This is a genomic window from Pyxidicoccus sp. MSG2 (assembly GCF_026626705.1).
Lineage (GTDB): Bacteria > Myxococcota > Myxococcia > Myxococcales > Myxococcaceae > Myxococcus.
The window spans coordinates 4820783-4877541 of the sequence record NZ_JAPNKC010000001.1; the positions used below are offsets into that span (position 1 = coordinate 4820783).

A 56759-nucleotide genomic window follows, 5' to 3' on the forward strand; every position below is an offset into this window, starting at 1 on the left:
CGTCACCGTGGCCCGTCCGGGCCGCACCGCGCGCGCCACGCTCGGCATGGTCAGCACCCACGGCGAGGGCTGGCGCACCCACGCCGGTGGCCGCGTGGACCGCTACCTCGAAACCGACGCGGACCTCCCGCCCGGCTTCTCCGGCGGCGCGCTGGTGGACACGCAGGGCCGTCTCGTGGGCCTGCTCACCGCGGCCTTCTCGCGCACGGCCGCCGTCGTCATCCCCGGTGACACGCTCACCCGCGTGACGGCCGCGCTGAAGGAGCACGGGGGTGTGCGCCGGGGCTACCTCGGCGTGGGCGCGTACCCCGTGCGCATTCCGCAGCACCTGGTGGAGCGCGCCGGCAGCGAGGCGGGCCTCGTCTTCCTCTCCGTGGACCCGGACGGCCCCGCGCAGAAGGCGGGCCTGCTGCTCGGCGACGTGCTGGTGAGCCTGGGTGGCCAGTCGCTGCACCGCGTGGAGGACCTGCTCGGCTACCTGGGCGACGAGAAGGTGGGCACCACCGTCCAGGCCCGCGTGCTGCGAGCCGGCGAACTGCGCGAGGTGCCCATCACCGTGGGCAAGCGCTCCTGACGTGAAGGAAGGGACGACACGATGAAACTCCTGCAACAGTTCTCCGATGACCTGGAGTCCCTCGTGGAGCGTGCCTCGCCCGCCGTGGTGGGCGTGGAGCACTCGCGAGGCCACGGCACCGGCCTCTTCCTCACGCCGGACGGCTACGTCCTCACCAACCGCCACGTGGTGATGCGCAACCCGCGCGGCCTCACCGTGCAGCTCTCCAACGGCGAGGAACTCCGAGGCACGCTCGTGGGAGGAGACGCCCCCACGGACCTCGCGGTGGTCCGCGCCGAGGGCACCGACTTCCCCACCCTGCCGCTGGCCGACCCGCGGTCCGTGCGCGTGGGCCAGCTCGTGATGGCGATTGGCAACCCGTTCCGGCTGGAGCAGTCGGTGTCCATGGGCGTGGTGAGCGCCATCAACCGCAGCCTCACGCTGCCCAACGGCGTCGTGCTGGAAGGCATGCTCCAGACGGACGCCGCCATCAACCCGGGCAACTCGGGCGGGCCGCTCATCAACACGCGCGGGCAGGTGGTGGGGCTCAACACGCTGGTGCTGCCGTATGCGCAGGGCATCGGCTTCGCGGTGGGCGCGGCCACGGCCGCATGGGTGGCCAGCCTGCTCATCCAGCGCGGCAAGGTGGAGCGGCGCTTCCTCGGCATCGCCGCCACGGCGGTGAACCTGGACACGCGGCTGGCACAGGACACGGGCCAACCTCGTGCGGTGAAGGTGCTCAAGGTGCAGGACGGCACCCCGGCCCACGACGCCGGGCTCAAGGTGGACGACCTGCTGCTGGCCATCAACCGCAAGACGGTGGGCAGCGTGGATGACCTGCAGCGCCTGATGGCACTGGCCACGGACGAGGAGGTGACGCTCGACATCCTCCGCAAGGGCGGCGGCCGGAAGAAGCTCTCCGCACGCACCCGCCCGCGCGTGGAGCCCGTGGCCGCGTGAGCGAAGGAACAGTGGCTCCGGTCCAGGGCGGGCAGGACGTCAGGATGACACGTGCTCGGTCGACGGCACTGTCACTCTGGCGGACTCCGTCGACAGTCCTGGAGAGCGCCGCACCGGAGCATGAGGGGCACGGGGCTTGAATGAGCGGTGATGACCCACCGCAATGCCCAGACGCTCGTTGAGCCACGCCCTCCAAGAAGCCGCCAAGGCGCTTCTCTTCATCGCCCTCGTCATCCTGGGGCTGCTGCTGCTATCGACTCCCATCGCCCATTGGGTGATGGAGGGGTGCTCGAGGCAGGACCGTGCCCGTCTGGACCTCCTCAACCTCGAGAAGGCCTTCGAGCTCTACGTTCAGCGGACAGGCCGACTCCCGAGCAGGGAAGAAGGGCTGCAGGCCCTCGTCGAAGCGGGCGTCCTGGAGAAGCTTCCGGTGGACCCGTGGGGCAATCCCTATGCGTTCTCCATCGCAGAGGACGGACACGCCGAGGTGTCGACCCTCGGCGTCGACGGAGTAACCGGGGGAGACGGAAGCGACGAGGACCTCGTGCGCCGCTTCCGGCTCTCCGTGCCCACACGCTGAGCCCGCGTCACTTGAACGCGGCCGCGTGCCTCCGTGCCCAGTCGGCGAACGTCCCCGGCTTGCGGCCCGTCACCTTCTGCACGGAGTCCGTCACCGTGGCCGTCCTGCCCACCTTCATCGCCGCGAGTAAATCCAGCAGCGCGTCCACGTAGGCGGCCGGCATGCCTGTGCCCACCATGGCCTGCTTCGCGGCGTCGGGCGGCACGTCCACGAACTTCACCTCGCGCCCGAGCGCCTTCGTCAACACCGCCGCCTGCTCCGCGCCGGACAGGGCCTCGGGTCCGGTCAGCGGGTACGCCTTGCCCTCGTGGCCCGGCTCGGTGAGCGCCTTCACCGCCACCGCGCCGACGTCCGCTGGGTCGATGACCGACGTCTTCCCCTCGCCCGTGGGCTGGTAGAAGGCCCCCTGTCCTTTGATGCTGCCGATGTTGCCGAGCATGTTGCTCATGAAGTTGACGGGCCGCAGGAACGTCCACGCCAGACCGGACGCCTCCAGCTGCTTCTCCACGGGACGGTGCCAGCGGGCGAAGGTAATCGCCTCCTCCTGCGCGCCGAGCAACGACAGCTTCACCACGTGCTTCACGCCCGCTTTCTTCGCGGCGTCGATCGCCTTCGCCTCCAGCGCCTGCCCATCCACGCCAGACCCGACGAGGAACAACTTCTCCACACCCCGCATCGCACGCTCCAGCGAGGCGGCGTCGCCGAGGTCCCCCTTCACGATGTCCGCCTTGCCCTCGAACTCGCGGGCCTTCGCCGGGTCTCTCACCAGGAGTCGGGGCCGGATGCCCGCCGCGATGAGCTGCCGCGCCACTTCGCCGCCGATGGTGCCCGTGGAGCCGGTCACCAGAATCGTGCCTGCCATGCCTGCCTCCTCGTGAGGGATGAACGCGCCCACCAGAAGGCAGCCCCGGCCCCGTGACAATGTCCCGGGGTGCCGGGTGTCCGTAACTGGTTACGTGCGCGCCTCGTGCTCGTGCGGGGGCCGGCTCTCCAGGAAGAGCTCGTCCACGAAGCACCACAGCCAGTCCTCTCCCGGCTGGAAGGACTGGATGACGGGGTGCTTCGTCTGGTGGAAGTGCTTCGTCGCGTGCTTGTTCCTGGAGTCGTCACAGCAGCCGATGTGGCCGCAGGACAGGCAGCGACGCAGGTGCACCCAGTCGTCGCCCATCTTCAGGCACTCCTCGCAGCCCTGCGGCGTCCGGGGCTCCGGGTCTCCCGCCGCTTCCACGTGGTCGCACGTCTCCGCCATGGTCCACCTCCGTCTCCACACCGTACGCACGCCGGGAGCGCGCCACATCCCCAGCGCCCGGGCAGTCGTGCGCGTGCCCCCGTGCATGCCCTGAATCCCACCGCGCCGGTGACTCCAGGCATGGCGTGTCCGTGGCCCCGTCTCCACGCTAGAGCCATATGGCCCCCGACACTCCGGCTCCTCCCTCCTCCGTGGCCTATGCGAGCAAGCAGGGCCGCGGCGTGCTGCTCGCCAGTGTGCTCGGCAGCGGCATGGCCTTCCTCGATGGCACCGCCGTCAACGTGGCCCTGCCGGCCATCGGCCGCGAATTGGGAGGGGGCATGTCGGGCCTCCAGTGGGCGGTGGACGCATACCTGCTCACGCTCGGCGCGTGGGTGCTCACGGGAGGCGCGCTGGGGGATGCGTGGGGGCAGCGCCGCGTCTTCCTCGTGGGCCTGGTGGCGTTCGCCGCGATGTCGGTGCTCTGCGGCCTGGCGCCGGGAGTCTGGACGCTCGCGCTGTTCCGCGCCGCGCAGGGGGTGGGGGCCGCGCTGCTCGTGCCCGCGAGCCTCGCGCTGCTGCGCACCTCCTTCGCGGAGGCGGACCGCCAGCGCGCCGTGTCCGCCTGGGCGGGGCTGTCCGGCGTCACCACGGCGGTGGGACCGCTGCTCGGCGGCTGGCTGGTGGATGCGGGCTCGTGGCGCATGGTCTTCTTCCTCAACGTGCCCGTGGGGGCGCTCGCCGTCTGGGTGGCGCTGCGCCACGTGCCGAACGACGCGCCGACGGGGGATGCGCACCGGCTGGACTTCGCCGGTTCGACCACGGCGGCGCTCGGCCTGGGCGGCGTCATCTACGCCCTCATCGAGGGCCCGGCCCATGGTTGGAATGCGCCCGCCATCCTCGCGGCCGTGGGCGGCACCGCGCTGCTGGTCGCCTTCGTCTTCGTGGAGGCACGGCAGCGTCATCCGATGCTGCCGCTCACCCTCTTCCACTCGCGGACGTTTTCCGGAGCGAACCTCACCACGCTCGCGGTGTACTTCGCGCTGGGCGGCGCCATCTTCCTGGTGGTGCTCGCGCTACAGCAGCAACTCGGGTACTCGGCGCTCGCGGCCGGGGCAGCGCTGCTGCCGATTACGCTGCTGATGCTCGCGCTGTCGCCCGTGGTGGGCCGGCTCGCGGGCCGCATCGGCGCGCGTCCGTTGATGACGGTGGGGCCGGTGCTGGCGGGCGTGGGACTGGCGCTCCTCACGCTCATGCGGCAGGGAGGAAGCTACGTGAGCACAGTGCTTCCCGGAGTCATCGTGCTGGGGCTGGGGCTGGCCATCACCGTGGGCCCGCTCACCGCCGTGGTGCTCGGCGCGGTGGAGGACCGCTACGCGGGCATCGCCTCCGGAGTGAACAACGCAGTGGCGCGCATCGCCGGCCTGCTCGCGGTGGCGCTGCTGCCGCTGCTGGGCGGGCTGAGCGGGAGCATCGGCACGGACTTCCTCGAAGGCACCCGGCGCGCGCTCTGGGTGTCCGCGGGGCTGTGCTTCGTGGGTGCCCTGTGCGCGCTCCTCACGATTCCCCGCGAGGCCGGCCGCGCGGAGAAGGGGCCCACGACGGCGCCGCCCTCACGAGGGCAGCACCGGCGGGAAGTGCCACCCCGGGAACAGCACGCCTAGCAACCCGGGCTACGACTCCCCGGGCTTCCACTCGAGGGCCATCGGGTTGGGCGCGAAGCCGAGCTTGTCGTACAGCGGCCGGCCGTCCTCCGAGGCATGAAGCCACAGCCGTCCCATGCCCGCCTCGCGCGCGAAGGCCATCAACTCCTTCATCAGCGCGCGCGACAGGCCCCGGCCCCGCCACGCGGGCGCGGTGTACATGTTGAGGATGTACCCCTCCAGCCCGCTCAGGTGGTTCGCCGCCGGAGGCCGCTCGAAGGGGGACAGCCCGCTGCACGCCACGGCCTCGCCTTCCACGGAGGCGAGCCACACGTGGAACCGCCCCTCGGGCAGCGCCGTCCGCAGGTAGCGCCGGGTGGCCGCTTCCCACGCCGCGGCGTTCGCCTCCGTCAAACCGCCGAAGATGCTCATCAACTCGCGCCGCAGCCGGATGACGTCCTCGATATCGGCCGCGCCCGCCTTGCGGATGCTCCACGTACTCATGCGTCCCTCCACCGCGAAAAGCAGAAGGCCCCCGTCCACTCGGGAACGAGGGCCTCCGGGCATCATCCCACGAGGGGATGCAACCTAGCTGCTCTTGTACTTCACGGAGCAGCCGTACGGCGTGCTGGTGCCGGTGGGCACCGGCTTGCCACCGAGCAGCGCATCCACCGCCGCCTTCACGTGGTTGACCTTCTTGTCATTCTTGCCGCGCGGGTCATCGTCGATGGCGCCCGCGTAACGAACGACGCCCTGCTCGTCGATGACGTACATGTGCGGCGTCGTCTTCGCGCCGAAGGACTTGCCCACCGTGCCGCTGGCGTCCTGGAGCACCGGGTAGCTGAAGCCCTCCGTCTTCTTCCAGGCCGCGGACTTGTCCGGCGTGTTGTGCGCCGTGGAGTCCACCGCCAGCCACACCACCTTCTTCGCGTCGAAGCCCTTCAGCGTGTTGGCCATGGTGTCGGCCGAGTAGTGCCGCTGCACGAAGGGGCACTCGGGGTTGGTCCACTCGAGCACCACCACCTTGCCCTTGTACTGCGCCAGCGAGTGCTCCTTGCCCGTCTCGTCCTTCAGCGTGAAGGCCGGGGCGGCCTTGCCCACTTCGGCGTCAGCGAACGCGGGGGCGCCCAGGAACAGCGCGCCGAGCGAGAGTGCGGTGAAGACCTGCTTCATGGCGTTCCTCCTCTGCATGGGACAGCGGAATACCAACGACAGCCACACTTCAAGGCCGTGGGAACCCGACGGCACAGACGATGTTGGAACCACTCTTGCGACGCGCGGGCGAGCACTCCGCAGCGCGCTTCACCGCGTCCACCACCAGGTCCGCGGTGAGCAACTCCGGCAGCACCTCCGGCCTGTCCGGAGCGCCGGGGCTCAGCACCAGGTACATGGGCACGCCGGCCCGGCCGTGCTCGGCCAGCTTGGCGGTGATGCGCGCATCCCGGCGCGTCCAGTCGGCCACGAAGAAGGCGACCTGGTGCTCGGTGAAGGCAGCCCGCACCTCGTCACGCGACAGCACAGTGCGCTCGTTGAACTTGCAGGTGAGGCACCAGTCGGCGGTGAAGTCGATGAACACCGGCTGCCCGGCCTCCAGCGCCGCCGTGACGGCCGCCGCGTCCCACGGCTGCGTCCGGGCCACCGTGGAGGACGCGCGGGCCTCGGGGGCCAGCCCGTCGAAGCGCAGCGACGCCACGCCCGCGCCCACCAGCACCAGCGCCGCCACCGCCAGACTGGCGAACCTGCGCCCACCCTCCTGCGATTGCGACTGGCCGTACACCCACGTGCCCAGGCCCACCGCGACGAGGAAGGCCAACAGCCGCGCCATGCCGTCCACGCCGGCCAGCCCGCCCATCACCCATACCAGCCACACCGTGGTGGCCAGCAGCGCGAAGCCGAGCACCTGCTTGAAGCGCTCCATCCACGCGCCCGGCTTCGGCAGCTTCTTCGCCAGTCCCGGCACCAGCACCAGCACGCAGAACGGCAGTGCCAGGCCCAGGCCCAGCGCGGTGAAGACGGCCAGCACCGTGAGCGGGCCCGCCGCGAAGGCGAAGCCCACCGCCGTGCCCAGCAGCGGCGCCGAGCAGGGCGTGGCCAGCACCACTGCGAGCACACCCTCGCCCGCGCTGTGCATCAGCCCGTGGCTCTGGTCCACCTTGCCCGCGAGCGCCGTGCCGTCCATGCCCACGTTGAAGACGCCGAAGAGGTTGAGCGCGAAGGCCACCAGCACCGCGCTCACCGCCGCGACGAAGAGCGGCTCCTGGAACTGGAAGCCCCAGCCCACGCTGGCGCCGCCCGCGCGCACCGCGAGCACCGCGCCGGCCAACAGCAGCATGCTGCCGATGATGCCGCCCGCGTACGCCGCCGCGTGCGAGGCCACGCGCCCCTGCTCCTGCTGCACCATGCGCGTGAAGCCGTACGCCTTGAGCGCCAGTACGGGGAACACGCACGGCATCAGGTTGAGCAGCGCGCCCCCGAAGAACGCGAACAGCAGCGCCATGCCCAGCCCCACCGAGGACTCCGCCGGAGCAGCCGCTGGCGCCACCGCGGCCACCGGCTTCACGGCGGCGATGCTGTCCTTCACGGAACGCAGCTTCGCGACGGGGGGCGCGGCGGCCACGGCCCCACCGGCGGCCACGATGGGCGCCATCGCCACGTCCACCGCGAGCGGCTGGTAGCCCGACGCCGCCGTGCCCAGGCGCAGCACGCCCGTGAGGCGCGGCTCGGTGCCCGGCACGTCCGGCTCCGCCTTGCCCTTCAGCTTGAAGCGGCCCGCGCCCGCCGGGGTGAGCGTCACGCTCGCCACGCCGCCGATGCGCTCGGGGGTGAAGAAGTCCCCCTCCGTCGCGGGCAGTGCCGCGCCGCCAGGGCCCGTCACGGTGAGGGTGCCGGTGAAGTCCTGCCCGGCGGTGAGCTGCTTCGCGTCCAGCGCGAGCTGCACGGTGTGACCGGTGTCCGCCGTCGGGCGGGGCACCTTCGCCTGCGCCGCGTCGAAGGCGCGCATGGCCTCCGCGTCGCGCACCGTCTCGGTGCCCAGCGGCACGCTGCGCGTGAGCATCAGCTCGGCGGGGATGCAGTGCACCTCGCACACCAGCGCGTTGGCGGCGGCGGACAGGTGGAGCTGACCCGTGGCGTCCTGCGCGGCGTGGGCCTGCGCGAAGAGGAGCACCTCGCCCTCATAGCCGTGCGTGGTGATGAAGCCGTCCGGCGTGCGGAAGGTGTGCGGGGAGGGCCACTGCAGCGACCCCACCGTGGAGCCCGGCGTGTCCCAGGTGACGTCCGTCTCCAGGCCCGAGTCGCCCGGGTTCTTCCAGTAGATGTGCCAGCCCGGGTCCATGCGAAAGCGCACGCCCACGCGGAAGGTGTCGCCCGGCTTCACCTGGGTGGAGTCCACCAGCAGCGTCGCCTCGACGCGCGGGTCGCCCTCGTCGGGCGCGCCCGTGCCCACGGCGGACGCGGGCACTTCCGCCCACGCGGCCGCCGCCATCAGGAGCACTCCCACAACCCCGGCCTGGCCGAGCCTCTTCACCTGCTGACGCTTCATGCGCCTCCCGTTAACCCACCGGAGGCCGGGCCGCCAGCGAAGGGCACGGGTCTCCAACGTGAATGAACCATCCGGGCAGGCGGGCATTCCCCGCCGCCTCGCCGTCCGCCCTTCACTACGGGACGCAGGTCCAGGCGGTTACGTGAAGGTGGGATGCTGGAGGCGGGCAGGCAGGCGCCGGCTCAGTCTTCGGACTTCCAGGGCAGCAGCGCCGGGGCGGGCACGGCGGGGCCCACGCGGCTCATGGTGATGCGGGAGACCTCGGAGTGGGCGCGGCGCATCACCAGCGCGGGCACCTGCTGGTTGGCGCGGCGCTCCAGGAACCGGCGCAGGTCCGCCAGCCGCTCCACGTGGCGCTGCGGGGGCACCTCGGGCGCACCCAGACGGGCGAGCTTGTAGAGCGCCATGTCGGCGGCCTCGAGCGCGCGCTCGGCCGACTCCTGGTGGCGGCGGCCGAGGGCCTTCCACGCGGCGGACTCGGCGGCCACCAATTCCAGCTCCGCGGACACCGCGCGCACGTAGCGGCCCTGGTCGCTCTCCGGGAGGATGCGCGTCACCGGCACGGTGATGCGGCGCGTGTCGCCGTGCTCGGTGAAGGACGTGGACACGCCCACGTTCCACTCCGCGCTGCCCAGCAGGCCGGAGAAGAGGACGCGGCGGGGGAAGGCCTGGGACACCGCACCCAGGGTGGCGCTCATGGCGTCGCCCTCCACACGCGCGGGGTAGCGGTGGCGGCAGCGCAGGTCGGCGAAGCCCGTGGGCAGCACGTACACGCGCGCGTCGGACACCACCTCGCCGAACAGCTCCGCGCCCAACTGGCCTACGGCCATGGGCAGACCTTCCGGGTCGTCCACGTGGACGAAGCCGGTGCCGGACGGGCTGGTGAGGGCCTCGAGGATGTCGGGCAGGTAGTGCCGGCCCAGGCCCAGCGCGTGGAGCATGACGCCGGACTCGGCGACGCGGGCGCCCAGCGCCTTGAAGTCGGGGAGCTGCGACGGGCCCACGGAGGGCTCGCCGTCGGTGAGCATCAATACCTGGGGGCGGGCGCCGGGAACGAGCACGCGGCGGGCGGCCTCGGCGGCGCGCTCCACGGCCTCGTGCAGGGCGGTGCCCTCGCCGGACTCCAGGCGCGAGAGGACCTTGAGGAACTGGGCCTTCGCATTGGGCTCCATGGCGCGCATGGGGAGCACCTGCTCGGGCTCGGCGTCGAAGGTGAGCAGGCCCAGGTAGTCGCGCGGGCTGGCGCGGTCCACCAGCGTCTGCGCGGCCTGCACGGCGGCCAGCAGGGGCACGCCGCGCATGGACGCGCTGCGGTCCAGGGCGAGGTTGATGGCCACCGGCGCGCGAGGCGCGTCGGAGTCCGCTTCCAGCGTGACGAGGAGGAGCACCTCACGGCCGTGCTCGGCATCGCGCTCCACTGCCCAGGCCGTCTGCTTCATCCGAACTCCCCCGCAGTCTCACGAGGCATTGTGCCGCGAATCTCTCTGCGAGGAACGACGCCCCTCGCCGCCGGAAGTCTCATGGGCCACAACGCCCCGGGAGCGGGGGCTCCCACGGGAAGGCTTCAGGGCACGAGAATGTCGGGAGTCTGGCTTTCGGGCAAGGGGGGCACACCGACCCCAGACCTCGGGTTCCGGGGAAACGGACTGCACGTCCCTGTTCTTGTCCTGGTGGGGATGACGAACGGGCCCCGCCTGGAGACCCCGTGGAGCGCTTCAGGCCCGGGAGCTCACCGTGGAGGGAGCCGCCGCGCGGACTTCGAGCCGCTCAGTGACAATCGCAACAGGAATGCCCCCGCGCATCCGTGGGCCGCGGGGGCTCCGAGCTACTCCGCCGCGTGCCAACCGCCCCACGCCTCCTCGCCGTAGCCCCACCGGCCTCCCGCCGAGCCGTCCGCCTGAGGCACACCCTCGGACTCGCCCTCGTCCTTGCGGTCCGCGTAGGGCAGCCCCTCATCGTCCATGTACGTGGTGTCGTCGTGCTGAACCATGCTCGGCTCCTTCGGGCGCTCCGCCTGGATGGAGATGGTCGGCCTCGCGGCTCGCCTCTCCTCGGGCGCCCTTCCATTCGGTCGACTCGGGCCCACCCCATGTAGTGCCCGACCAAACAAGCGTTGACCGATTTACCAACCAGATTGACCATGTCACCCCGCGTTGTAAAGCCCTTGGGGCGGCAAAGTTCTGAACCTGCCCGGCGCCCCGTGCCCGCCTGCCTGCCCCACGCCAGCCAAGCACGTGATTCCAGCAGGTTACCTACGGTCATCCGTAGAACACTTTGTGCGACAATCGTACAAGGTACGTCCACCGCTTCACGGTGGGAAGCTCTACAGGTTTCACGGAGCGGCGATTTTCAGATGCCCCCTCACCAGCACCAGGCGTCAGTAAATGCGTGCGCCGGCCGGTTCCCCACCAGCGGGGCGAAGCCGCGTGCTTCACTGGAGGACATGCGCCACCGCACGGCGCTTGATTCGCGAATCACCCCTGTTAGGGTTGACCAGCACTCGAGATTTGCCGCGCCGCGGCATCGGGCCTTCCAAGGCCGCGCGCGACCCCAGAGGTCCTCAAGAGTCCCATGAGCCCCATCATCACCGGCCTATTGCTCGCCGTCGCCGTTCCCATCTTCGTGATGACCATGTCTGGTCGCGTGGGCGTGCTGCTCGCGATGAAGAAGGAGAACCGGCTCGACAACATCCCCCTGCGCATCAAGCGGCTCGTGCTCTTCGGCCTCGGGCAGAAGCGCATGGTGGACCCGGAGGAGTTCACCCCGGGCCTGATGCACGTCTTCATCTACGCCGCCTTCATGGTGCTGGCGCTGCGCACCGTCATGATGTTCGCCATGGGCCTCTCGTCCACGGCGCTGGACGTGCTGACGGACCTGGGCCACCCCATCTGGGCGGACGCGGGCCCGCTGCTCGCCATCTACAAGGTCTACCTGCTGGCCAAGGACGTGGTGGCCGCGCTCGCCCTGGTGGGCTGCGCCTACTTCGTCTGGACGCGCTGGAAGGTGAAGCCGGACCGCATGACGGTCTCCTGGGAGGCGTACCTCATCCTGGGCTTCATCTCCGGGCTGATGATTACGGAGTTCTTCTTCGGCGGCAGCCACATGGTGGCCGCGCACACCGCGCAGGCGCAGATGGGCGCCACGCAGGTGCCCCAGACGGCGGCCTCGCTCGTGTGGTGGGAGCCCGTCACCAGCCTGGTGGGCCTGGCGATGATGCCCCTGGGCGAGTTCCCCGCGCACGTGCTCGGCGTGGCCGGGTTCTGGACCCACCTGGTCATCATCCTCACGTTCCTGAACTTCCTGCCGCTCGGGAAGCACTTCCACATCATCACCGGCCTGCCCAACGTCTTCTTCCAGCGCACCCACTCCACCGGCAAGCTGCCCACGCCGAATCTGGAGAAGGAGGAGTTCGGCGCCGCGACGGTGAAGGACCTCACCTGGAAGCAGGGCCTGGACCTCTACTCCTGCACCGAGTGCGGCCGCTGCCAGACGCACTGCCCCACGTACATCACCGGCAAGCCGCTCACGCACAAGGCCGTCAACCAGGACCTGAAGCATTGGATCTGGGAGCACGAGCAGTGGGCGGAAGAGGGCTACGGCCCCAGCAAGACGAAGGAGCCGCTGCCCGAAATCGTCGGCTCGGCGCTGAAGGCGGAGACGGTGTGGGCGTGCACGAGCTGCGGCTGGTGCGAGCAGGCCTGCCCGGTCTTCATCGAGAACGTCCCGCGCCTCATCGACATGCGCCGCTATCAGGTGCAGGTGAAGGCGGAGTTCCCGCCCGAAATCCAGCGCGTGTTCGAGGGCATCGAGCGCCAGGGCAACCCCTGGGGCATCGGCCAGGACCGGCGCGACGAGTGGGCCGAGGACCTGGCGCTGCCCACCTGGGGTGACGGCGGCGGCCCGTACGAGTACCTCTTCTTCGTGGGCTGCGCGGGCAGCTACGACGACAAGCAGAAGAAGGTCAGCCGCTCGCTGGTGAAGATCCTGCGCGAGGCGGGCGTGTCCTTCGCCACGCTGTCGAAGCAGGAGATGTGCAACGGCGACTCGGCCCGCCGCATGGGCAACGAGTACCTGTTCCAGACGATGGCGAAGACGAACATCGAGACGTGGAACTCGATGGGCGTGAAGGCCGTGATTACCCAGTGCCCGCACTGCTTCAACACCATCAAGAACGAGTACCCGGAGTTCGGCGGTGAGTACCGCGTCATCAACCACACGCAGCTCATCAGCGAGCTCTTGAACGAGAAGCGCATCAAGCTCTCCGCGGTGATGAACACGAAGCTCACGTACCACGACCCCTGCTACCTGGGCCGGCACAACGGCGTGTACGACGCGCCCCGCGCGGTGCTCAACGCCATCCCCGGGCTGGAAGTGGTGGAGATGCAGCGCAGCAAGCGCGAGGGCTTCTGCTGCGGCGCCGGCGGCGGGCGCATGTGGATGGAGGAGCACATCGGCACGCGCATCAACCACAACCGCATCAACGAAGCGGCACTGACGCTGAAGCACGCCGAGGACCCGTCCACGCCGTACCCCGATGCCGCGGACAGGAAGAAGCCGGGCATGGTGGGCGACTACAAGGAGAAGGGCGGCAGCGGCGTGGTGGCCGTGGCGTGCCCGTTCTGCTCGACGATGCTCAACGACGCGGTCAACGACACCGAGCGCGGCGAGAACATCAAGATCAAGGACATCACCGAGCTGGTGGCGGACTCGCTCGTCCAGACGCGGGGCGGCGCGGGCACCGTGACGCCCGGCGCGGTGGTGAGCGCCAAGCCGGAGTGAGTGCAAGCCGGATGACGGGCCCCCAGAGTCCGTCACCGTGAGCGAGGGCCCGGAGGCTTCCACCGCGAAGCCCCGGGCCTTCGTCGTTTCAGGAGGTGTTCACCCCTTCCACTCCACCAGGAAGCGGCATGCGGGGGGCTCCTGCTGGAGCACCGACACCCGTGACTCTCGCGCGCCCATCACCTTGAGCGCCGCTTCCAGGATGCCGATGTAGTAGTGCGGCCGGCCCCCGATGTCGTTGATCCACAGCTCGCAGGCCGTGGGCGCCCGCTCCGTCACGCGTGAGGCCTGGAAGTTGTTCGACGTCCGGAACCCGCGGTCGAGCTGACCGAGAGCCAGCCGAGGCCCCAGGGCCCGCGCGGCCGTCGCCATCACCCGGCCCAGCATCGTCGACAGCAGGCCGTCGAGGGCGGTATGCCCCAACCGCCGCTGGGCCTCTTCCCGCTCCAGCTCCGGCCACACGTCCCGCAGCACGATGTCCTGCCACCGCAGCCACGAGGCAAAGGGGTAGGCCGGAAGCAGGTCCTCCTCCAACGCCAGCCCCGCCGAGCGCAGCGACTCGCGAGCGGAGCCGGACAGGCGCCCGTGCAGGGCGATGAGGAACAGGCCCTGCACGGTGCCGCTGTAGATGAGGCGCGTGTCCGGCGTCTCCATGTCACGGCTCCGCGACGAACTGCGAGCGCGCCGACCCCTGGCACCGCCACCTTGGTACCCTGCTGACACACGTCAGCCATCCCGTTTCGAACGGGAAGGCTGTCGGTGAAATAGTGAAGAAACCCTGTTACTGACGTAACGGGAGAGGCCCCGCGGTGCAGGAGTGTCCGGGAGCCGACGGAGGCTCAGCGCTTGCGGGTCTTCTCCGCGCGCAGGGCCCGCTCCAGTCGCTTCGCGGGGCCGTCATCCCCCAGCTTGCCGGCCACGTACGCGCCCGCGGAGGCGAGCCTGCGGTCCATCTTGTCCGGCTCGGGGATGGACGGCTCGGAGCGCAGGTCCGTGATTCCCACGCCGGACAGCAGCGTGCGCGCGAGGTCTCGCTCGTCGTCCTTCGCGTGCGGGAGGAGCAGCTTGCAGACCTCGGGGTGGCCGTGGGCGGCGGCCATGATGAGCGCGGACTCGCCAATGCTGTCGGTGAGCTCGGGGTCAGCGCCCGCCTCCAGCAGCAGGCGCACGAGGTCGGCCCGTCCCGCGCGCGCGGCGGCCATCAGCGGCGTGCGCCCCTCGGCGTCGAACGGGTTGGGGTCCGCCCTGGCGGCGAGCTGGGACTTCACGGCCTCACGGTCGCCCGCGAGCACTGCATCGAACAGGGACATCACCCACCTCCAAGCCCCGGCAGCATCGCGCCTCGCGGCCCCGGACGCCAGCCGCCCCCGGCGCGAGTCAGTCCACCGGTGGCAGCGCGGCCAGCCAGGCGAGCACGGCGTCCTGCTCGGCCGGCTCCACCAGGAGCCACTCGTGTCCGCGTCCGGCGACGACACGCGCCTGGAGCGGCACGCCCGCCGCACTCCAGGTCTCCAGCGCCCGGCGCCACAGGGCGGGCCCGTCACCGTCCCCCTCCCCCACCAGGGACAGCAGGGACACGCGCGTGTATGCGGCCCCCGAAGGTGGACTGGACTCATTCCCACGAGAGAAGCGCGGCGCCCCGGCCAGGAGCACCAGCCCGCCGAAGGAGTCCGGCCGCGCGGACCACAGCTCCAACGCCATCTGCGCGCCCGCGCTGAAGCCGAGCAGCACCGGCCGCCGCGCATCCACGCCCGGCACCCGCGCCGCGTCCGGCACCACCTTCAACATGACCCGGTTGGCATCCGCGCCGCGCCAGCCGGAGAAGTCCTTCCGGGACAGCGTCAGCAGCGCGAAGCCCCGCCGCGCGAAGTCCGCCGCGAGCGGCTCCACCAGGCCGAGGCCGTCACTCCCCGACGGATGCAGCCACACCAGGAGCCGGTGCGGCTGCGCGGCGGTGGCCTCCTCCGAGACGAAGAGCCGGTACGGCACCCCACCCTCCGGTGTGCCGGTGTGCAGGCGCATTCCGGCGGGAGGCTCCGCGAGCATGGGGGCCACGGCCCCCGAAGGCCCAGCCGCGCACGCTGCACACAGGGCCAGTGCGAGGACGGCGAGACGCACGGAAGCCACGCGTCTACAGGGGTCCGTACGACGGCTCCGCCGCACTGGGCACGGCGAGCGTCACCGAGCTCGGAGTCCCCGTGCCCGTCGTCGCGCGGTAGATGCCCGGGTCACCGCCGCTGGCGTCGACGAGGAGGAATCCGAGCTGGTTGGAGCGCGTCCAGCTCGGCCAGGTCTCCTGCACGCTCGCGGCGGTGAGGTCCGTCACCCGCTGCGCGCCACTCACCCCCGAGCCCCCGAACGCGGCCACGAAGATGCGCACGCTGCCGGAGGACAGCCGCCCGTCGAAGGCCACCTGCGAGCCGCTCGGCGACACCGCCACGCGGTTCTCCACCGCGAGCACCTCGTTGCCCAGCGAGCTGAACGTGGCGCCGGAGCCGTCGACCGGCACGCGCGCAATCTGGTTGAGCTGGCCCAGCCCGCTGCCCGCGGGCGCAATCACCGCGCTCCCGTTGGGCAGGAAGGACGGCGCGCCGTAGGAGACGGTGGTGTTCGGCGTGAGCTCCACGAAGCCGCTGCCGTCCGTGTTCACCCGGCCCAGCGACGTGACGGAGCTGTTGCCCGGGGTGAAGACGAAGACGACGCTGCGGCCGTCCGGGCTGAAGGTGGGCGTACGGAAGTTGCCGCAGCCGCGCGGGCACGCGGAGTCACCCGCGCTGAACAGCGTGGCCGTGGTGCCACCCGCGGTGGGCACCGTCCGCAGCGAGGTGGCACTGCCGGTGCGCTGGACGAACACGACGCTGCGCCCGTCGCGCGACACGGAGGGCCAGTACACCCCGCCCGTCGTCGTGAGCTTCTGCGGGCTGTTGGGGTCGCCGTCGTCGTCCACCACGTAGACGTTGCGGTCGTCCTCGCGCACGAAGGCGAAGCCCTGGGTGAAGAGGACGTCGCCGGTGGTGCCGCCACCGCCGTCGTCGATGGGCTCGCACGCACCCAGCAACCCAACCGCCAGCACTCCACCGATGAAACGCCGCATGCCCGTCATCGCAGTCACTCCGCCTTCCGGCCGCTCCGAGTGCCCCGTACTACAGGGCGCACCGGGTCGGACGTCAACGCGTCACGGGACATTCAACGTGTCCCCGTGGACTGTCAGCGGTTGAGCTTCTGAAGCTCGTTGCGACACATGTTGCACAGCGACAACTGCTTGCGGTCGCAGTCCTGGGGCGTCTGGGCGAAGAACATGACGCACCGCGGGTCCTCGCAGTAGGACAGCCCCAGCAGGTGCCCGGCCTGGTGCACCACCTCCACCTGGATGCGGCGGCGCAGGGGTTCCCCGTCCGCGCCCTGGCGCAGGCGGAAGAGGCTCACCACCGCGGTGCGGGACTCGCGGTCCGCCTCGCCGAAGACGAAGGGCGAGTCGGGGACGAAGAGGTCCACGTCGGTGATGCCCATGACGGCGGCCTGACCGGGCTCCAGCATCGGCGAGAGCCGCCGCATGATGGCGTTGCAGTGGTACTGCCCCCGGTCCTTGTTGAAGGCATAGGCCGGAGAGGGAAAGGCCGCCTTCGCCAACACCGACTGGACGCCCATGTGCGTCGCCAGCGGGTCCTGCAAGTCCCTCAAGAGGGAGGCCGGTGGGCTACCCACGGAGACCAGCAGGAGCGTCTTCTGCGGCATCGGGCCACCGTCCTTCATGCACGCGGACGGACGCGCTTGCTACCGCGTCCCCCCGGAGCGGAGTGGCTGGGGCGCAAGGATTCGAACCTTGATAATCAGAGTCAAAGTCTGATGTCCTGCCATTAGACGACGCCCCAGCAGGTTCGCACGTGTGAGTCTGGTGCCCGATTCTACGGCATCCCGACGGGCTCGGGAACCCACCCTGACAGGGTTCCCGACCTTGTCCGCCATCTGACCCGACCGGGGGACCGGCGCCAATGAGGATCTGCCTGGAGCCCTGAAATCCGGGCCCGGCGTCACTGCCAGCCTGGACTTCGAGTGAAGCCGGGGGCCCCCAGGCCCGCCAGGCCCCCGGGCGGCCCCTCAGCCCTTGAGGACGGCCAGGGGCGTCAGGCGCAGGAGCGGGGTGACGAGGTCGGCCTCGTCCTCCAGCACCTCGGTGATGTCGCGGTAGGCGGCAGGGGCCTCCTCGACGAGGGCCGCGGCGCGCGCCCGGTCGTACACCACGCGGCGCAGCGCGTGCTCCAGCGCGGCCGGGCGGATGCGGGCGCGGGCCTCGGTCCGGGTGAGGACGCGGCCGGCCCCGTGCGAGCAGGAGCGGAAGGCGCGGGGCTCGCCCCGGCCCTCCACCACGTAGGAGGCCGTGCCCATGGAGCCGGGGATGAGCCCGCGCTGCCCGGCCTCCAGGCCCACCGCGCCCTTGCGGTGGATGAGCAGCACGCGGCCCCCGTGCTCCTCCGCGGCGACGTGGTTGTGGTGCACGTCCACGGTGGACTCCGCGTCCGGGGACACGCCGAGCGCCTCGGCCACCAGCGGCACCGCGCGCGCGGCGATGGCGTCCCGGTTGGCGCGGGCGAAGTGGCAGGCCCGTTGGGTGTCCTCAAGGCACGCGACACCCTCGGGGGTGTGCGTGTCCAGCGCGGGCAGGGCGCCCTGTCCGAGCGCCCCCGCCACGCGCAGGTGGTGGTCGGCGATGGCGGCCCCCACGCCTCGCGAACCGGTGTGCAGGAGCAGCCAGACGTCTCCGTCGGCGTCCCGGTCCAGCTCGAGGAAGTGGTTGCCTCCGCCGAGCGTGCCCAGGTGTCGCGGCGCCAGCCGCTCCCACGCGTGGCGCAGCTTCTGGGTGGACAGCGGCGGGGACTCCAGCTCGGGAGGCAGCGACACACCGCGCCCCCGGTGGACGGCGTCGCCCACCGGTACCTCCCGGGCCAGTCGTGCCAGCAGGGGTCGCAGCACGTCGCGGCCTGGCAACGCGGGCTGGGGGAAGCGCCAGGCACTCACGCCGCAGCCCAGGTCTCCGCCCAGCGCGCCGGGCACGACGTGGTGCTCGGTGGCGAAGACGGTGCCCACGGCGACGCCCGAGGCCACGTGGACGTCGGGCATGGCGGCGACGTGCTCGACGACGTAGGGCTGGGCGGCGATGTGGCGGAGCTGCTTCTCCGCACCCGGTGGCAGCGCACGGGCCCAGACGAGGATGGGCACGGCGCCAGGCTCCGAGGGGAAGATGCGGGGCCTCATGGTTCACCTCCCGCATCCCCCGAGTCGGGCCCGGTGTGCTCCGCGACGCCGATGTAGATGAAGCGCAGCTGCGGCACGCGCTTCATGTCGAGGTGGAGCGCGAGCTGCGAGCGCACGTAGCCGCTCGCGCGCTCGAGCGCCTCCTGCACGGCGCGGGTGCCGGAGGCCGCTGACGCGGGCGTCAGCGTGTAGCCGATGCGGACGAGGCGGCCATCCGGGGACAGCTCGAACGACGACAGCGAGACGCCTTCGAGCCGTGGGTCGGACAGGCCGCCACGGAAGAGGAGGGACACCTCCTGGGACAGGGTGGACTGCACGCGCAGGTGGCGCGCGGACGGGTTTTCGGACGGCGACTGCGAGAACGACGACAGCGAAGAGCCCTCGCGGCTGCGAGACGCTCGGGGACGGCGATTCCTGGAAGAAGACATGAGTGGACGAACGGTTCCCAGCGGGCCGCGCGTGCACCTCGCGCCTCCCGGGCGTCACGCCACGGGGGACACGGCAAGGCACACACCGGCCGGTTGCACGGCGGTTACGGCTCCGCGCGCAGGCGTCCTGGGAGGGGCACACACCCACTCCATCCAGCTCAGCACTTCGGCTCAGCGAGGGAGGAGGTCAGACCCGGACAGGCACGCAAGGCGAGGAGCGACCCGAGACACCGTTCAATACAGTCCCCATGGCACACCTCCCGCCGCGCCTCTGATTCCGGCACGGACACTCGTGGGTTCCAGGGCAGGGTGCCTGCGCACTCCGCCCACGTCAGCCCGGGCACGGACGCACGACGCACCATTTTCCTGACCTCGCCACGCCGGAGCAGGTGTCATCTGGCTACCAGCCACTTCTTCCACAATCCGACGGCAGACCGTTGCTGGATTGGCGTGCCAGCCCGCTCCGAATAGGCCGTACCCACGGGGTGCATGCATATGGCGGAAGCCTTCGATGTGGTGGTGATTGGCGCGGGGCCCACGGGTGAGAACGCGGGAGCGCGCGCCGCGGCGGCGGGGCTGTCGGTGGCGCTGGTGGAGCACGAATTGCTCGGCGGCGAGTGCTCCTACTGGGCCTGCGTCCCCAGCAAGGCGCTGCTGCGGCCGGCGGAGGCCTTGTGGCTGGCGAAGCATGCGCCCGGCGCGCGCGAGGCCATCAAGGGCCCGCTCGTGGCGAGCGCGGTGCTGGAGCAGCGCGACTACATGGTGGGCAACTACAAGGACGACTCGCAGGTGAAGTGGGCGGAGGGCGCGAAGCTGACGGTGGTGCGCGGCAACGCAAAGCTCGCGGGCCCGCGCAAGGTGCGCGTGGAGGCCAAGGACGGCAAGGTGCGCGAGCTGGAGGCCCGGCGCGCGGTGGTGCTGGCCACGGGCAGCCGGCCGCGCCTGCCGGACATCCCCGGCCTGAAGGAGGCGAAGCCGTGGGACAACCGCGAGGGCACTGGCGCCAAGGAGGTGCCGAAGCGACTGGTGGTGTTGGGCGGCGGCGCCGTGGCGGTGGAGCTGGCGCAGGCCTGGCGCTCGCTGGGCTCGGAGGTGACGCTGGCCCAGCGCGGGAAGAGCCTGCTGTCTCGCTTCGAGCCCTTCGTCGGTGAGCAGGTCGCCGAGGGGCTGCGCGAGTCGGGCGTGCGGGTGCTGCTGGGCACCACGGCCGCGCGAGTGCAGCGCGCCGGGGACAAGGGCGAGGTGACGGTGACGCTCACGAACGGCGAGGAGGTCCGCGCGGACGCGCTGCTGGCGGCGATGGGGCGCGTGGCGCGCACGGAGGGAATCGGGCTGGAGACGGTGGGCCTCCAGGCCGGGAAGTCCGTGGAGGTGGACGACCAGCTCCGCGCGAAGGGCGTGGAGGGCGGGTGGCTCTACGCGTGCGGTGACGTGAATGGCCGCAACCTGCTCACGCACATGGGCAAGTACCAGGCGCGGCTGGTGGGGGACATCATCGCGGGGAAGAAGGCACAGGCGTGGGCGGACGCGAAGGCGACGCCGCAGGTCATCTTCACGCACCCGCAGGCGGCGAGCGTGGGCCTCACCGAGGCGAAGGCGCGGGAGGCGAAGCTACCGGTGCGCACGGTGCAGTACGAGATGCAGAACGTGACCGGCACGGGGCTCTTCGGCACGGGACTCAAGGGCACCGCGAAGCTGGTGGTGGACGAGAAGCGCCGCATCATCCTTGGCGCCACCTTCACCGGGCCCGAGGTGGGCGAGATGCTCCATGCCGCGACGATTGCCGTGGCCGGCGAGGTGTCACTCGACACGCTCTGGCACGCGGTGCCGTCGTTCCCCACCATGAGCGAGGTGTGGCTGCGACTGCTGGAGACGTACGGGCTGTAGCCGCGCCGCCGGGACTGCCCGGCGGCGCGGTGTGAGCACCGTGTCCGGACTCAGGGACAGGGGCGGTTGACGGGGTAGCAGAAGTCCATGCCGCAGCGGCACGCATAGCCCGTGTTGCACGGGCCGCAGGCCGCGGCGGCGGCAACGCCCTGGTAGCCGTAGCCATTCACCGTGACGCTGGCGAGCTGGTTGCTGTGGGCCGTGCCCTCATAGAGGTTGAAGTTGTAGCTGTGCCCCACCTGAATCCAGTCCGCGGACTGGCAGCCATCCGCCCCGCTGGCGAAGAGCACCTCGGGCTGGCCGTCCATGCTCAGCCACACCTCGCCATTGGCGGTGAAGTTGACGTCCCAGCAGATCTGCGTCGAGCCGATGTGGGTGACGTTGGTGTTGACCCACACGTCCGTGGGGTTCGCGGAGATGGTCCCCGAGGCGGGGAACATGCAGTACCTGGCGTTGAAGATGGAGTCACACCGGCCGGTCTGCCGGTTGTAGCCGGGACAGGAGGGCGAGCAGAAACTGGTTCCGGGGACGTGCTGCGAACCCGAGGGACACGCGTAGATGTTGCAGTAATCAAAGTACAACGCGGACTGGGAGACGGTGCCGGAAGAGTCGGGCGTCTCCTCCACGGAGACGTCATCCGGCTGAGCGGCCCCCTCTTCCACGGCAACCGGCGCGGGCGGGTTCGACAGCTCGCCGGAGTCTGGCGCTTCGGGGCCCGCGCAGGCTGCGGCGAGGGTGATGAGGACGAGCGACGGAATGAGGCGAGTCAGGTGGCTCTTCAGGTTCATCTGTTCCTCGGGGTGTGAGCGACGAGGAACGAGCACCGCGTGCGACACCCGCCCCCTTCGCGTGCTGCGTCTGCAAGAGTAGTGAGATTGCAGAAGCGGGAACTACTGCCGATACGCGGTATCAAGCGTTTCCAGATTGGCAGGAGAATTACGCATCCATGGCCTCGTTGCCGTGGAAGGGCCGGCATGAAATGGTGCCGCCTCCCCCCTTCCCCGCCTCCTCGATGAACGTCGCCGCAACGGGGCCCTCGCGTAACGAAAGTTCCTCAGACACCTGGGCCCGCTGGTTCTGGTGGCTCGTGCTCGCCGTGCTCGTCGTGGCCGCGGTGGCCGTGGGCCAGCACCCGCGGCGCGGCGTGGACTTCCGCGTGTACCTGGTCGCCGCCGAGCGCTTCCTGGAGGGCACCGACCTCTACCGCGTCTCCGACGGCACCATGCCGTTCAAGTACGCGCCCGTCACCGCGCCCCTCTTCATCCCCTTCACCTTCTTCCCCGCGCGCGTCGCCGTTGCCCTGTGGAACCTGGGCTCCATCCTCGCGCTCGCCGCGGTGGCCCGCCTCACCACGCGCGTGCCCGCCGGCCCCTCCGAGGCCACGCCCTGGGCCTGGGGCCCCGCCCTCGCCACCGTCGCCCTCCTCCCCGCCTTCACCTTCGAGCTGTTCTACGGGCAGGTGGATGCGGTGCTCCTGCTCCTGCTCGTGCTCTCGACACTCGGCGCCGAGCGCGGCCAGGTGTGGCGCCCGGCCGCCGCCTTCGCGCTCGCCTTCCTCCTCAAGCCGCCCGCGGCGCTCGTCGGTCTCTTCTTCCTCTGGCGCCGCCACTGGCGCGTCATCGGCGCCACGGCCGCCATCGGTGTCCTGCTCGCGCTTCCCACCCTGGCCCGCTACGGCTGGGACGGCACGCTCACGCAGCTGAAGCTGTGGAGCGAGACGCTCGCGCGCACCACGCCGCCATGGGCCCTGGGTGCCAACCCGCAGGGACTGCCCACGCTGCTGCTCTCGCTGGTGCTGCCCTCCGAATCGATTCCTCCTCCCGGGAGCATGACCCTCGCGCAGGGGCTCGCCATCGCGCTCTTCCTCGTGGCCGTCGTGTGGGCACGGCCCGGCCCCGCGGACCTGCTCGCCATGTGCTGCCTGGGAGTGACGCTCCTGTCGCCGCTCGCGTGGCGCGCGAACTACGTGCTCGCGTGGCCCCTGATGCGCGCCGCCGCCGAGGGCCGCTACAAGCCGAACCTCGCGCTCGTGGCGCTCATCGCTCTCACCGGAACCCTCGTCTCCGACTCAGGGCTCGGGTCGGCGCTGTCACACGACGTGCTCCTGTGGCGGCCGTTCGCCGTCGTCTACTCCGTGCTCCTCATCGCCCTGTTGTGGCAGGTACGCCGCGCGGGAGCACCGCGCGCGGTGACGCCAGGCGGAGAGCTGTCACGGCTGCCTCGCACGTTGCCCGGCATGCGCGTGCCTTGACGGCCCTCGAAGATGCCGTCACGTCCGTGTCGCGAGCCGCGCGGCCCGCGCTCCGTGTCGCGCCCGTGACGCTGAAGCACGGTTCGTCACGAGTGTGTCTCGCACCAGCGAGCAGGCGCGCTGTGTGACCCGGCTGTCACCCGCCTGCGGGTGAAGTGTCACCGGGCCTGGACATGCATGAGACATGGCGCCGCTATACGCGGTCCAGCCATGTTCGAAACGTTCGACAGCGCTACCGACGTCAGCTCCGCGCGACGGTTCGCGCTCTCCACCACGGCCTCCATCGGCGTCTTCGTGCTGATCGGCGTCGCCGTCGTCTCGGCGGCCAACAAGGTGCGCGAGGTCATCCAGGAGAAGAAGGGCATGGACGTGGTCTTCCGTCCGCCCCCACCTCCCGTCGTGGAGGTGAAGCCGCCCCCTCCGCCGCCGCCTCCCAAGCCGAAGCTGGCCCCCAAGCCCGCGCCGCCCGTCGAAGCCAAGGCGCCCCCTCCCGCCGCGCCCACCGTGGCGCCCGCGCCGCTCGTCGCGCCCGACTCCGTCCCGCTGACGAAGCCTCCCGAAGCAGAGCAGGAAGTCGTCGCCGCGGCCCCCATCGCCGTGGGCGGCACCGGCGCGCTCGTGCCGGGCGGCGTCGTGGGCGGCACCGGCGTCGGCGGCGGCCTCGCGGGCGGCGGTGGCCGCACGGCGCCCATCAACCTCCCGGAGTCCGCCACGCCTCCGGAGCCGCTCGAGTCCAACCTCATCCCCGAGTACCCCTCCGACGCCCGCTCCAAGGGACTCGAAGGCCTGGTCATCCTCAAGGGCGTCGTCGAGGTCGACGGCCGCGTCACGCAGCTCAAGGTGATGCGTGGCGACGAGCCCTTCGCCAGCGCCGCGCTCGCCGCCGTGAAGACGTGGCGCTTCCGGCCCGCAGTCGTGTCCGGCCAGCCCACGGCCGTCTACCGCATCTTCAAGGTCCCCTTCCGTCTCAAGTCGTAGGCCTCAACTGCCCTGCCCCCAGGAGCACACCGTCATGAATTTCAATCTCAGGGACATCTACAACCACATGGGCGTGTTCGCCCTGGGTATCGCCTGGACGCTCATGCTGTTCGCCGTCGCGTCCCTCGCGGTGTTCTTCGAGCGCCTCTTCGTCTTCTTCCGCTCCCGCTCCATCTCCAAGCGCTTCGCGGCTCGCGCCGGCCAGTTCCTCGCCCAGCACCAGCACGAGGCGCTCGTGACGGAGGCCGAGTCCACCAAGGGCAGCCACCTCGCCATGCTGCTCGGCGGCGGCATGAAGACGTTCCTCGCGAAGTGCCGCGTCCCCGCCGGCAAGCTGGGCCCCGTCGAGCTCACCCGCCGCGACCTGGTCCGCCTCAACGAGCGCGTCAGCGCCGACGTGCGACGTGGCATGTCCGTGCTCGCCAGCGTCGGCTCGGTGGCCCCGTTCGTGGGTCTGCTCGGCACGGTGGTGGGCATCATCGAGGCCTTCGCCGGTATCGCCAAGGAGGGCTCCGGCGGCCTGGGCGCGGTGTCCGCCGGCATCGCCGAGGCGCTCGTCGTCACCGCGCTCGGCCTGCTCGTCGCCATCCCCGCGGTGCTGATGTTCAACTTCCTGTCCACCCGCGCGGACGCGCTCCAGCTCTCCCTGGACACCGCGCGCGGCGAGTTCATGGACTACCTGGAGGACCTGGGCGCGCAGAAGCCCGCCCCGGCGAACGGCGCCGCGGTGGCCACCGGTCCCGAGCTCGCTGCCCGCAGGGAGTCGCGCGATGTCCACCCGGCGTAGGGCCATCGTCCCGGAGATGAACGTGACGCCGCTGGTGGACGTGGTGCTCGTCCTCCTCATCATCTTCATGGTCGTCACGCCCCAGATTGAAGCCGGCGCCGCCGTGGAGCTGCCCGTGGCGTCGAACCCGGACAAGGAGAACAAGGAGCTCAAGCCCACCACGGTGAGCATGGCCTCCAACGGCTCCATCTTCCTCGACCGCAAGGAGATGAAGCGCGACGTGCTCCTCACCGAGCTGAAGGCGATTCACGAGAAGGACCCGGACGCTCCCGTCGTCCTCAAGGCCGACCGGGGCGTGCACTACTCCGAGGTGCGCGGCGTCTTCAAGGCGATGCAGGACCTCGGCTTCCCGGGCATCAACCTGCAGGTCGTCGACAAGCAGAAGCACTAGGAGGGCACGCCATGGCATTCGACGTCGGAGGCGGAAGGGGCGGGCTGCGCCCGACCATGAACGTGACGCCGCTGGTGGACGTGGTGCTCGTCCTCCTCATCATCTTCATGGTCGTCACCCCGCTGCTCACGAAGCAGATGTGGATGACGGTGCCCGCGAAGAACGACAAGCAGGCGGAGCAGCCTCCGCCCCCGCCCGATGCACTGCCTCCGGTGGTGCTCACGGTGGACCGGGCCGGTGTGCTGCGCATCAACCGCGAGGAGGTGCCCCGCGAACAGGTGGTGGCCCGCCTCCAGCGCATGCTCAACGCGCGCCCGGACAAGATTGTCTTCTTCGACGCCAGCGACGACGTGCCGTACGGCGCCGCCATGGACGTGCTGGACCTGGCGCGCGGCGGGAACATCACCGTCGGCGTGCTGCCGGACAAGCTCGCGGATTGAAGCTGCCCCGCGGCGGACCGTGACACCGAGTTTTCGGTCCGCCGCCTGAATCGTCACAGGTCATCCATTCAGCTGCCATGCGTGTCGCGTTCTTTACGTGCGCTGACCGTCGGCAAGGAGAGTCGTGTTGTCTCGCAACGCCCTTCCGCGCGCCCTCGTGGCTGCGCTCACCTTCTTCGCCATGTCCGCGCTCGCGCAGGCGGGCGGCACGGACGTCGCGGCGCCGGCTCCGTCCGCGACGGCGCCCTCCACCGCGCAGCCCTCCGACTCCGCGGAGACGGGAGCTTCCCGCACCCCTGCGGGTGGAACGAACGTTCCTTCCGGCCAGCCCGCCGCTCCCGCCCCCGGAATGAACGTTCCTTCCGGCGCGCCTACCGCCGCGCCCGGGCCTGGAATGAGCGTTCCTTCCGGGCAGCCCACCGCGCCCGGGCCTGGAACGAACGTTCCTTCCGCCCAGCCCACCGCGACCGGGCCTGGAACGAACGTTCCTTCCGGCCAGCCCACCGCGACCGGGCCTGGAACGAACGTTCCTTCCGCCCAGCCCGCCGCGCCCGCCCCCGGAACGAACGTTCCTTCCGACGCGCCTACCGCCGCGCCCGCCCCTGGAATGAACGTTCCTTCCAGCGCGACCGCGCAGCAGCCGGCTCCCGCCACCGACGGCGCCACCGCCGAGCAGCCCTCGGCTCCGGCCGACGGCGCCACCGAGCCCGCTCCGTCCGAGGCCACGGCCGATGACGACGCGATGCTCGCGGAGTCCTCCGAGCCGCCCGCCGGCTTCACCGGCATCCATGGCCGGGTGACGGACGCGACCAACAGCGAGGGCCTCATCGAGGCCACCGTGAAGGTGGTAACGGGCGCGCAGAAGCAGGCCCTCACCGACCTCGACGGCAACTACCGCCTGGCGCTGCCTCCCGGAAAGTACGACCTGCGCGTCTTCTACGACGTGTACCAGGGCCGCCGCATCACCGGCGTCATCGTCACCCAGGGCAAGGCCACGAAGCTGGACGTCGCGCTCAGCGCGGACATCGGCGCCGTGCAGGAAGTCGTCGTCGAGGCCCGCGCCGACCGCCGCGCCGAGGGCGCCCTCCTCCAGGAGCGCAAGAAGGCCGCCGCCGTCTCCGACGCCATCAGCGCGCAGGAGATTGCCCGCACTCCGGACTCCAGCGCCTCCGACGCCGTGAAGCGCGTGGTCAGCGCCACCGTGGTGGACGGTCGCTACGTCCTCCTGCGCGGTCTCGGCGGCCGCTACAGCACCACGCTGCTCAACGGCGCGCTCCTGCCCAGCCCCGAGCCCGACGAGCCCAGCGTCCCGCTGGACCTCTTCCCCACCTCGCTGCTCGCCAACCTCAACGTGGTGAAGAGCTACACCGCCGACCTGCCCGGCACCTTCGGCGGCGGCACGCTCCTCATCGAGACGAACACCTACCCCAGCCAGTTCGAGCTCAAGCCGCGCATCACCCTCGGCGGCGACACCGTGACGACGGGCCAGGAGCGCAACACCCAGCCGACCAGCGGCCTGGAGTGGCTCGGCTTCGCGGGCAGCCAGCGCAGGCTGCCCGAGGCCATCCCCACCGCACACGAGCTGGGCGCCAACGGCGAGTCCCCCGAGGCCCTGGAGCAGCAGTGGGAGAGCTTCCCCAACGTGTGGCGCGCGCAGCGCAAGACGGCCCTGCCCAACCTGGGCCTCAGCGCGTCCGTCGGTGACACGCTGCGCTTCGGCAACAGCCGCCTGGGCTACCTGGCCACCGCCAACTACGGCCACAAGGAGTCCACGCAGCTCAGCAGCTTCGGCCGCGCAAGCTTCAACGAGAACGGCGAGTTCCTCCGCAACGACGACGCCCTCGTCACGCAGGGCATCGAGACGGCCAACCTGAGCGGCCTCGCCAGCGTGGGCTACCAACTGGACCGCGACAACGAGCTGACCGCCTTCAGCCTCTACACCCGCGGCACCGACACCCGCACCGTCACCAGCGCGGGCGTGGACTCGCTCAAGGGCGACCGCTTCGAGGGCAGCCGCCTCCAGTTCATCGTCCGCCAGCTCTCCTTCAACCAGCTCCGCGGCTTCCACCGCCTGGGCCTCCTCGGCGACGCCGAAGTGGACTGGCAGGCCAACCTGTCCCGCGTGGACCGCGACGAGCCGGACACCCGCGACTCGCTCTACAGCGACAGCCTCAGCACCCCCACCGGCTCGCTGTCCTTCCCCAACCAGGCCAACAGCGGCGAGCGCTTCTTCGCGGACCTGGGCGAGACGTCCGGTGGCGGCAGCGTCAACCTCACCGTGCCCTTCTCCGACGTGCGCCTGAAGGTGGGCGGCCTCGCGCAGGTGTCCGGCCGTGACTTCCGCGCCCGCCGCTTCCGCTACAGCATCGCCCCGAACGCCGAGGTGGACCGCGCGCTCCCGCCCGAGCAGCTCTTCGGGGCCGACCTGCTCGGCAACGGCATGCGCCTGCGCGAGAGCACCCGCCCGGACAGCGACGCCTATGACGCGTCGCTCGCCATCTACGCCGGCTACGTGACGGCGGACGTCACGCCCACCGAGAAGCTGCGCCTGGTGGGCGGCGTGCGCCTGGAGGCGTCCCGCCAGAACCTGACGGCGCTGGACCAGTTCACCAACGAGGAGGCCAGCACCAACAACGTCAACTACCTGGACTGGCTGCCCACCTTCAACGCCATCTACGCGCTCACCCCCACCGTGAATCTGCGCGCGGGCTACAGCTACACGCTGGCTCGCCCCACGTTCCGAGAGCTGGCGCCCTTCGCCTTCTACGACTTCATCCGCCGCCGCAACGTGTCCGGCAACCCCGCGCTGAAGCAGACGCGCATCCACAACGTGGACACCCGCGTGGAGTGGTTCGTGGGCGACAACGAGGTGCTCGCCGCCAGCGCCTTCTACAAGCGCTTCGAGAACCCGATTGAGCGCGTCATCAACTCCGAGGGCGCGGGCGACTTGAGCTTCGAGAACGCCGCGGGCGCCGACACCTACGGCCTGGAGCTGGAGGGCCGCACCTCGCTGGCCCGCATCACCGACACGCTGCGCGCCTTCCGCCTGGGCGCCAACCTCACCCTCATCCGCTCCGAAATCGACCTGGGCTCGCTCCAGGGCCTGCAGACGAGCGCGAAGCGGCCGCTGCAAGGGCAGTCGCCGTACGTGGTCAACGTCAACCTCGGCTACGAGCGCCCGGAGAGCGGCACCGAAGTCGCGCTCCTCTACAACGTCTACGGCCGGCGCATCAGCGAGGTGGGCATCAACACCCTGCCGGACGTCTACGAGCAGCCCTTCCACCGCGTGGACCTGGCGCTGACTCAGCGGCTCACGGCCTCCACGCAGTTGAAGCTCACCGCCGCCAACCTCTTCGACTCGAAGGTCACCCTCAAGCAGGGCGACGTCACCCTCTTCCAGTACCGACCGGGCATCGCGTTCTCCGCGTCGCTCGGCCTCTCCCTGTAGTGCCTCTCCCGAAAGGAAGTCCTCCCATGAAGCGGCTCCTTGCCTCCCTCCTGACCCTCTCCAGCCTGACGCTCGCCGCCGGCTGCGGTGACGACGACGAGAAGACGCCCGTCGAGCAGCCCCCCGACGAGCAGCCCGAGGTGGCTGACGTCTCCAACAACATCACCCAGGACACCACCTGGAAGGCGGGCGGCACCTACACCCTGAAGAAGTACATCTTCGTGGAGAGCGGCACGCTCACCATCGAGGCGGGCGCCACCATCAAGGGCGAGGAGGGCAGCGCGCTCATCATCACCCGCAACGCGAAGCTCAACGCGGTGGGCACCGCGGAGAAGCCCATCGTCTTCACGTCGTCGAAGGCCGTGGGCCAGCGCGAGGGCGGCGACTGGGGCGGCGTGGTGCTGCTGGGCAAGGCGAAGCTCAACGTCTCCGGCGGCGAGACGACCATCGAGGGCTTCTTCTCCACCAGCGGCAATGACCTGGTGAAGTACGGCGGCCAGGACGACGCGCACAACTGCGGCACCCTGAAGTACGCCCGCATCGAGTTCGCCGGCTTCGAGCTGGCGCCCAACAACGAGCTGAACGGCCTGTCCATGGGCGGCTGCGGCAGCGCCACCACCGTCGACTACGTGCAGGTCCACCTGGGCCTGGACGACGGCATCGAGATGTTCGGCGGCACCGCGCCCCTGAAGCACATCGTGATTACGCAGGCGGACGACGACGGCCTGGACTACGACCTGGGCTACAGCGGCAAGGTGCAGTTCCTGGTGGTGCAGCAGAGCCCCTCCCGCGGTGACCGCGGCATCGAGGCCTCCAGCAACAAGTCCGCCCCGGCGCAGGAGCCCATCTCCATGCCGGAAATCTGGAACGCGACGTTCATCGGCGGTGGCGCCTCCACGGCCGCCAACCCCACGCAGGAGGCCCTGGTGTTCAACACCGGCGCCGGCGTCCGCATGCGCAACTCCATCATCGCGCACTGGAAGAACCAGGCGGTGGACATCGACGGCACCGCGTCCGCGGGGCTCTTCAACGAGGCGGGTGACGCGCGCCTGTCCTTCAAGAACACCTTCTTCTGGGACATCGCGGGCAGCAACACCGCCATCCCCTTCGCGCCGAACCCGGTGGTGAGCAACGGCACCACCACGGACCCGGACGCGACGAAGCTCGACGAGTCCAAGGTCATCCTGTCCACGGGCAACAACGTGAAGATGCAGGACCCGCAGCTCGAGGCCGTGCTGAGCCTCACCGCGCCGAACTTCGCGCCCAAGGCCGGCTCCGCCTCGCTCAACGCGGACGCCTCCCTGACACCGCCGTCCGGGTTCGACACCAGCGCCCGCTTCATCGGCGCCATCGGCTCCACGGACTGGACGAAGGGCTGGACGTCCTACCCGGCGAACTGACGCGTCTTGTTTGTCGTTGACCCGGCGCCCCGCCGAGCACCGCGGGGGGCCGGTCTCATGGCCCGGTTGCGTGTCACTCGCGGAGGGGGCTCCGGGGGTGCACGCGGCCGGGCCGTGGTTTTTCGAGGGGGCATGCCTTCGCCCCCCACCTCGCCGGGCCGCAGGCCGCCCCAGCGCCGAGGCCGCACCTCCGTGACGCCCTCTGGGGTTGTCCCTGGCCCCGCCTCCCCCAACGTTTCACGGTGACGCCGGGCCGCATCCGCCGGCCACGTCCCCGTCCCGTTGCCCGAGGAGGCTGCGCCCATGGCCGACAAACCCCAGGAGTCCTCGGCTCCCCGCCCGCGGAGCACGACAGGGGCCGACCCATCCCCCGGCCCCTCCAGCGACTGGGAGTGGCACGACGTCGAAGCGGCGAGAGGGAACGTGGAGCGCGAGGTCCACGTGAGGCACGTGGCCAGCGCCTTCGTGGGCGGGGCGCTCGTGAGCATGGGCCTCCAGCGCCGCTCGCTCGGAGGCATGGCGCTGGCGCTCGCGGGCGGTGAGCTCATCTCCCGGGGCGCCCGGGGACGCTCGCTCATCGGCGGAATCCCGAACCTCCGCATGCGGCGCCTCACCGGGCGCGCGGGCCGGGAAGAGAGCGTGGTGACGGGGGGCATGGTGATGGAGCGCTCCGTCACCATCCAGAAGCCCGGACACGTGCTGTACCGCGCGTGGCGCGACGTGGAGACCCTGTCCAGGGTGATGGCCCACTTCGCCGAAGTCACCTCCGCGGGCCCGGACCTCCGGCACTGGAAGATGCAGGGCCCCTTCGGGAAGACGCTCGAGTGGGACTCGCACGTGGTGGAGGAGCACCCGGGGGAGTTCCTGCGCTGGGAGTCGATGAAGGGCGCACCGCTGCCCAACGCGGGCGAGGTGCGCTTCCGCCCCGCGCCGGGCGACTGGGGCACGGTGGTGACGCTGCGCTTCCGCTTCAACCCGCCGGGCGGCGCGCTCGGGGAGGCCGCGCTGAAGCTCTTCGGCGAGACGCCCACCGCGCTCGCGCACAAGGCGCTCATGCGGTTCAAGAGCCTGGTCGAGACGGGCGAAATCGCGACGACGGAGCGCAACCCCGCCGCTCGCGAGGGCGGCTTCTCCTCCTTCTGAGGGACACGTCGATGCGAGCACTCTGCTGGAACGGAATCAACGATTTGCGCGTGGAGACGGTGGGCGACCCGGGCATCGTCAATCCGCGCGACGTCATCCTGAAGGTGACGATGTCCACCACGTGCGGCTCGGACCTGCACTTCATCGACGGCTACATCCCGACGATGCGCGAGGGGGATGTCATCGGCCACGAGTTCATGGGCGAAGTCGTCGACGTGGGCCGCGACGTGAAGAAGGTGAAGAAGGGGGACCGCGTCGTGGTGCCGTCCTTCATCTGCTGCGGCAGTTGCTGGTACTGCCAGCACGACCTCTACTCCCTCTGTGACAACACCAACCCGAAGGGGGAGTTGCAGGAGCCGGTGTTCGGCTACCCGACGGCGGGCATCTACGGCTACACGCAGGCCTTCGGCGGCTACGCGGGCGCGCATGCGCAGTACGTCCGGGTGCCGCACGCGGACACCGACTGCTTCCAGGTGCCGGAGGGACTGAGGGACGAGCAGGTCCTCTTCCTCTCCGACGCCGCGCCGACCGGCTACATGGGCGCGGACTTCTGCGGCATCCAGCCGGGACAGACGGTGGCCGTCTGGGGCTGCGGGGGCGTGGGGCTGATGGCGATGAAGTCCGCCTTCCTCCTCGGGGCCGAGCGGGTGATTGGCATCGACCGCTTCCCCGAGCGGCTGACGCTGGCGCGTGAGCAGGTGGGCGCGGAGACCCTCAACTACGCGGAGGTGGACAGCGTCCTCGACTTGCTGAAGGAGCTGACCGGCGGGCGCGGCCCCGACGCGTGCATCGACGCGGTGGGGATGGAGGCGCACGGCACGGGCGTGGAGCACGCGTATGACCGGGCGAAGCAGGCGCTGCATCTGCACTCGGACCGGGGCGAGGCGCTGCGGCAGGCCATCCTCGCGTGCCGCAAGGGCGGGACGCTGTCCATCCTTGGCGTCTATGGGGTGATGGACAAGTTCCCCATCGGCGCCATCATGAACAAGGGGCTCACCGTGCGCACCGCGCAGCAGCACGGGCAGAAGTACCTGCCGCGCCTGCTGGAGCACGTGACGAAGGGCGAGCTGGACCCGTCCTTCCTCGCCACGCACCGATTCCCCCTGGAGGACGCGCCGCGCGGTTACGAGCTGTTCAAGAAGAAGCAGGACGGATGCGTGCGCGCGGTGTTCCTGCCCAACTGACGGCCCCGCTCCAGACACGACGGCCCGGCACCTCCACGAGGCACCGGGCCGTAGGGCACTTCACGATGAGCAGGGGACTCAGGCCGTGGGCAGCACGCCGTTGCCCGTCTCGTGCGCGTGGGCGGCGAGCGCCTCGGGCGAGGCCCCATCCGCGAACAGCGACGCGCCCGGGGCGGGACGCGCCTTCGGCGGACGGCCACGGCGCTTCGGGGCGTTGTCGTCGTTGCCCGGGGCGGCGGCGACAGGCTCGGCCGCCGTGCCTTCCGCGCGCGGGCCCTTGCGCGTCGAGCGCGGCAGGCTGATGCCCTCCAGCTTCGCGCTCAGCTCCGCATTGTCCTCGGAGAACACGCGCGCGTACGCCAGCGCCCGCTGCCCCTTCTGCAAGAGTACGTCCTGGCTCTCGTGCAGCGCCTGGCGCGCGGACTCCAGCGCGGCCTGCGCCTTCGCCACCAGTTCCGCCTTCTCCCGCACCACCGCCGCCGAGTCTTCCAGCACCTCGGCGTCCACGTCCGGGAAGCGCACCTCCGTCAATTCCGTGGCGAACAGCTCGAGCAGCGCGCGCAGCGCCGGGGAAATAGGGTCGTTCTCGTTCGAATCGAACATGGGCGGGCCTCCTGGTTCCGTGCGGGAAGGTCCACCCATCTGCACATAGGTTCAGTGTCAGATCAAGGGGGTACGCTGCCGGGCCGGAAAGTCGGCCCCGCGCGCGTTTTCAAGCGCACGGTGCCCACCGCCCTTTCGTTCAGTGGCAGCGCACGGGCCTCAGTCCACGCGGATCAGCGACGCCTCGCGCAGCCCCTCACTCGCGTCCACGTCCACCGCGAGGTAGTGGCGGCCCACGCCGTCGAACGTCTCCGGAATCGCGCCGCCGCCTCCAGAGATGAACGCGGGGATGCCCGCATTGGTGAACGAGTAGTACGAGTGGATGTGGCCATAGAGCGTGAGGTCCACGCCCTCACGCGCGAGCTTCCCGACGAGCCCCGCCGCTTCACCCCGGCTCGCGAAGCCTCCGCCTCGCAGCCCCACCGGGTCCTGCGGCGGCACGTGCATGGCCACCACGTGCACGCTGTCTCGCGAGGCCGCGAGCCACGTCTCCAGCTGCTCCTCCACCGCCGGGTCCAACGTGCCGTTGCTGGAGTCCACCACCGAGAAGCGCACGCCCCGGAAGGTGAAGCTCTGGCTGCCCCGGCCCACCAGCGCGGTGTACGCCTCCGCGTCCTTCGCGAAGGTCTCGTGGTTGCCCAGCGTGGCGTACAGCGGAATCCGCGAGCCGGCCTCCAGGCGCTCCTGGAACTCCAGCAGCTCCTCGCGGCTGCCCCCCTCCGTCAAATCTCCCGAGAAGAGGATGAAGCGCAGCGAGTCGTCGCGGCGCATCCGCTCGTAGATGTCACCCACGCGCGGCAGTGCTTCCTGCACGTCCGCCAGCGCGGCGAAGCGGAAGGGCTCACGCGTCTGCCAGTCCGGCGGCGCCACGGTGAGTCGCGCCGTCGCGCCCGGGCGCAGGGACACGCGCCACATCTTCACGGTGGGCAGGGCCTGGGACAAGGGCTCCACCGGCAGCGCTTCGCCGCCGTCCACCTCCGCGAGCAGCTCCGCGTCCGGCATGGCGTTGCGCACCGTGAGCACCCAGTCCGACGGCGCATCCGCCGCCAGCGTGGCGCGCGCGGTGAATACGGGCGCGTTGCCCCAGAGCATCAGCGCTCCCGGCGCCAGGTCGCGCACGGCGGCCAGTCCGTCCTCCACCTCCAGCGACATGCCGCCGCTCTCGGCGCGGCCCACCCTGGAGTCGCGCACCGCGCGGTTCTCCGCGGGCCGCATGCAGCCGGACAGGAGCAGCGCACCCGCCGCGCCCAGGCAGAGCGCGCGCCTCATGAGTCGTCTTCCACGGGTGCCATCCGCACGACGCCCTGACTGGAGTGCGCATCCCCGCCGCGCGGACTTCCCTCGTCCCGCGCCGGCGATGCTGACGGTGCTGTCTCCATCGCGCCCTCGCTCGACCCGGCGACTCCGCCGCGTTGGCGCCTCGCGTTCCTCGCGGCCAGGTAGCCCCAGCGCCGGCCGAGCTGAGCCCATTCATCGGCGGAGGTGTTGTGCTGACCACTCGCGTGCCTCGTGCCCACGTAGCGGGGAGAGGGACCGATACCCACCCAGACGTTCGCGCCATTCACGACTCACCTCCCACGGCATAGATGAGGGACAGCCGTCCCACGATGGCTCCGCCCGCCTGCACCTCCGCGGCGACGCCCCAGTCATTCGTCAGCAGCGCGCGGCCTCGCAGGCCGAAGCTGCCCACCACTCCGCCTCCGCGCGTGCGCATGCCTCCCGCGAAGCCGTCCTTGCGGTGGTCGTAATAGAGGAGCGCGTCGCCCCGCACCGGGCCGCCGCGCCCCAGCCACACGCCGTAGCCGAAGGTGAAGAGGAGCTGCTCGTCCAGATTCCCCTCGCTCACCGCACCCGGGTAGCTGTACCCCTGGAGCGACGTGCCGATGCTCGCCTCCGCGAAGGAGCCCGCCAGCGCGGGACTTACGCGCGCCATGGCGTAGCGGCCTCGCAGGCCCACCTCCGCGCCGGCGACGGTGAAGCCCTCCGTCGGATAGCGGTGGAACAGGCCGTACAGCTCCGCGTCCAGCGAGGTGCCGTCCGAGCCACGGCGCGCGCCCTCGGGCTCGCCCAGCAGCCGGTACGCGCCGCCCAGGCGCACCTGCGTGTTGCCCTCACCCGGAGACAGCCGCGCGTTGGCCTCCAGCTTCACCGTGTCCAGGCGCGCCAGTGCTCCCAGCGAGACGAAGTGGCCGTAGTCGAAGGACGGGTCGCTCACGTACTGGTAGCCCATCTCCAGCTCCAGCGGCGGCAACGAGGACGCGGGCACGCCCGGGTCGAAGGCCGGCGACGTCACCGCGTAGAGGTTGGCGAGCGCGGAGATGCCGAACACGCTGAAGCCCGCCAGCGTCACCGCGTACAGCGGAGCAATGGTGCGCCGCGACGCCCCCGTGAAGGCGATGGGCACGCCGCCGAGCGCGATGAGCCCCAGGCCCGTGCCCTCCAGCGCGAAGAGCCGCTTCGCCGTCTGCCCGTCCCCCGCGAGCCACGGACCGAGCCCGTGGAAGACGAGCCCCGGCAGCACCGACGCCGCCACCGGAACCACCTTGAAGGAGCGCTCGTCCATCGGCGAGAGCGGAGCGAGGCCCGGCGATATGGAGCCCGGCGTGACCTGGGGCGCGAGCGGGCCGGCTTGCGAACTCCCAGGAACCCGCTCGGCGCCATCGCTCACGGCGAGCACCGGCGAAGCACCCGCCGTGACGCCATCCCCCGCGAGCACCGTCGAAGCACCCGCCGTGGCACCGTCACCCGCGAGCGCCGCATGGGCGCGCACCTCCGACTCGGGGACACCACGCGCGGCCCCGTCCGCCACATCCCCATGCGACACCGGCGCGGCGTCCTCCCGCACCGTCGCCATCCCCGACACCGGCGCCGAGCGGACCGCGAGCCCCTGCTCGACACCGGTGCGGATGGGCGGAACGGACGCGGGCAGGCGCACCGGCACATCCCTGGGCACGTCCTGTCCGCCCCATTCCGGCCCCGCCGACAGCAGGTCGAACGCGGACTGCGCCCGGGCCGCCGACGGCATCACCGCCAGAAGCCCCATCAAGGCCAGGGAGGCCCACCGCGAGCGCAGGGGGAGCACGGACACCATCGGCTTCGCCTCTTTCTCCGCGAGGAGCCGCCCGCTCCCCACCCGCCGGCGCCGCCGGTCGTGCCGGCCTAGATAACCGCCAACCGTCCGCGCGCCCCAGAGAGCGCATTTAAGAAGTGTGAAGCCAGCTGACAGCCCTGCTCACGCCCAGGCCTCCACCGCCTTCGCGCCGCCCCGAATCCCCACGGATTCCAGCAGCTTGCCCGACTCGTCAGATACTTCACGCGTCTCAACCAATCATTCTGAGACCCGACAGAACTCACTCCGAGAGTCCGGCCCCTCCCGCACGCGACCGCGCCGGGGTCCCTGGGTACCCGGCCTCCCCCGCCAACCCCGGAATCCAGACGCCATCTCCCTGATCCAAGCACTCCCAGCGAAAACTTCGCGTGCAGCGCGAGCGGGAACCGGGACTTTCTCCGGAACGGGAGTATGCTCAACCTCCCTCTTCATTCCCTGGCCCAGCACCCGTGGCGGAACCCAGCCCTCAGCAATTCGGCAAATACGTCCTGCTATCGAAGATTGCCGCGGGCGGCATGGCGGTCACCTATCGCGCTCGGATGACGGGGGCGGCGGGTGTCACCAAGCCGTGCGTCATCAAGCAGATTCTCCCGCACTTCGTCGATGACACCGACTTCGTCGAGATGTTCATCGGCGAGGCGCGGCTGGTCGCGAGCATGAGCCACAGCAACATCGCCCAGGTCTTCGACTTCGGCGAGGTGGACGGCCAGTACTTCATCGCCATGGAGCTGGTGCAGGGCCAGCCCCTGTCCAAGGTGCTCCGCCGCGCGCAGAAGGCCGCCATGGGCTTCTTCCCGGAGCCGCTCGCGCTGCACATCGTCAGCAAGCTGTGCGACGGCCTGGACTACGCGCACCGCCACGTGGGCGAGGACGGCGTGGAGATGGGGCTCGTCCACCGCGACGTGTCCCCCGACAACGTCCTCATCTCCTACGAGGGCGAGGTCAAGGTCATCGACTTCGGCATCGCCAAGGCCACCAGCGCCGTCGAGGCGAAGACGTCCCCGGGCACCCTCAAGGGCAAGTACCCGTACTTCTCCCCCGAGCAGGCCCAGGGCCGGCAGGACCTGGACGCCCGCACGGACGTGTACGCCGCCGGCGTCGTCCTCTACGAGATGGTCTGCGGCAAGCGCCCCTACGAGGGCGAGTTCGTCGCCGTGCTGCCGCGCATCATCAGCGGCGACTGCCTGCCGCCTTCGTCCCTCAACCCGTCGGTGAGCGCGGAGCTGGAGAACATCGTCTCCGGCGCGATGGCCATCGACCGCGACACCCGCTACCAGACGGCGAAGGAGATGAGCGAGTCGCTGGTGGAGTTGCTCTACCGCGACAACCCGCGCTTCACGCCGGCGATGCTGTCGCAGCTCATGGCCTTCCTCTTCGCCGAGGAGCTGGCCGCCGAGGGCCGCAAGGCGCCGGAGCTTTCTCCCGCCTTCAAGGAGCAGCTGGCCTCGTGGCAGACGGGCAACGCGGAGGCTTCGCAGGGCCGCGCCCGTCCCATCTCCAGCTCGCCGCGCTCCACGCCCGGCAGCCCCGGCGTGCGCAAGCCCCCGAGCGATGGCGGCGGCCGCCCCACCAGCGAGCGCCGCCCCACCACCAGCAACCCGGGCATGCGCCGCGTCACCAGCTCCGGTGGCATGCGCCGGGTGACGAACCCCAACGTGCCCCGCTCGGAGGGCGGCGTGCGCCGGACTGGCGAACGCTCCGCCCCGCCCGTGCCGGAGCTGCCCGACGAGCCGAGCACCGACGCCGGTGGCGTGCCCGCCGTCCTTCCCACGCTCGCCGCGCCGCGCGACACCCCGGTGGAGGTGCCCGCCGCCGACCCGGCGGAGCTGGCGACGGGCGCCATGCGCACCGCGCCCGCGCGCGGCCCCAACGGGTTCCGCACCGCCGCCGACGAGGCCCGCGAGAAGCTGGCCTTCGAAGAGGCCGAGCGCGCCTCGAAGCGCCAGCAGCAGGTGCGCACGCTGAGCATCTACCTCTTCGGCATCGCCAGCGTGCTGCTCGCGCTCGGGCTGCTCTACAACTTCGTCTTCAAGTCGGACTACGTCCCCGGCGAGAGCGTGGAGACCACCACGCTGTGGGTGACCTCCAAGCCCTCGGGTGCCCAGGTGAAGCTCAATGGCCGGGAGATCCCCGGCCAGTCGCCCCTCATGGTGGAGGGCGTCATCGTGGGCGAGGCCAACACCCTGGTGCTGACGGTGCCCGGGCACCAGGCCTGGACGCGGCGCTTCACCCCCACCTCGAAGATGATGGAGCCCATCAACGCGGAGCTGCAGGCGCTCGCGGCGCCCGTGCAGCCGCTCCCCGTCGCGGTGGCCGCCGCCGACGCGGGTGTCGACGCCCAGGCCGCCGTCACGGCCGACGCTGGCGCCGTGGTGGCCGTGGCCGGCGGGACGGCGGACGCGGGCTCCGAGACCGGTGAAGACGCGCCGGGCGACCCGTCCATGCGAGCGATGCACGAGGTGGACTACCCCACGCGGGTGCTGGTGCTGCGGCCCATGTACAACGCCGTGCCCATCCCCGAGTACCCCACCGCCTCCATCGACCTGAACCCGGCCGCCGCGTACTCGGTGTGGACGGAGGGCAGCGCCTCGCTCGCCGAGGGCCGGGGCACCGCGTCCAACGCGCTGGCCTACTTCGCCGAGGGAGACCTGCCCGCGGACGCCAGCTTCGGCATGCTCGGCGCGTCCATGCGCACCATCAAGGGCGCGAAGCGGTTGTACGTCTTCGCCCTGGATGACAACGGGCCGGAGGACAACAGCGGCACCATCCGCGTCAACCTCCGCCAGTCCGCGTACGTGCCGCCGCGCTCCTTCGTCTTCGACGCGAAGCAGAACGCGGTGCAGCTCAAGCCGGAGCACCAGGTGGTGCTGCGCGGCCTCAACCCGCGTTCCACCTACCTGTTCACCGTGCGCGACGACTTCGCGGAACTGCGCGCCAACAACGGCCGCGTGCGCCAGGTGCTGTGCGTGGAGCGCGGCCCCGAGGCCGGCTCGGTGCGCTCCACCCACCGCCTGCTCGAGACGGGCAAGCGCTACCAGGTCACCGGTGCCGAGGACCTGCGCTGCACCTTCCCCGACTCGAAGGTGACGGACAACGCGGGTGCCTTCGAGGTGGACGTCGTCGACGTGACGGTGATGTCCCGCAAGGAGCGCGCGGAGGCCCTCAAGGGCTCGCGCCGCTCCGAGCGCTAGCGGCCCCGAGAGAGCTGGCGACCGGGCGAGCGCCTCGCGTGCGCCCTGGAGGCCGGGCCTCCACCGCGGCAGGTGCGCCCCATGTCTGGCGGCGCACGCTCTCGCGGTGGAGGAGATGCCTACCCTAATCGCGTGGCCGTGGCGGGCGTCATCGGCATCACCGCGCTCATGAGCATGCGCGCGCGGGCTTCTTCCAAGCGGGCAGCGGTTGCCCGGTTCCTGCCGTAAGGGCCAGCGTGGGTCGCGAAGCATGGCGGCCCGGTTCGACAAGGACGGGAAAGGCGCGTGGGCGCGGGGCCGAGGCGGGCACCGGGCCCACGGGTCTTTTGGCCGCCCGCTTGCGGGCTAGCCCTCGCGAGAGCGCATCAGCGCCGCCAACTCCCGATCGCCGGGCAGGGGGCTGCGCTCCAGCCCGGCGATGACGCCGCGCCGGTCCTCCTCGCCCTTGTTCTGGCTGAGCTTGAACTTGCCCTCCAGTCGGGACACACGGACCTCGAAGGCGACGATGCCCGCCATCAACCGGCGCACGTAGTCCTCCGCGGCTTCGGGACGCCAGGGCTCGGGGTTGCCGGCCTCGTAGAGGGCGGCGGTGTCGCGCAGCACGCGCAGCACCGTGTCGGGCGACTCGAGGACGTGGGGACGGCCGTAGGCGTGCACGGTGACGTAGTTCCACGTGGGGACCTGCGGCGCCGTCGCGTACCACGTGGGGGACACGTACCCGTGCGGCCCCTGGAAGAGGACGAGCACGTCCCGCTCCGCGGCGAAGGCCCGCCACTGCGGGTTGGGCCGGGCCATGTGCGCGAGCAGGCGGAGGGCGCCCGACGCGTCACGCTCGACGAGGAAGGGCAGGTGCGTGGCGAAGGGCGCGCCGTCCTCACCCACCGTCACCAGCGTGGCGAAGGCGTGCTGCTTCATGAGCGCGAGGAGGCGCTCCGAATCTTCCTCGTGGAAGTGGCGGGGGACGTACATGGCCCATGGTTGCCGCCGGAGCCACGGCACAGTCAACCCACTGCGGGCAGCGGCACAGCTCCCGTCCCCCCTCCCAGACGGGGAGAGGGGACAGGGACAGCCTCAGATGTCCAGGTTCTGCACGTCGAGCGCGTTGCGCTCGATGAACTCACGCCGCGGCTCCACCGCCTCGCCCATCAGCAGCGAGAAGATTTCGTCGCTCTCCACCGCGTCCTCCACCCGCACCTGGAGGAGCGTGCGCGTGGCCGGGTTCATGGTGGTGTCCCAGAGCTGCTCCGGGTTCATCTCGCCCAGACCCTTGTAGCGCTGCAGGCCCAGCCCCTTCTGCGCGTCCTTGCGGACCGCGGCGAGGACTTCCTGCACCGTGAAGGCATTCAGCTCGCCGGCCTCCACCTTCACCTTGTACGGCGCCTTGCCCATCGCCGCGAAGGCGTCGCGCAGCGCCGCCAGCTCCACGTACTCCGGAGACGACAGGAAGGCGTGGTCGAACACCGTCTCGCGCATGGCGCCATTCACGTCCGTGCGGAACACCAGCTTCTTCGTATGGTGCTCCGGGTCCTGCACCAGGTCGTGCTTCACGCGGCCCAGCACGTCCGGCATCCGCCGCTCGAAGTAGGCGTAGACGTCCTTCACGACCGTCTGCATCGCCGCGTCGTCCGCCAGCGTCTCCGCCGTCACCCGCGCCGCCTGCACCAGCGCGTCCACCACCCGCGCGTCGCGCCGCTTCGCCTGCTTCTCCAGGCGCTCCTCGTACGTAATCACCTTCTCCAGCAGCGCCTTCAGCTCCGCGCCGCCCAGCTCGCCCTCGGGCGTCAGCACCCGCGAGTGCTCCGAGGCGGACTTGAGCAGGTACTCGTTCAGCGCGCGCTCGTCCTTGACGTACAGGTCCTTCTTGTTGCGCGTCACTTTGTAGAGCGGCGGCTGCGCGATGTAGAGGTACCCCTTCTGGAGCAGCTCCGGCATCTGGCGGAAGAAGAACGTGAGCAGCAGCGTGCGGATGTGGCTGCCGTCCACGTCTGCGTCCGTCATCAGGATGATGCGGTGGTAGCGCGCCTTCTCCGGGTCGTAGTCCTCGGCGCCGATGCCCGTGCCCAGCGCGGTAATCAGCGTCACGATTTCGGCGCTGGTCAGCATCTTCTCGAAGCGCGCCTTCTCGACGTTCAAAATCTTGCCGCGCAGCGGGAGGATGGCCTGGTTGCGCCTGTCGCGGCCCTGCTTCGCGGAGCCACCTGCGGAGTCACCCTCGACGATGTAGAGCTCGCTCTCGTGGGGGTCCTTGCTCTGGCAGTCCGCGAGCTTTCCGGGCAGGCCGCCGCCGTCCAGCACGCCCTTGCGGCGCACCGTCTCACGCGCCTTGCGCGCGGCGATGCGGGCCCGGCAGGCGTCGCCAATCTTCGCCACGACCTTCTTGGCGACCATGGGCGTCTCTTCGAGGAAGGTGGCGAGCTGGTCGTTCACCATCTGCTCGACCAGGCCCTTCACCTCGCTGTTGCCCAGCTTCGTCTTCGTCTGCCCCTCGAACTGGGGGTTGGGAATCTTGACGGAGATGACCGCGGACAGGCCCTCGCGAGCGTCCTCGCCCGTGGGCGTCTCCTTGAGGTCCTTCCACTGGCCACCCTTCTCCGCGTAGCTGTTCAGCGTGCGCGTGAGCGCGGCCTTGAAGCCGGACAGGTGGCTGCCACCCTCATGGGTGTTGATGTTGTTGGCGAAGGTGTAGATGCGCTCGTCGTAGCCGTCATTCCACTGCATCGCGATGTCGAGCGTGACGCCCTCGCGCTCCGTGGAGAACGCAATCGGCTTGTCGTGCAGCACCTCCTTGGACTTGTTGAGGTACTCCACGAAGGAGGCGATGCCGCCGTCGAACTTGAATTCGTGCTCCTTGTTCGTGCGCAAATCGCGGACGGTGATGTGGAGGCCGGCGTTGAGGAAGGCCAGCTCGCGCAGGCGCTGGCTCAGCGTCTCGAAGTTGAAGTCGGTCGTCTCCATCACCGTGGTGTCCGGCTTGAAGGCGATGTACGTGCCGCGCTTGTCCGTGGTGCCGACCTCCTGCACGGGGCCGGTGGGGACGCCGCGCTCGTAGGTGTGCTCGTAGACCTTGCCCTTGGTCTGGACGCGGACCTTGAACCACTCGGAGAGGAAGTTCACGCAGGTGACGCCCACGCCGTGCAGGCCGCCGGAGACCTTGTAGGCCCCGTTGCCGAACTTGCTGCCGGCGTGCAGCTCGGTGAGGACGATCTCCAGCGTGTCCTTGCCCTTGAACTTCGGGTCCGGGTGCGGACCCACGGGAATGCCGCGGCCGTTGTCCTGCACGCTCAGGGAGCCATCCACGTGGATGACCACCTCGATGTCCGTGCAGTGCCCGGCCAGGGCCTCGTCCACCGAGTTGTCCACGACCTCGTACACGAGCTTGTGGAGCCCGTAGGTCATGGTGTCGCCGATGTACATGCCGGGGCGCTTCCGGACCGCTTCGCGGCCCTCGAGCTTGGTGATGCTTTCAGTCCCATACTCCACTGGCGGCGGGGCGACCGCTGCGCCGGTAGCGGGGGTCTTTTCCATGTGAAGCTGTCCTTGGGAAAAGGAGCGTTGCAACAGGCTTGTGCCTACCACTTCGGGCCCCACCGAACAAGGTTGGCGAGGCGTTGCAAGGCTGCGTAAACACTCATGAAATTCGCTCGGCCGCCCCCTCGGACGGCCGCCCCCGGAAAGCCGGGGTTCAGGCATCGAAACGCGGCGGTGGAAGTCGCTCCTCCAGCGCGGCGATCAACTCTTCGAAAACAGCCCTGCGGGCGAAGAGATGCCGCGTCACGAGCACCCTTCCCTCTTCCTTCAGGAACAGCCCGAGCACGTTCCCCCTCCGGCCGAGCCGGCGCACGGAATCAATCTGGCCCCAGTGCAAATCCAGCTCGCTCTTGCTGAAGGGACGGGCCACGCGCACGCCGCGCGCGTCCACGGTGACGCCCCAGCCGGAGCGCGGCCGGAGCCGGTGGAAGGCCACGAGGAAGGCCAGCATCAACCCCGCGGAGACGCCTGCACGGGCCATGGCCTGGGTGCCTCCGCCGGAGCGGGAGTCGGCCAGGGCCCAGGCGGTGAGCACCGCCAGCACGCAGGCCCCGAGGAACAGGCTGATGCGGGTGATGCGAGGGTCGAAGGCATAGAAGCGCGGGCTGCTCATGTGCGTGCGCGCACCCTACCTGCCCTGGCCCGCCGGTGCGCGCTTTTGCGCGGCCGGATGTTCTACGTTTCACCGCGTCCAAATGACGAATGCCGAACTGACCGCGCGCCTGCTCTCCAACGTCATCGCCTTCCGCCACCTCCAGCGACAGCGGGGCCAGCTGCGCCACCTGGAGCTGCCGGGCGTGGACGCCTTCTGCCTGCCTGACCTGGCGAAGGAGTTGCATTTCCAGCAGGTGTACTTCACGGACGCGGAGGCGCTGGCCGCCGCCCTGCCCGCGGTGGAGGACTTCTTCCGGGCGCAGGGCGTGCCGGCGTGGCGCGCGGTGGTGCCCCCCGGGAGTGAAACGGGCGGGCGGGTGCTGGGCGCCGCCGGCTACCGGCCCGACGAGCACCTCTCGGACGCCATGGGGCTGGTGCTGGCGGAGGCACCGGACGTCCCGCCCTCGATTCCGCTCGAAGTCCCGGAGACGCTGCGGGAGCTGGTGGCGCTCAACGTCGCCGTCTGGGGCCAGTGGAGCGGCACGCTGGAGGTGTGGAACCAGGGGCCCCCGCTGCCCGTCCACACGCTGCTGGCGTGCGAGGCGGGCCGTGCCCTGGCCTGCGGCTTCTCACAGGACGTGGGGGACACCGCCGGCGTGTTCATGGTGGCCACGGCGCCGGAGGCCCGGGGGCGCGGGCTGGCGTCGGAGGTCATGCGCGGGCTGCTCGCCGGGGCGCGTGCCCGGGGCATGAAGGCGTCCGTGCTCCAGGCGACGCCGCAGGCGAAGGGCATGTACCGGCGGCTGGGCTACCGGGACTTGGGCGGCTGGGTGAGCTGGGTGTACCGCGCCGGCTGAGCGTCAGCGCAGCGACTCCAGCTCCTCCAGCAGGGAGAGCACCTCGCGGGGCTGACGTGCGTCCAACAGGCGCTCCGCGAGCCCGTGGGCGGCCAGCCTCGCCACGTGGGCCAGGCGCACGAGCCGGGCGCTGCCGCGGCCTCCGTCCACCGTCGCCACCACCAGACGCAGGGGCTGACCGTCGGGCGTGTCCACCTTCAGCGGCTTCGCCAGCGTCACCAGGGCCGCCACCGGCGCGGCGCCCGGCAGGACGGCGTGAGGCACCGCCACGCCGCCGCCCACCGCGCACGAGGACTCGGCGTCGCGCAGCCGCAACTCCTCCACCAGGTGGCCCGCATCCGTGCCCGGCAGCGCCGCGCCCAGACGCCCGGCCACCACGTCCAGCACGTCGTCCCAGCCCGCGCAGGACAGCCGCACCACCACCCGCTCCGGGGCCAGCAGCGGGGCGAGCGGCGGCACGGGCCCGTCGTCACGCCCGGCGCGCACCGGGAACTCCGCGTCCAGGAAGTCGCGCACCTTCGCGAGCTGCGCGCCCGACAGCCGCCGCCGCGCGATTTCGAGGAAGAGCGTCCCGGCGCCCGGCACTTCTTCCAGGTAGCTCGCCACGTACGGACTCACCCGCTGGGCCACGTCCATCAGCAGCGCGGGCGGCACGTCCAGCTCGCGGGCGATGGCCGCCAGCCGCTCGGCCGTGGGCGGCGCGTCCAGGCCGTGCTCCACACGGCTGAGGTACGCGCTCGACACGCCGATGCGCCGGGCCATGTCCCGGAGGGACACGCCCGCGTCCACGCGCAACAACCGCAGGGTGGCACCCAGGTGCATGGCTCCCCTCTAGCTCCTCGCGGACGACGAGTGGAACAGCCGCTGGGTGACGCTCAGGGGCATGAACATCCCCTCAGCCCCGCGCCGGCATCGCACGCTCCGGGTCGCGTGCTTCCTCGGTGACTTCCGCGGCCGGGGCGGGCTCCGGGTGGCGGACCACGAGCAGCGAGCCCGGCGCGTCCCGGATGATGCGCTCGCGGTGCAGGCCGAAGAGCCGGTCCTCCAGGCCCCACTGCGCGCCCACGCCCACCACCACCAGGTCATACCCGTGGCGCGCCTCCTCCAGCGCGGCCTCGTCCGGCACATCGTGCCGCACCACCTTGAGCCGCACGCCGCCCTCCTCGGAGGGGAACAGCTCGTCCACCTGGGCCCGCGCGCCGCTGCCGCCCAGGTCCGACGTCACGTGCAGCACCGTCACCTCCGCGCCCGCCTGCTGCATCATCCGCCGCGCCAGCCCCAGCGCCGCCCGGTCATGCCGGCTGCCGATGAAGGGCACCAGCACGCGCTTCACGTCCGACAGCCCCCGGTCCACCAGCACCGCCACCGTGCCCGACGCCGCCTCCATCACCTCGTGCACCGTGCCGCCCAGCACCGTCTGGCTGAAGAGCGGCTTGTGCCACCCCAGCAGCACCAGGTCCGCGCGCCGCGCCTGCGCCGTGCGCACGATGTCCGCGGCGGGCTCGGCGGACACGAAGGACAGCGGCCGCACCGCCAGCCCCAGCTTCTCCGCGCGCCCCAGCAGCGGCACCAGCGCACCCTCCGAGGGCGCACTCCGCTCCGCCTCCGGCAACAGCGGCGCGCGCTCGGGCGGCACCAGGTGCAGCGCGTGCAACTGCGCCCGCTCCCCACCCACCAACGCCCGCGCCAGGGACGCCATGCCCGGCCCCGCCTGCCCATGGGACACGCACATCAGCACGCTGTAGGGCGCGGGGCCCGGCTCCAGCGACACCGGCGGGGAGAACCTGTCCCTCGCCAGCTCCTCCGTCGCATAGAACCAGCGCAAGAGCGGCGTGGTCATGAACGTGGTGACCAGCGCCATCAGCACCATCATCGTGAAGAGCTGCGGCGAGATGACGCCCAAATCGAGGCCGATGTTGAGCACGATGAGCTCCATCAGCCCGCGCGTGTTCATCAGCACGCCCACCGCGCCCGCCTCGCGCCAGGGCATCCCCGTCAGCCGCGCCGCCACCGCGCTGCCGCCGAACTTGCCCAGGACCGCCAGCAGGATGATGACGCCGCACGTGGCCCAGGCCTCCACGCTGTTCAGGAGGCCAATCTGCGTGCGCAGCCCGCTGAAGGCGAAGAAGACGGGCAGCAGCAACACCACCGCCACGTCCTCCAGTCGCTCCGCCAGCGCCTCCGCGAGCCCTCCCTCCTTGGGGATGACGGCGCCGAAGAGGAACGCGCCGAAGAGCGCGTGGATGCCGATGAGCTCCGTCGCCCACGCGGACGCCAGGAGCAGCACCAGCGTGCCCGCCACCACGTTCTGCGTCAGCCCCTCGCGGCTGGCCACCCGCGCGCCCAGCCGTGCCAGGAAGGGGCGCACCACCACCAGCACGAAGCCGATGTAGAGCAGCGCGAACAGCGTGGTGAGCGCCGCGTGCGCCAGGTCCGACGCCCGGACGATGGAGACGACGAAGGCCAGCAGGCACCACGCCGTCACGTCGTCCACCGCCGCGCACGCAATCGCCACCGTGCCCACCCTCGACTGGAGCAGCCCCCGCTCCGTGAGGATGCGCGCCAGCACCGGGAAGGCGGTGATGCTCATCGCCACGCCCATGAAGAGCACGAAGGACGAGAAGGGCACCGACGGGTCCGACAGGCTCCGGTACAGCCACAGCGCCGCCGCGGCCGCCCCCAGCGCGAAGGGGACGATGATGCTGGTGTGGCTGATGGCCACCGACGCATGCCCCCGCCCCTTCAACATCCGCGGGTCCAGCTCCAGGCCGATGAGGAACATGAACAGCACCAGCCCCACCTGGCTCAGCATCGTCAGCGCTGGCATCGACGACGCGGGGAACAGCGCCCCCATCACCTCCGGCGCCACCCACCCCAGGAGCGACGGGCCCAGGACGATGCCCGCCACCACCTCGGCGATGACCAGCGGCTGCCCCAGCCACTTCGCCCCCCGGCCAATGAGCCGCGATGCGCCGATGATGACGATGAGCTGCACCAGGAGCAGCGTCAGTGGATTGAAGTGCATCCATCCCTCCGGTGGTGGGTGTTAAGTAACCCCTTATCAACCCACTCACGGAAGCGTCAATTCACGAAGACTGTCCGTGCGGGCAGGCAACTCACTCCACCTTGTGCCTGCGCACGGCCTCGACGAGCGTGTCCACGTCCACGGGCTTGCGCAGGTGTCCGCACGCACCAATCTCCTCGGCCACCTGCCGGGCATTGGCGGACGCGGAGAAGACGAGCACGGGGATGTCACGCCACCGGGGAACCTGGCGCATGGCGCGGGCGAAGCCGCCCCCGTCCATCACCGGCATCATCATGTCCAGGAGCACCAGCCCCGGCAGCACGGGCATGGCGCCCAGCACCTCCAGGGCATGCTTGCCATTGCTCGCACCCTGCACCTCGTGGCCCGCGTCGCGCAGCACCTCTTCCAGCGCCTCGCGCAGGTCCGCGTCGTCGTCCACCACCAGCAACGGCCGGCTCACGCACGCTCCTCCTTCTCCAACGGCAGCTCCAGGGTGAATGGCGCTCCGCCACCCTCCCGCGGCTCCGCCCGGGCGCGGCCCCCATGGGCCTCCGCGGCACGCCGTGCCAGGTACGGCCCCAGCCCTCCGTAGGAGCGCGAGCCTACCGCCACCCGCAACGGCTTCATCCCGCCGTCCCGGGAGGAGACGCGGAGGGCGGCTCGTGGTTGAGCACCAGCCAGTACAGGCCGAGCTGGCGCGCCGCCTCCACGAACTCCGTGTAGCTCACCGGCTTGCGCACGTAGCTGTTGGCCCCGCCGCCATAGCCGCGCACCAGGTCCACCTCTTCCACGGACGAGGTGAGGACGACCACCGGCAACAGCCGCGTGCGCGCGTCCGCGCGGATGCGGCGCAGCACCTCGTGCCCGTCCAACCGCGGCAGCTTCAAGTCGAGCAGCACCACCACCGGCAGCGGCTTGCCGGCGCGCGACTCGAAGGCGCCCTGGGCGAGCAGATAGTCGAGCGCCTCCACCCCGTCGCGCGCCACGTCCACCGGGGTGGTGATTCCCGCGCGCTTGAAGGCCCGAAGGGTCAGGTCCGCGTCATCCGGGTTGTCCTCCACGAGGAGGATGGGGCGCTCGGAGCCATTCATGGGTGCGACTCCTCGAGGGTGAAGCGGAAGGTGGCCCCGCCATCCGGCACCGCCTCCGCGGTGATGTCTCCGCCATGGCGGTGGATGATGCGCTGCACGGTCGCAAGGCCAATGCCGGTGCCGGGGAACTCGGTGGGCCGGTGCAGCCGCTGGAAGGGGGAGAAGAGCTTGCTCGCGTACGCCATGTCGAAACCCACGCCGTTGTCTCGGACACAGTAACGGGGGTGCCCGTCCCTCGACTCAGCGAAAAGTTCGATGCGGGCCCCGGAGCGCTGGCTGGTGAACTTCCAGGCGTTGCCCAGCAGATTCTCCAGGACGACCCGGAGCAACCGGGCATCCCCCCGCGTCGCGAGGCCGGGGGCGATGTCGAAGGTCGTGTCGCGGCCGGGCTCGCCACGCTTCAGCCCCTCCGCCACGTCCCGGGCCAGGGCGCTCAGGTCCACCGGCTCCTGGCGCAGCTCGGCGCGGGACAGACGGGACAGGCGCAGCAGGTCGTCGATGAGCTGCCCCATGCGGCTGGCCGCCGCGCGCAGCCGCCGGAGGTGCTCGTGGCCCTCCTCGGAGATGCGCTCGCCCTCGTCCTCCAGCAGCGCCTGGCTGAAGCCGTCCACCGCGCGCAGGGGGGCGCGCAGGTCGTGGGAGACGGAGTAGCTGAAGGACTCCAGCTCGCGGTTGGCCGCCGTCAGCTCCTGGGTGCGCTGGGCCACGCGCTGCTCCAGGCGCGCCTCGCTGGCGCGCAGGGCGTCGGCCTGGGCCCGGGCCTGCTCGAGCAGGGACTCGTAGTCGTCCGACAGGACGACGAGCTGGCGCCGGCCCATCCAGGCCAGCAGGGCCCCGAGCACGAGCAGCCAGGCAGCACCGCCCCACAGCACCAGCCGCGCCTGGCGCTCGGCGAGGGCTCCGTGCTGGTCGGCCCGCTCTCGCTCCTCGGAGGCCAGGTCGTCGAGGAGCCGGCGCATGCCGTCCATGCGACGCTTGCCCTCTCCCTCGACGACCCGCTTCTGCCAGCTCCCACCATTCCTGAAGCTCCGCAGCTCGTCGTCGGCGAAGGCCTCCCAGTCCGCCCGGCGCCGGTGCAGCGCTCCCAGTCGGGCCCGCTGGTCCGGCGACTCCGACACGAGCGACTCCAACTGGCTCAGGGCCTCGGGGAGGCGCGCTCCCGCGGTGTCGTAGGGCTCGAGGAATCTGGCGTCTCCCGTGAGGAGGAAGCCGCGAAGGCCCGTCTCCCGGTCGATGAGGAGCTGGCGCACGTGGACGGCCTGCGCGAGCACCGCGTCGGAACGGTCCGCCGACTCGTCCGCCTGGAGGAGCTGGCGCACCTCCCAGAAGAGCAGTCCCGCCAGCAGCGCCCCCAGCACCGCGGGCAGCACCACGGAGCGCAGCAGCAGGCGACGGAAGCGGTTCGGGTCGAGGTAGGCCAAGGCGGACATCCGGACGGACCCAGGTGGGGTCACCGCAAGATGCGCATGTGTCCGGTGCGAAGGCCTGGAGGTCGCCGGGAGGGGACGCGAGTGCCTGGGCCTGCTCCCCGTGTTGCAGGGCGAGCGGCCTGACTTCACTTCCAGGACAGCTCGTACTCACTGTCCAGCAGCGCCACCTGACGTCCGTACACCCGCACGTCGTGCGCGCCGACGGCCTCGAGCACGCCCTGGAGCACGCCCTCGTGGTACGCGGCGGGCATGAAGTCGCGCCGCATGATGAAGCGCGCGCTCTTGTCGCCCGTCCACAGCGGGTAGCGGTCGCCGTAGCTCACCGCCGCGCGGTACGCGTCGCCCAGCGACTGCAGCAGCTTGCGCGGACTGCCGCCCGCCGTCTGCATCAGGTCCCTGCCGAACATGGAGGACAGGAAGTCCACCGTGGCCTGCGTGCCAATGCGCTTCAGCACGCCCTCGAAGCCGTCCAGTTGTGGCGCCAGCAGGCGCGCCGCCGTGGACGTCATCCGCAGGTAGCGGCTGATGGGGTACATGTGCACGGGGTTGATTTCCCAGATGCCCGCCACGCCCTTGCACCGGGCCACGGCGCCCTCCCCACCCAGGAAGCCGACCACGTCCAGCGTGCCCTGGAAGAACATCCCGCGGGCCGAGTCCTCCTCGCTTGCCGCAAGGCGTCGCAGCTCCAGCTCCCAGGCTGCTCCACTGCTGCTCGCTTCCGTGCCCACGTGCATGGTCTCTCCCCCGAGGGGACCTTCCAGGTCTGTCTCGGAAACACACCGCCGGCGTATCTGGCAGGTACTTCCGGGCTGACCCGACTCCCCCCACTTCCGGGATGGCAACCTTCTCATATTTTTACGTTGGAGTCGAATCATTATTCCGCGCCCGTGGAATCCTGGACCGTCACGGCTCCTGAAGGGAGGAGCCACCGTCCAGGTCAGCTATGCGCGGAATCTTCCAGGGCGCCGGAAACCCTCGGAGGCCCTCAGGGGGCCTCGGGGCTCAGCCCGCGACGAGGGAGGCCTGGGCGGCGGCCACGGCGGCGCCGGGCTCGGAGCGGTGGCCGGCGGCGAGCAGCGCCCGCTCCACCGCGCCGACCGCGGCCAGCACGTCCGTGGGGCCGACGCGGTTCATGTGGCCCACGCGGAAGTAGCGCGTCTTCAATTCCGGGTGCAGGCCGCCGGCGATGACGATGCCCTGGCCCTTCACCCGCCCCACCAGCGCCGCGTCCACGCCGTCCGGGTAGTACACGGCGCTCAGGGTGTTGGCGGTGATGGCCTCGGACGTGGGCAGCATGCGCAGGCCCAGGGCCTTCCACGCCGCGCGGAAGGCGCGCGCCATGCGCTGGTGCCGGGCGAAACGCGCCTCCATGCCCTCGGCGAGAATCTGCCCGAGGCTCACGTCCAGCGCGCAGACGAGGTTGACGGGCGGCGTCGCGAAGTAGGCCGGCTTGCCTCCCTCGTACGCCTCCATGATGGGGAGCCACTCCGCCCAGTCCGAATAGACGCTGGCCACCGGCGTCTTGCGCTTGCGCCAGGCCTCCATCGCACGCGGCCCCACGGTGAGCAGCGCCAGCCCCGGCGGCACGCCCACCGCCTTCTGACTGGCGGTGAGGTACACGTCCGCGCCCCACGCGTCCTGGTGGAAGGACTCGCCCGCGGTGGCGCACACGCCGTCCACCACCACCAGAACCCCGTGCTTGCGCCCGGCGCGCACCAGCGCCTCCACGGGCGCCAGGACTCCGGTGGAGGTGTCCACGTGGGTGACGGTCATCACCTTGAAGCCGCCGCGCGACAGGTGCGTCTCCACCTCGTCCGCGGAGGGGGACTCGCCCGGGGCCGCGCGCGCGTGCGTCACCTGCGCGCCGTGCCGCTCCAGGATTTTCGCCATCCGGTCACTGAAGTAGCCGGTGTTCACCACGAGCGCGCGGTCGCCCGGCTCCACCAGGTTGGCGCCCGCCAGCTCCATGGCCAGCGTACCGGAGCCGGCCACCACGAAGGGCTGCGCGCCGGGGGCGAGACACACCTCGCGCAGCCGCTTCAGCGCCCGGCCGAAGAGGGAGATGAAGGCCGGGTCCGTGTGGCCGAGCGTGGGCGCCGCCAGCGCCTGGAGCACTTCCGGCTCGAACTCCACCGGCCCCGGAATCATCAGCAGGTCTCTCACGGTGTCACCGCTCCTGGCGCGCCCGGAGTCCGCGAGGGCCCCTGATGGATACCGCGAAGGCGCGGCCCTGAATCTGGCCAGCCCCGGGGCCGCTGTCCACGTCCATGTGAGCCCGATGTGGCGGGAGCGACGCGGGTCCTGGCTCGCGGGGCAGGTGCCCGAGCACCCGCCGTGCTTGCGGTGCGAGGGAGCCGTTATGCCCGGCGACTCACAGCCGCACGAGCAGCTCGCGGAGGATGGTGAAGCCCTGCCGGAAGTCCTCCAGCCGGGCCTGCTCGTTGGGTGCGTGGTAGTACGCCATGTCCCCGAAGCCCGTTATCTGCACGTCGCACCCCTGGCGCTGCAGGTCGCGCACGAGCGGCAGCGAGCCGGTGAGGGAGAACGGCGTCGGCGCCACGCCGCGCACGTGCTGAATCGCGTCCTTCAGCGCCTGGAGCCCCGGCGAATCCAGCCGGCAGGCGATGCCCTCCGTGCCGTTGCCCTGGAAGCGGAATGCCAGCGAGCCGCGCTTGCCCGCCGCCGTGCGCGTGCGCGGGAAGCCGGGAAGGACTTCGTCACGCTCGAGCCGGGCGTCCAAATCCCGCACGAAGGCCTCCACCGACTGCATCACCTCCTTCAAGTCATAGAAGGGCGTCACGCGGATGTCGCCGCGCAGGGTGATGTCGGCGGGAATCTTCGTCTCCTTGGTGTTGGCGCCCTCCACCACGGTGGCCTTGAGGCTGGACGAGGCCAGGAAGCCCCACTTCCTCTCGTCCTCGGTGGCGGGGTAGCGCGCGTGGAACCAGCGGGCCAGCTCCAGCGACGTGGCCATGGCCAGCTCCAGCGCGTTGACGCAGTTCTGCGGCATGCCCGAGTGCCCACCCACGCCCGTCACCTTCAGCTCCCAGATGGCGTTGCCGCCGGTGCCCACGTTGGGGCCGAAGTTGGCGCTGTCCAGCCAGTACACCGGCTGCCCGAGCAGGTCCTTCAGCCGCCCCTGCTGCGCCACGTAGCCCAGGCCCAGGCCCGGCAGGTCCGTGGACTCCTCGTTGGAGATGAACACCACCTTCAGCGTCCGGCTCGGGCGCACGTTGCGCTCGGCGAGCTGCGCGAGCAAATCGGTTATCACCGCCACGTGGCCGAGGCAGTCGGTGACACCGCGCCCGTAGAGCACGCCACCGGGCCCCTCCCACAGCGCGAAGGGGCTGTGCTCCCAGCCCTCGCCCTTCTCGTCCGCGGGCACGACGTCGAAGTGCGCCCCCACGAAGCCCAGCGTGCCCTCGCCCGTGCCCTTCACGGTGAGCACCAGGCAGGGCCGCGCCTCGTTGCCGGGGGCCGCGAGCGACTCGACCTGGATGAAGCCGGACTTTATATGTGGGGCGAGCGTGTCCAGCACCACCTGCGCGGCCAGCCGCTCCTCGGGCACCATGCCCCCGCTGGGATTGTTCTGCAGCTTCGGCGTCAGGGCGATGAGCCGCCGGAGCACATCCAGGAAACGGTCCTCACGAAGGGCGAGCGCTTGCATGGCGGCGGATTGGACCGCAGGCCCCCGGCGAAGTCACCGGAAACAACGACGCCGGAGCGCGGTGGAGCGCCCCGGCGTTGGTGCCGCGTACGAAGCCGGACGAACGGCCCGCGTCAGTGCGTGGCGCTGGCCGCGCCGGGCGGCTCGAGCTGCTCCACCTTCTGCTTCACCGCCGCGTCATCCGCCACCGACAGGCCCAGCGTGAGGTAGGAGAGCTGGTGCGCGCGCCCACCGGCGGGCGCCTTCACATCGACTTCCGTCTCCAGCTGCCGCATGCGGCCCTCCAGCTCGACGATGGTGCGGCTGAGGTCGGCGCGCGTCGGCTCGTCGCGGGTGGCGGCCAGACGCTCGTGCGCCTTCAGGAGGTTGCCCTCCACCACGACCAGCTGCTGGCGCGCCCGCGTCCCCGAGCCCAGGTCCACGGAAGGGCCCGGCCCGTCCACGTTCAGCTCCAGCCGCGTCAGCTGCCGCCCCAGCTCCCCCGAGGGGAACACGGCGGCGTGGGTGCCCACCAGCTCGCCGATGCCAATGCCCTTGGCCTCATGCGACTCCACCACGAAGTCCACCGCGTCCCCGGCGAGGATGGCCAGCTTCACGGCCTCCTGGTACGGCACCGCCGCGAGCACCACCACCACGTCCACCTTGCTCTTCTGGCGCAGCCGGCGCGCCTCGGCCATGGCCGCCTCCAGCGGCGGGCGCCCCTTCAGCGTGGGCTCTCCCGGCGGCGCGCCCTCGGGTGACACACCCACCACGCCCACCTTCAGGCCCCCGGCCTCCACCACCGTGGACGCCGCGAAGGGCGCCTTGCCGGCCTTGTCCACCAGGTTCGCGGACAAGAGCTTCATCTTCTTCTTCGGTCCCTGCGCGGCCTTCCGCAGCCACCCCAGCCCCTGGGACAGGTCGCGGTGACCCACCGCCATGGCCGTGGTGCCCAGCGCCTCCATCTGCTCCAGCACCAGCTCCGCGCGCTGGGTCACCAGCGGCTCGTCTTGACGCACCGGCTTGCGGAACAGCGCGTTACCCGCGTCCAGCAGCACCACCGGCAGGCCGCGCGCCTTCTCCGCATCCACCGCGGTCTTCCGTCGCGCCAGTCCGCCCTGGGGCTCCTGCTTGCACCCACATGGCGCAATCTCACCCTGGTTGTCTCCGGTGAGCAGCAATACCAGACGCCGCGGCGCAGCATTCGCTTGCACCGCCAACAACAACGCAACGCACAGCATCAGCGGGAGTGGGGCCTTCACGTCGTCTCCTCGAAGGAGCGGGAGCCTAGACGCTCGCGTGCGATTCGGCACTGGGTGGCAAACGCCCCATATCGAGCCAACCCCGACTACCCGTGAACCGAATATTAACGTTTATTGCGTGCATTGTAATAATTCACAGTTTCATATACAAAGCGCCGTCGCTCTCAACCCCCGCGAGGATGCACGCATGCGCTCGATTTTCGGTAAGGCCGCTGTGACGTTCGGTGCCGTTGCTGCCATGGTCGGCTGTGGTCCGGTGGACGAGTCGGAGATGAATCAGGCCCCGACGGACACGCAGGAGGCGGCCCTCCTCGACCGCTGCGGTAACCCTGACTTCGACGCGCAGTCCGTGGCCGAAATCGAGGCGCGCTTCGAGGCCATCAAGGCCCGCCAGGCGATGAAGGGCAACGTGCAGGCGATGGCGGTGAACATCCCCGTCTACTTCCACGTCATCCGCAGCGCGACGGGCGCCGGTGGCGTGACGGCCACGCAGATCAACAACCAGATTTCCGTCCTCAACGCCGCGTACGGGTCCGCCGGCTTCACCTTCACCCTGGCGGGTACGGACACCACGAACAACGGCACCTGGTACACCTGTACGGGCGGCAGCTGCGAGACGCAGATGAAGAACGCCCTGCGCAAGGGCACCGCGGACGACCTGAACTTCTACACCAACAACATGGGCGGCGGCCTGCTCGGCTGGGCGACCTTCCCCTGGAGCTACGCCAGCGCCCCGAAGATGGACGGCGTGGTCGTCCTCCAGACCTCGCTGCCCGGCGGCACCGCCACCAACTACAACCAGGGCGACACCGGCACCCACGAGGTCGGTCACTGGATGGGCCTGTACCACACGTTCCAGGGCGGCTGCGCCAGCCCCGGCGACAGCGTGAGCGACACCGCGCCCGAGGCCTCGCCGGCCTCCGGCTGCCCCTCCGGCCGTGACACCTGCTCGGGTGGCGGCGTGGACCCCATCACCAACTTCATGGACTACAGCTACGACTCCTGCATGAACAACTTCAGCGCGGGCCAGAACAGCCGCATGAACAGCATGTGGACCTCGTACCGCCTGGGGAAGTAATCCCGGCCGGGGACAGCTTCAGTCCCTGACATGAACGGCGGGCTCCCACCTGGGGGCTCGCCGTTTTGTTTTTTGCGGGGCAGTGCCGCATACGGGGGACTGCCCGCCTGCCTGCCGTGGGGTAGGTCCAGCCCCTGGCGCCGGGTGCTCGCCAGTCCCACCTTGCGGGGTGGAACCATGAGCGAACCCCAACCCCAGAAACGGCCCCGGGTGCTGTTCGTCCGGGACCTCGTTCCCATCCGGAGCGTGCCCCCGCCGGCCGCGACACCCCGCGACTCCCAGGTCACCACGATGATGGTGGGCGAGGAGAAGGACACCGGCGGCGAGGCGTGACGCACCGCTGGCACGGTGGCGGGCCGCGAGGTACGCACCCGGGCTGACCCGTCATGCCTCCCGCGTCCGTATGGGAGGTGCGGCGTGGGAACAACCCGCGGTGGGAGGGTGCACAGGCACCATGAAGACAGAGACTGG

At 70.8% G+C, this 56759-nt stretch carries 51 protein-coding genes and 1 tRNA gene (2 of these 52 running past the window's edge); 20 read left to right on the forward strand and 32 right to left on the reverse strand.

The annotated features are described in order from the left end of the window. The 3 genes from OV427_RS18620 to OV427_RS18630 form a co-directional block, all read left to right on the forward strand. Nucleotides 1-574, forward strand: partial view of a S1C family serine protease gene (locus tag OV427_RS18620; RefSeq protein ID WP_267857466.1) — the 3' portion only. It extends 323 nt beyond the left edge of the window; the window shows 574 of its 897 coding nt (coding positions 324-897); its start codon lies off the left edge, out of view; its stop codon occupies nt 572-574. A gap of 21 nt (nt 575-595) precedes the next feature. Next, nucleotides 596-1513, forward strand: a complete 918-nt coding sequence (locus OV427_RS18625; protein ID WP_267857467.1) for a S1C family serine protease — start codon at nt 596-598, stop codon at nt 1511-1513. Nucleotides 1514-1676: 163 nt separating this feature from the next. Next, on the forward strand, nt 1677-2093 hold the full coding sequence (locus OV427_RS18630; protein ID WP_267857468.1) for a type II secretion system protein GspG: 417 nt from the start codon (nt 1677-1679) through the stop codon (nt 2091-2093). A 7-nt stretch (nt 2094-2100) separates the two neighbouring features. On the opposite strand, the gene OV427_RS18635 is transcribed toward OV427_RS18630, so the two are convergent. Further along, nucleotides 2101-2955 (reverse strand): SDR family oxidoreductase, encoded by an 855-nt coding sequence (locus OV427_RS18635; protein ID WP_267857469.1) that lies wholly within the window; start codon nt 2953-2955, stop codon nt 2101-2103. A 90-nt stretch (nt 2956-3045) separates the two neighbouring features. Next, on the reverse strand, nt 3046-3342 hold the full coding sequence (locus OV427_RS18640; RefSeq protein ID WP_267857470.1) for a ubiquitin carboxyl-terminal hydrolase 14: 297 nt from the start codon (nt 3340-3342) through the stop codon (nt 3046-3048). Between the two features lie 158 nt (nt 3343-3500). On the opposite strand from OV427_RS18640, the gene OV427_RS18645 reads away from it, so the two are divergent. Beyond that, entirely contained in the window at nt 3501-4985 is a 1485-nt protein-coding gene (locus OV427_RS18645) for a DHA2 family efflux MFS transporter permease subunit (protein WP_267857471.1), read from the forward strand. A 9-nt stretch (nt 4986-4994) separates the two neighbouring features. Here OV427_RS18645 and OV427_RS18650 read toward each other — a convergent pair whose 3' ends face one another. From OV427_RS18650 to OV427_RS18670, 5 genes are all read right to left on the reverse strand, one after another. After that, the gene (locus OV427_RS18650) at nt 4995-5468 is read right to left on the reverse strand and encodes a GNAT family N-acetyltransferase (RefSeq protein WP_267857472.1); all 474 of its coding nucleotides are present in this window, start codon (nt 5466-5468) and stop codon (nt 4995-4997) included. 84 nt (nt 5469-5552) lie between these two features. Continuing rightward, complete coding sequence (locus OV427_RS18655) at nt 5553-6137, reverse strand: thioredoxin family protein (RefSeq protein ID WP_267857473.1); 585 nt, start codon at nt 6135-6137, stop codon at nt 5553-5555. 49 nt (nt 6138-6186) lie between these two features. Further along, nucleotides 6187-8505 (reverse strand): protein-disulfide reductase DsbD family protein, encoded by a 2319-nt coding sequence (locus OV427_RS18660; protein ID WP_267857474.1) that lies wholly within the window; start codon nt 8503-8505, stop codon nt 6187-6189. 182 nt (nt 8506-8687) lie between these two features. Continuing rightward, a complete protein-coding gene (locus OV427_RS18665; RefSeq protein ID WP_267857475.1) occupies nt 8688-9944 on the reverse strand; it encodes a vWA domain-containing protein in 1257 nt (418 codons plus the stop codon). Between the two features lie 386 nt (nt 9945-10330). Next, nucleotides 10331-10495 (reverse strand): hypothetical protein, encoded by a 165-nt coding sequence (locus OV427_RS18670; RefSeq protein WP_267857476.1) that lies wholly within the window; start codon nt 10493-10495, stop codon nt 10331-10333. A gap of 581 nt (nt 10496-11076) precedes the next feature. On the opposite strand from OV427_RS18670, the gene OV427_RS18675 reads away from it, so the two are divergent. Next, nucleotides 11077-13284, forward strand: coding sequence for a (Fe-S)-binding protein (locus OV427_RS18675; protein ID WP_267857477.1), 2208 nt, complete (start codon nt 11077-11079; stop codon nt 13282-13284). Between the two features lie 99 nt (nt 13285-13383). On the opposite strand, the gene OV427_RS18680 is transcribed toward OV427_RS18675, so the two are convergent. From OV427_RS18680 to OV427_RS18715, 8 genes are all read right to left on the reverse strand, one after another. Further along, a complete protein-coding gene (locus tag OV427_RS18680) occupies nt 13384-13938 on the reverse strand; it encodes a DUF2378 family protein (RefSeq protein ID WP_267857478.1) in 555 nt (184 codons plus the stop codon). 185 nt (nt 13939-14123) lie between these two features. Further along, a complete protein-coding gene (locus OV427_RS18685) occupies nt 14124-14594 on the reverse strand; it encodes an ankyrin repeat domain-containing protein (protein WP_267857479.1) in 471 nt (156 codons plus the stop codon). Nucleotides 14595-14661: 67 nt separating this feature from the next. Next, the gene (locus OV427_RS18690; protein ID WP_267857480.1) at nt 14662-15306 is read right to left on the reverse strand and encodes an alpha/beta hydrolase; all 645 of its coding nucleotides are present in this window, start codon (nt 15304-15306) and stop codon (nt 14662-14664) included. A 109-nt stretch (nt 15307-15415) separates the two neighbouring features. Beyond that, a complete protein-coding gene (locus tag OV427_RS18695; RefSeq protein ID WP_420718268.1) occupies nt 15416-16378 on the reverse strand; it encodes a TolB family protein in 963 nt (320 codons plus the stop codon). 113 nt (nt 16379-16491) lie between these two features. Continuing rightward, the gene (locus OV427_RS18700; RefSeq protein WP_267857482.1) at nt 16492-17019 is read right to left on the reverse strand and encodes a non-proteolytic archaemetzincin-like protein; all 528 of its coding nucleotides are present in this window, start codon (nt 17017-17019) and stop codon (nt 16492-16494) included. Between the two features lie 63 nt (nt 17020-17082). Beyond that, nucleotides 17083-17156: transfer RNA gene (locus OV427_RS18705), tRNA-Gln, on the reverse strand. Between the two features lie 226 nt (nt 17157-17382). After that, entirely contained in the window at nt 17383-18537 is a 1155-nt protein-coding gene (locus OV427_RS18710; RefSeq protein WP_267857483.1) for an RtcB family protein, read from the reverse strand. Further along, the gene (locus OV427_RS18715; protein WP_267857484.1) at nt 18534-18965 is read right to left on the reverse strand and encodes a ribosome-binding factor A; all 432 of its coding nucleotides are present in this window, start codon (nt 18963-18965) and stop codon (nt 18534-18536) included. The genes OV427_RS18710 and OV427_RS18715 overlap by 4 nt, the downstream gene beginning before the upstream one ends. A 495-nt stretch (nt 18966-19460) precedes the next feature. Between OV427_RS18715 and OV427_RS18720 the strand changes: the two genes are divergently transcribed. After that, a complete protein-coding gene (locus tag OV427_RS18720; RefSeq protein ID WP_267857485.1) occupies nt 19461-20852 on the forward strand; it encodes a dihydrolipoyl dehydrogenase family protein in 1392 nt (463 codons plus the stop codon). A gap of 50 nt (nt 20853-20902) precedes the next feature. Here OV427_RS18720 and OV427_RS18725 read toward each other — a convergent pair whose 3' ends face one another. Continuing rightward, the gene (locus OV427_RS18725; protein WP_267857486.1) at nt 20903-21640 is read right to left on the reverse strand and encodes a hypothetical protein; all 738 of its coding nucleotides are present in this window, start codon (nt 21638-21640) and stop codon (nt 20903-20905) included. Between the two features lie 158 nt (nt 21641-21798). Here OV427_RS18725 and OV427_RS18730 point away from each other — a divergent pair, with 158 nt between their 5' ends. From OV427_RS18730 to OV427_RS18770, 9 genes are all read left to right on the forward strand, one after another. Beyond that, entirely contained in the window at nt 21799-23103 is a 1305-nt protein-coding gene (locus OV427_RS18730; protein ID WP_267857487.1) for a glycosyltransferase family 87 protein, read from the forward strand. A gap of 210 nt (nt 23104-23313) precedes the next feature. Then, nucleotides 23314-24081, forward strand: a complete 768-nt coding sequence (locus tag OV427_RS18735; protein WP_267857488.1) for an energy transducer TonB — start codon at nt 23314-23316, stop codon at nt 24079-24081. A 34-nt stretch (nt 24082-24115) separates the two neighbouring features. Continuing rightward, nucleotides 24116-24868, forward strand: coding sequence for a MotA/TolQ/ExbB proton channel family protein (locus tag OV427_RS18740; protein ID WP_267857489.1), 753 nt, complete (start codon nt 24116-24118; stop codon nt 24866-24868). Beyond that, on the forward strand, nt 24852-25259 hold the full coding sequence (locus tag OV427_RS18745; protein ID WP_267857490.1) for an ExbD/TolR family protein: 408 nt from the start codon (nt 24852-24854) through the stop codon (nt 25257-25259). Before OV427_RS18740 ends, OV427_RS18745 begins: the two co-directional genes overlap by 17 nt. Nucleotides 25260-25270: 11 nt before the next feature. Beyond that, a complete protein-coding gene (locus tag OV427_RS18750) occupies nt 25271-25699 on the forward strand; it encodes an ExbD/TolR family protein (RefSeq protein ID WP_267857491.1) in 429 nt (142 codons plus the stop codon). A gap of 607 nt (nt 25700-26306) precedes the next feature. Continuing rightward, nucleotides 26307-29147 (forward strand): TonB-dependent receptor domain-containing protein, encoded by a 2841-nt coding sequence (locus OV427_RS18755; protein WP_267857492.1) that lies wholly within the window; start codon nt 26307-26309, stop codon nt 29145-29147. A gap of 26 nt (nt 29148-29173) precedes the next feature. After that, on the forward strand, nt 29174-30547 hold the full coding sequence (locus tag OV427_RS18760) for a hypothetical protein (protein ID WP_267857493.1): 1374 nt from the start codon (nt 29174-29176) through the stop codon (nt 30545-30547). A 303-nt stretch (nt 30548-30850) separates the two neighbouring features. Beyond that, nucleotides 30851-31690, forward strand: coding sequence for an SRPBCC family protein (locus OV427_RS18765; protein ID WP_267857494.1), 840 nt, complete (start codon nt 30851-30853; stop codon nt 31688-31690). Between the two features lie 11 nt (nt 31691-31701). Continuing rightward, the gene (locus tag OV427_RS18770; protein ID WP_267857495.1) at nt 31702-32874 is read left to right on the forward strand and encodes a zinc-dependent alcohol dehydrogenase; all 1173 of its coding nucleotides are present in this window, start codon (nt 31702-31704) and stop codon (nt 32872-32874) included. 78 nt (nt 32875-32952) lie between these two features. Here the strand turns inward: OV427_RS18770 and OV427_RS18775 are convergent, their stop codons facing one another. From OV427_RS18775 to OV427_RS18785, 3 genes are all read right to left on the reverse strand, one after another. Then, nucleotides 32953-33477 (reverse strand): hypothetical protein, encoded by a 525-nt coding sequence (locus OV427_RS18775; RefSeq protein WP_267857496.1) that lies wholly within the window; start codon nt 33475-33477, stop codon nt 32953-32955. A gap of 159 nt (nt 33478-33636) precedes the next feature. Then, complete coding sequence (locus tag OV427_RS18780) at nt 33637-34746, reverse strand: metallophosphoesterase family protein (protein ID WP_267857497.1); 1110 nt, start codon at nt 34744-34746, stop codon at nt 33637-33639. Nucleotides 34747-35038: 292 nt separating this feature from the next. Continuing rightward, entirely contained in the window at nt 35039-36568 is a 1530-nt protein-coding gene (locus OV427_RS18785; protein ID WP_267857498.1) for a hypothetical protein, read from the reverse strand. 467 nt (nt 36569-37035) lie between these two features. On the opposite strand from OV427_RS18785, the gene OV427_RS18790 reads away from it, so the two are divergent. Continuing rightward, nucleotides 37036-39777, forward strand: a complete 2742-nt coding sequence (locus OV427_RS18790; RefSeq protein WP_267857499.1) for a serine/threonine-protein kinase — start codon at nt 37036-37038, stop codon at nt 39775-39777. Between the two features lie 345 nt (nt 39778-40122). On the opposite strand, the gene OV427_RS18795 is transcribed toward OV427_RS18790, so the two are convergent. The 3 genes from OV427_RS18795 to OV427_RS18805 form a co-directional block, all read right to left on the reverse strand. After that, nucleotides 40123-40746: an FMN-binding negative transcriptional regulator gene (locus OV427_RS18795; RefSeq protein WP_267857500.1), complete on the reverse strand. Its 624-nt coding sequence runs from the start codon at nt 40744-40746 to the stop codon at nt 40123-40125. A gap of 102 nt (nt 40747-40848) precedes the next feature. Next, nucleotides 40849-43302 (reverse strand): DNA topoisomerase (ATP-hydrolyzing) subunit B, encoded by a 2454-nt coding sequence (gyrB, locus tag OV427_RS18800; RefSeq protein WP_267857501.1) that lies wholly within the window; start codon nt 43300-43302, stop codon nt 40849-40851. Between the two features lie 157 nt (nt 43303-43459). Then, a complete protein-coding gene (locus OV427_RS18805; protein ID WP_163994010.1) occupies nt 43460-43918 on the reverse strand; it encodes a hypothetical protein in 459 nt (152 codons plus the stop codon). 82 nt (nt 43919-44000) lie between these two features. Between OV427_RS18805 and OV427_RS18810 the strand changes: the two genes are divergently transcribed. After that, nucleotides 44001-44756, forward strand: coding sequence for a GNAT family N-acetyltransferase (locus tag OV427_RS18810; RefSeq protein ID WP_267857502.1), 756 nt, complete (start codon nt 44001-44003; stop codon nt 44754-44756). Nucleotides 44757-44759: 3 nt separating this feature from the next. Here the strand turns inward: OV427_RS18810 and OV427_RS18815 are convergent, their stop codons facing one another. From OV427_RS18815 to OV427_RS18860, 10 genes are all read right to left on the reverse strand, one after another. Beyond that, entirely contained in the window at nt 44760-45578 is an 819-nt protein-coding gene (locus tag OV427_RS18815; protein WP_267857503.1) for a helix-turn-helix domain-containing protein, read from the reverse strand. Between the two features lie 73 nt (nt 45579-45651). Further along, nucleotides 45652-47781, reverse strand: a complete 2130-nt coding sequence (locus OV427_RS18820) for a cation:proton antiporter (protein ID WP_267857504.1) — start codon at nt 47779-47781, stop codon at nt 45652-45654. Nucleotides 47782-47872: 91 nt separating this feature from the next. After that, nucleotides 47873-48241, reverse strand: a complete 369-nt coding sequence (locus OV427_RS18825) for a response regulator (RefSeq protein ID WP_267857505.1) — start codon at nt 48239-48241, stop codon at nt 47873-47875. After that, the gene (locus OV427_RS18830) at nt 48238-48408 is read right to left on the reverse strand and encodes a hypothetical protein (RefSeq protein WP_267857506.1); all 171 of its coding nucleotides are present in this window, start codon (nt 48406-48408) and stop codon (nt 48238-48240) included. Before OV427_RS18830 ends, OV427_RS18825 begins: the two co-directional genes overlap by 4 nt. Continuing rightward, nucleotides 48405-48872 carry a response regulator gene (locus OV427_RS18835; RefSeq protein ID WP_267857507.1) on the reverse strand — a complete coding sequence of 156 codons (468 nt, stop codon included), beginning with the start codon at nt 48870-48872 and terminating at the stop codon, nt 48405-48407. The genes OV427_RS18830 and OV427_RS18835 overlap by 4 nt, the downstream gene beginning before the upstream one ends. After that, nucleotides 48869-50302, reverse strand: a complete 1434-nt coding sequence (locus OV427_RS18840; RefSeq protein ID WP_267857508.1) for a sensor histidine kinase — start codon at nt 50300-50302, stop codon at nt 48869-48871. The genes OV427_RS18835 and OV427_RS18840 overlap by 4 nt, the downstream gene beginning before the upstream one ends. 125 nt (nt 50303-50427) lie before the next feature. After that, nucleotides 50428-51036 carry a DUF2378 family protein gene (locus OV427_RS18845; protein ID WP_267857509.1) on the reverse strand — a complete coding sequence of 203 codons (609 nt, stop codon included), beginning with the start codon at nt 51034-51036 and terminating at the stop codon, nt 50428-50430. A 268-nt stretch (nt 51037-51304) separates the two neighbouring features. Then, complete coding sequence (locus OV427_RS18850) at nt 51305-52465, reverse strand: pyridoxal-phosphate-dependent aminotransferase family protein (protein WP_267857510.1); 1161 nt, start codon at nt 52463-52465, stop codon at nt 51305-51307. Nucleotides 52466-52673: 208 nt separating this feature from the next. Beyond that, nucleotides 52674-53969: a M20/M25/M40 family metallo-hydrolase gene (locus OV427_RS18855; protein WP_267857511.1), complete on the reverse strand. Its 1296-nt coding sequence runs from the start codon at nt 53967-53969 to the stop codon at nt 52674-52676. Nucleotides 53970-54082: 113 nt separating this feature from the next. Beyond that, on the reverse strand, nt 54083-55210 hold the full coding sequence (locus OV427_RS18860; protein WP_324289968.1) for a 5'-nucleotidase: 1128 nt from the start codon (nt 55208-55210) through the stop codon (nt 54083-54085). A gap of 187 nt (nt 55211-55397) precedes the next feature. Between OV427_RS18860 and OV427_RS18865 the strand changes: the two genes are divergently transcribed. From OV427_RS18865 to OV427_RS18875, 3 genes are all read left to right on the forward strand, one after another. Further along, complete coding sequence (locus OV427_RS18865) at nt 55398-56288, forward strand: zinc metalloprotease (protein WP_267857512.1); 891 nt, start codon at nt 55398-55400, stop codon at nt 56286-56288. Between the two features lie 177 nt (nt 56289-56465). Beyond that, nucleotides 56466-56621: a hypothetical protein gene (locus tag OV427_RS18870; RefSeq protein ID WP_267857513.1), complete on the forward strand. Its 156-nt coding sequence runs from the start codon at nt 56466-56468 to the stop codon at nt 56619-56621. A 121-nt stretch (nt 56622-56742) separates the two neighbouring features. Beyond that, nucleotides 56743-56759: the 5' portion of an ATP-grasp domain-containing protein gene (locus tag OV427_RS18875; protein ID WP_267857514.1), read on the forward strand. It continues 928 nt past the right edge of the window; only the first 17 of its 945 coding nucleotides appear in the window; its start codon is at nt 56743-56745; its stop codon lies beyond the right edge, outside the window.

Excerpts from the sequence above, each read along its gene's own strand:
- OV427_RS18625 (WP_267857467.1), top strand. The coding sequence starts at position 596 with ATGAAACTCCTGCAACAGTTCTCCGATGACCTGGAGTCCCTCGTGGAG.
- OV427_RS18630 (WP_267857468.1), top strand. The coding sequence starts at position 1,677 with ATGCCCAGACGCTCGTTGAGCCACGCCCTCCAAGAAGCCGCCAAGGCG.
- OV427_RS18635 (WP_267857469.1), bottom strand. The coding sequence starts at position 2,955 with ATGGCAGGCACGATTCTGGTGACCGGCTCCACGGGCACCATCGGCGGC.
- OV427_RS18640 (WP_267857470.1), bottom strand. The coding sequence starts at position 3,342 with ATGGCGGAGACGTGCGACCACGTGGAAGCGGCGGGAGACCCGGAGCCC.
- OV427_RS18645 (WP_267857471.1), top strand. The coding sequence starts at position 3,501 with ATGGCCCCCGACACTCCGGCTCCTCCCTCCTCCGTGGCCTATGCGAGC.
- OV427_RS18650 (WP_267857472.1), bottom strand. The coding sequence starts at position 5,468 with ATGAGTACGTGGAGCATCCGCAAGGCGGGCGCGGCCGATATCGAGGAC.
- OV427_RS18655 (WP_267857473.1), bottom strand. The coding sequence starts at position 6,137 with ATGAAGCAGGTCTTCACCGCACTCTCGCTCGGCGCGCTGTTCCTGGGC.
- OV427_RS18660 (WP_267857474.1), bottom strand. The coding sequence starts at position 8,505 with ATGAAGCGTCAGCAGGTGAAGAGGCTCGGCCAGGCCGGGGTTGTGGGA.
- OV427_RS18665 (WP_267857475.1), bottom strand. The coding sequence starts at position 9,944 with ATGAAGCAGACGGCCTGGGCAGTGGAGCGCGATGCCGAGCACGGCCGT.
- OV427_RS18670 (WP_267857476.1), bottom strand. The coding sequence starts at position 10,495 with ATGGTTCAGCACGACGACACCACGTACATGGACGATGAGGGGCTGCCC.
- OV427_RS18675 (WP_267857477.1), top strand. The coding sequence starts at position 11,077 with ATGAGCCCCATCATCACCGGCCTATTGCTCGCCGTCGCCGTTCCCATC.
- OV427_RS18680 (WP_267857478.1), bottom strand. The coding sequence starts at position 13,938 with ATGGAGACGCCGGACACGCGCCTCATCTACAGCGGCACCGTGCAGGGC.
- OV427_RS18685 (WP_267857479.1), bottom strand. The coding sequence starts at position 14,594 with ATGTCCCTGTTCGATGCAGTGCTCGCGGGCGACCGTGAGGCCGTGAAG.
- OV427_RS18690 (WP_267857480.1), bottom strand. The coding sequence starts at position 15,306 with ATGCGCCTGCACACCGGCACACCGGAGGGTGGGGTGCCGTACCGGCTC.
- OV427_RS18695 (WP_420718268.1), bottom strand. The coding sequence starts at position 16,378 with ATGCGGCGTTTCATCGGTGGAGTGCTGGCGGTTGGGTTGCTGGGTGCG.
- OV427_RS18700 (WP_267857482.1), bottom strand. The coding sequence starts at position 17,019 with ATGCCGCAGAAGACGCTCCTGCTGGTCTCCGTGGGTAGCCCACCGGCC.
- OV427_RS18710 (WP_267857483.1), bottom strand. The coding sequence starts at position 18,537 with ATGAGGCCCCGCATCTTCCCCTCGGAGCCTGGCGCCGTGCCCATCCTC.
- OV427_RS18715 (WP_267857484.1), bottom strand. The coding sequence starts at position 18,965 with ATGTCTTCTTCCAGGAATCGCCGTCCCCGAGCGTCTCGCAGCCGCGAG.
- OV427_RS18720 (WP_267857485.1), top strand. The coding sequence starts at position 19,461 with ATGGCGGAAGCCTTCGATGTGGTGGTGATTGGCGCGGGGCCCACGGGT.
- OV427_RS18725 (WP_267857486.1), bottom strand. The coding sequence starts at position 21,640 with ATGAACCTGAAGAGCCACCTGACTCGCCTCATTCCGTCGCTCGTCCTC.
- OV427_RS18730 (WP_267857487.1), top strand. The coding sequence starts at position 21,799 with ATGGCCTCGTTGCCGTGGAAGGGCCGGCATGAAATGGTGCCGCCTCCC.
- OV427_RS18735 (WP_267857488.1), top strand. The coding sequence starts at position 23,314 with ATGTTCGAAACGTTCGACAGCGCTACCGACGTCAGCTCCGCGCGACGG.
- OV427_RS18740 (WP_267857489.1), top strand. The coding sequence starts at position 24,116 with ATGAATTTCAATCTCAGGGACATCTACAACCACATGGGCGTGTTCGCC.
- OV427_RS18745 (WP_267857490.1), top strand. The coding sequence starts at position 24,852 with ATGTCCACCCGGCGTAGGGCCATCGTCCCGGAGATGAACGTGACGCCG.
- OV427_RS18750 (WP_267857491.1), top strand. The coding sequence starts at position 25,271 with ATGGCATTCGACGTCGGAGGCGGAAGGGGCGGGCTGCGCCCGACCATG.
- OV427_RS18755 (WP_267857492.1), top strand. The coding sequence starts at position 26,307 with ATGAACGTTCCTTCCAGCGCGACCGCGCAGCAGCCGGCTCCCGCCACC.
- OV427_RS18760 (WP_267857493.1), top strand. The coding sequence starts at position 29,174 with ATGAAGCGGCTCCTTGCCTCCCTCCTGACCCTCTCCAGCCTGACGCTC.
- OV427_RS18765 (WP_267857494.1), top strand. The coding sequence starts at position 30,851 with ATGGCCGACAAACCCCAGGAGTCCTCGGCTCCCCGCCCGCGGAGCACG.
- OV427_RS18770 (WP_267857495.1), top strand. The coding sequence starts at position 31,702 with ATGCGAGCACTCTGCTGGAACGGAATCAACGATTTGCGCGTGGAGACG.
- OV427_RS18775 (WP_267857496.1), bottom strand. The coding sequence starts at position 33,477 with ATGTTCGATTCGAACGAGAACGACCCTATTTCCCCGGCGCTGCGCGCG.
- OV427_RS18780 (WP_267857497.1), bottom strand. The coding sequence starts at position 34,746 with ATGAGGCGCGCGCTCTGCCTGGGCGCGGCGGGTGCGCTGCTCCTGTCC.
- OV427_RS18785 (WP_267857498.1), bottom strand. The coding sequence starts at position 36,568 with ATGGTGTCCGTGCTCCCCCTGCGCTCGCGGTGGGCCTCCCTGGCCTTG.
- OV427_RS18795 (WP_267857500.1), bottom strand. The coding sequence starts at position 40,746 with ATGTACGTCCCCCGCCACTTCCACGAGGAAGATTCGGAGCGCCTCCTC.
- gyrB (WP_267857501.1), bottom strand. The coding sequence starts at position 43,302 with ATGGAAAAGACCCCCGCTACCGGCGCAGCGGTCGCCCCGCCGCCAGTG.
- OV427_RS18805 (WP_163994010.1), bottom strand. The coding sequence starts at position 43,918 with ATGAGCAGCCCGCGCTTCTATGCCTTCGACCCTCGCATCACCCGCATC.
- OV427_RS18810 (WP_267857502.1), top strand. The coding sequence starts at position 44,001 with ATGACGAATGCCGAACTGACCGCGCGCCTGCTCTCCAACGTCATCGCC.
- OV427_RS18815 (WP_267857503.1), bottom strand. The coding sequence starts at position 45,578 with ATGCACCTGGGTGCCACCCTGCGGTTGTTGCGCGTGGACGCGGGCGTG.
- OV427_RS18820 (WP_267857504.1), bottom strand. The coding sequence starts at position 47,781 with ATGCACTTCAATCCACTGACGCTGCTCCTGGTGCAGCTCATCGTCATC.
- OV427_RS18830 (WP_267857506.1), bottom strand. The coding sequence starts at position 48,408 with ATGAAGCCGTTGCGGGTGGCGGTAGGCTCGCGCTCCTACGGAGGGCTG.
- OV427_RS18835 (WP_267857507.1), bottom strand. The coding sequence starts at position 48,872 with ATGAATGGCTCCGAGCGCCCCATCCTCCTCGTGGAGGACAACCCGGAT.
- OV427_RS18840 (WP_267857508.1), bottom strand. The coding sequence starts at position 50,302 with ATGTCCGCCTTGGCCTACCTCGACCCGAACCGCTTCCGTCGCCTGCTG.
- OV427_RS18845 (WP_267857509.1), bottom strand. The coding sequence starts at position 51,036 with ATGCACGTGGGCACGGAAGCGAGCAGCAGTGGAGCAGCCTGGGAGCTG.
- OV427_RS18855 (WP_267857511.1), bottom strand. The coding sequence starts at position 53,969 with ATGCAAGCGCTCGCCCTTCGTGAGGACCGTTTCCTGGATGTGCTCCGG.
- OV427_RS18865 (WP_267857512.1), top strand. The coding sequence starts at position 55,398 with ATGCGCTCGATTTTCGGTAAGGCCGCTGTGACGTTCGGTGCCGTTGCT.
- OV427_RS18870 (WP_267857513.1), top strand. The coding sequence starts at position 56,466 with ATGAGCGAACCCCAACCCCAGAAACGGCCCCGGGTGCTGTTCGTCCGG.